The organism is Flavobacterium aureirubrum (assembly GCF_038739835.1).
In the GTDB taxonomy this organism is placed as follows: Bacteria; Bacteroidota; Bacteroidia; order Flavobacteriales; family Flavobacteriaceae; genus Flavobacterium; species Flavobacterium aureirubrum.
The window spans coordinates 57,672-101,285 of record NZ_JBCGDO010000012.1; the positions used below are offsets into that span (position 1 = coordinate 57,672).

At 35.1% G+C, this 43,614-nt stretch carries 36 protein-coding genes and 1 other RNA gene (1 of these 37 cut by a window edge); 23 read left to right on the forward strand and 14 right to left on the reverse strand.

Features of this window, described 5'->3' with window-relative positions:
* Positions 1–4,784, reverse strand: partial view of a gliding motility-associated C-terminal domain-containing protein gene (locus WFZ85_RS10005; protein WP_342696157.1) — the 5' portion only. The gene continues 2,749 nt to the left of window position 1, outside the view; the window shows 4,784 of its 7,533 coding nt (coding positions 1–4,784); its start codon is at positions 4,782–4,784; its stop codon lies off the left edge, out of view.
* Between the two features lie 23 nt (positions 4,785–4,807).
* Positions 4,808–5,350 (reverse strand): hypothetical protein, encoded by a 543-nt coding sequence (locus tag WFZ85_RS10010; RefSeq protein WP_342696158.1) that lies wholly within the window; start codon positions 5,348–5,350, stop codon positions 4,808–4,810.
* 553 nt (positions 5,351–5,903) lie between these two features.
* Between WFZ85_RS10010 and WFZ85_RS10015 the strand changes: the two genes are divergently transcribed.
* The 3 genes from WFZ85_RS10015 to WFZ85_RS10025 are packed head-to-tail and all read left to right on the forward strand — an operon-like array spanning position 5,904 to position 9,414.
* Positions 5,904–6,389 carry a SixA phosphatase family protein gene (locus tag WFZ85_RS10015; protein WP_342696159.1) on the forward strand — a complete coding sequence of 162 codons (486 nt, stop codon included), beginning with the start codon at positions 5,904–5,906 and terminating at the stop codon, positions 6,387–6,389.
* 2 nt (positions 6,390–6,391) lie between these two features.
* Positions 6,392–8,524: a polyphosphate kinase 1 gene (gene ppk1, locus WFZ85_RS10020; protein WP_342696160.1), complete on the forward strand. Its 2,133-nt coding sequence runs from the start codon at positions 6,392–6,394 to the stop codon at positions 8,522–8,524.
* The gene (locus WFZ85_RS10025) at positions 8,524–9,414 is read left to right on the forward strand and encodes a Ppx/GppA phosphatase family protein (RefSeq protein ID WP_342696161.1); all 891 of its coding nucleotides are present in this window, start codon (positions 8,524–8,526) and stop codon (positions 9,412–9,414) included. Before ppk1 ends, WFZ85_RS10025 begins: the two co-directional genes overlap by 1 nt.
* A 189-nt stretch (positions 9,415–9,603) precedes the next feature.
* Here WFZ85_RS10025 and WFZ85_RS10030 read toward each other — a convergent pair whose 3' ends face one another.
* Positions 9,604–11,352 (reverse strand): DNA polymerase III subunit gamma/tau, encoded by a 1,749-nt coding sequence (locus WFZ85_RS10030; RefSeq protein WP_342696162.1) that lies wholly within the window; start codon positions 11,350–11,352, stop codon positions 9,604–9,606.
* A 159-nt stretch (positions 11,353–11,511) separates the two neighbouring features.
* Here WFZ85_RS10030 and rnpB point away from each other — a divergent pair.
* Positions 11,512–11,874, forward strand: an RNA gene (gene rnpB, locus WFZ85_RS10035) — RNase P RNA component class A.
* A 41-nt stretch (positions 11,875–11,915) separates the two neighbouring features.
* On the opposite strand, the gene rsmD is transcribed toward rnpB, so the two are convergent.
* Together rsmD and WFZ85_RS10045 are read right to left on the reverse strand one after the other, a co-directional pair.
* Entirely contained in the window at positions 11,916–12,512 is a 597-nt protein-coding gene (gene rsmD, locus WFZ85_RS10040) for a 16S rRNA (guanine(966)-N(2))-methyltransferase RsmD (protein WP_342696163.1), read from the reverse strand.
* Entirely contained in the window at positions 12,509–13,321 is an 813-nt protein-coding gene (locus tag WFZ85_RS10045) for a DUF3822 family protein (RefSeq protein ID WP_342696164.1), read from the reverse strand. The genes rsmD and WFZ85_RS10045 overlap by 4 nt, the downstream gene beginning before the upstream one ends.
* A gap of 157 nt (positions 13,322–13,478) precedes the next feature.
* Here WFZ85_RS10045 and WFZ85_RS10050 point away from each other — a divergent pair, with 157 nt between their 5' ends.
* Positions 13,479–14,900, forward strand: coding sequence for an ATP-dependent DNA helicase (locus WFZ85_RS10050; protein ID WP_342696193.1), 1,422 nt, complete (start codon positions 13,479–13,481; stop codon positions 14,898–14,900).
* A 66-nt stretch (positions 14,901–14,966) separates the two neighbouring features.
* Here the strand turns inward: WFZ85_RS10050 and WFZ85_RS10055 are convergent, their stop codons facing one another.
* A complete protein-coding gene (locus tag WFZ85_RS10055) occupies positions 14,967–15,401 on the reverse strand; it encodes a hypothetical protein (RefSeq protein WP_342696165.1) in 435 nt (144 codons plus the stop codon).
* Positions 15,402–15,730: 329 nt separating this feature from the next.
* Between WFZ85_RS10055 and WFZ85_RS10060 the strand changes: the two genes are divergently transcribed.
* On the forward strand, positions 15,731–15,982 hold the full coding sequence (locus WFZ85_RS10060) for a hypothetical protein (RefSeq protein ID WP_342696166.1): 252 nt from the start codon (positions 15,731–15,733) through the stop codon (positions 15,980–15,982).
* A gap of 293 nt (positions 15,983–16,275) precedes the next feature.
* Here the strand turns inward: WFZ85_RS10060 and WFZ85_RS10065 are convergent, their stop codons facing one another.
* Together WFZ85_RS10065 and WFZ85_RS10070 are read right to left on the reverse strand one after the other, a co-directional pair.
* Positions 16,276–16,581 carry a type II toxin-antitoxin system RelE/ParE family toxin gene (locus WFZ85_RS10065; protein ID WP_342696167.1) on the reverse strand — a complete coding sequence of 102 codons (306 nt, stop codon included), beginning with the start codon at positions 16,579–16,581 and terminating at the stop codon, positions 16,276–16,278.
* On the reverse strand, positions 16,565–16,804 hold the full coding sequence (locus WFZ85_RS10070; protein ID WP_342696168.1) for a hypothetical protein: 240 nt from the start codon (positions 16,802–16,804) through the stop codon (positions 16,565–16,567). Before WFZ85_RS10070 ends, WFZ85_RS10065 begins: the two co-directional genes overlap by 17 nt.
* Before the next feature lie 120 nt (positions 16,805–16,924).
* On the opposite strand from WFZ85_RS10070, the gene kdsB reads away from it, so the two are divergent.
* On the forward strand, positions 16,925–17,650 hold the full coding sequence (gene kdsB, locus WFZ85_RS10075; RefSeq protein WP_342696169.1) for a 3-deoxy-manno-octulosonate cytidylyltransferase: 726 nt from the start codon (positions 16,925–16,927) through the stop codon (positions 17,648–17,650).
* Here kdsB and WFZ85_RS10080 read toward each other — a convergent pair.
* Positions 17,647–18,357 carry a potassium channel family protein gene (locus tag WFZ85_RS10080; RefSeq protein ID WP_342696170.1) on the reverse strand — a complete coding sequence of 237 codons (711 nt, stop codon included), beginning with the start codon at positions 18,355–18,357 and terminating at the stop codon, positions 17,647–17,649. The two genes, kdsB and WFZ85_RS10080, sit on opposite strands and share 4 nt — an antisense overlap.
* Entirely contained in the window at positions 18,357–19,019 is a 663-nt protein-coding gene (locus tag WFZ85_RS10085; RefSeq protein ID WP_342696171.1) for a spermidine synthase, read from the reverse strand. The genes WFZ85_RS10080 and WFZ85_RS10085 overlap by 1 nt, the downstream gene beginning before the upstream one ends.
* 60 nt (positions 19,020–19,079) lie before the next feature.
* Between WFZ85_RS10085 and WFZ85_RS10090 the strand changes: the two genes are divergently transcribed.
* The 6 genes from WFZ85_RS10090 (at position 19,080) to WFZ85_RS10115 (ending at position 25,873) form a co-directional block, all read left to right on the forward strand.
* Entirely contained in the window at positions 19,080–19,634 is a 555-nt protein-coding gene (locus tag WFZ85_RS10090; protein WP_342696172.1) for a 1-acyl-sn-glycerol-3-phosphate acyltransferase, read from the forward strand.
* A gap of 6 nt (positions 19,635–19,640) precedes the next feature.
* A complete protein-coding gene (locus WFZ85_RS10095) occupies positions 19,641–20,783 on the forward strand; it encodes a M14 family metallopeptidase (protein WP_342696173.1) in 1,143 nt (380 codons plus the stop codon).
* 73 nt (positions 20,784–20,856) lie between these two features.
* Complete coding sequence (locus WFZ85_RS10100) at positions 20,857–21,345, forward strand: Lrp/AsnC family transcriptional regulator (RefSeq protein WP_342696174.1); 489 nt, start codon at positions 20,857–20,859, stop codon at positions 21,343–21,345.
* Between the two features lie 75 nt (positions 21,346–21,420).
* Positions 21,421–24,006 (forward strand): phosphoenolpyruvate carboxylase, encoded by a 2,586-nt coding sequence (locus tag WFZ85_RS10105; protein ID WP_342696175.1) that lies wholly within the window; start codon positions 21,421–21,423, stop codon positions 24,004–24,006.
* A gap of 582 nt (positions 24,007–24,588) precedes the next feature.
* The gene (locus tag WFZ85_RS10110; protein ID WP_342696176.1) at positions 24,589–25,233 is read left to right on the forward strand and encodes a hypothetical protein; all 645 of its coding nucleotides are present in this window, start codon (positions 24,589–24,591) and stop codon (positions 25,231–25,233) included.
* 121 nt (positions 25,234–25,354) lie between these two features.
* Positions 25,355–25,873 (forward strand): DinB family protein, encoded by a 519-nt coding sequence (locus tag WFZ85_RS10115; RefSeq protein WP_342696177.1) that lies wholly within the window; start codon positions 25,355–25,357, stop codon positions 25,871–25,873.
* An 81-nt stretch (positions 25,874–25,954) separates the two neighbouring features.
* Here the strand turns inward: WFZ85_RS10115 and WFZ85_RS10120 are convergent, their stop codons facing one another.
* The 4 genes from WFZ85_RS10120 to aroB all read right to left on the reverse strand — a co-directional run bounded on the left by WFZ85_RS10120 (position 25,955) and on the right by aroB (position 30,236).
* Positions 25,955–26,374 carry a DNA primase gene (locus WFZ85_RS10120; RefSeq protein ID WP_342696178.1) on the reverse strand — a complete coding sequence of 140 codons (420 nt, stop codon included), beginning with the start codon at positions 26,372–26,374 and terminating at the stop codon, positions 25,955–25,957.
* 11 nt (positions 26,375–26,385) lie between these two features.
* The gene (locus WFZ85_RS10125; RefSeq protein WP_342696179.1) at positions 26,386–27,360 is read right to left on the reverse strand and encodes a deoxyhypusine synthase family protein; all 975 of its coding nucleotides are present in this window, start codon (positions 27,358–27,360) and stop codon (positions 26,386–26,388) included.
* 115 nt (positions 27,361–27,475) lie between these two features.
* Positions 27,476–28,879 (reverse strand): arginine decarboxylase, encoded by a 1,404-nt coding sequence (locus WFZ85_RS10130; protein WP_342696180.1) that lies wholly within the window; start codon positions 28,877–28,879, stop codon positions 27,476–27,478.
* Between the two features lie 289 nt (positions 28,880–29,168).
* Positions 29,169–30,236, reverse strand: a complete 1,068-nt coding sequence (gene aroB / locus WFZ85_RS10135; protein WP_342696181.1) for a 3-dehydroquinate synthase — start codon at positions 30,234–30,236, stop codon at positions 29,169–29,171.
* A gap of 113 nt (positions 30,237–30,349) precedes the next feature.
* Between aroB and WFZ85_RS10140 the strand changes: the two genes are divergently transcribed.
* The 10 genes from WFZ85_RS10140 to WFZ85_RS10185 all read left to right on the forward strand — a co-directional run.
* A complete protein-coding gene (locus WFZ85_RS10140; RefSeq protein ID WP_342696182.1) occupies positions 30,350–30,640 on the forward strand; it encodes a TIGR03643 family protein in 291 nt (96 codons plus the stop codon).
* A gap of 17 nt (positions 30,641–30,657) precedes the next feature.
* The gene (locus WFZ85_RS10145) at positions 30,658–31,077 is read left to right on the forward strand and encodes a DUF2452 domain-containing protein (RefSeq protein WP_342696183.1); all 420 of its coding nucleotides are present in this window, start codon (positions 30,658–30,660) and stop codon (positions 31,075–31,077) included.
* Positions 31,078–31,120: 43 nt separating this feature from the next.
* A complete protein-coding gene (locus tag WFZ85_RS10150) occupies positions 31,121–31,759 on the forward strand; it encodes a flavin reductase family protein (protein ID WP_342696184.1) in 639 nt (212 codons plus the stop codon).
* 2 nt (positions 31,760–31,761) lie between these two features.
* Positions 31,762–33,267 (forward strand): cryptochrome/deoxyribodipyrimidine photo-lyase family protein, encoded by a 1,506-nt coding sequence (locus tag WFZ85_RS10155; RefSeq protein ID WP_342696185.1) that lies wholly within the window; start codon positions 31,762–31,764, stop codon positions 33,265–33,267.
* Positions 33,264–33,977: a YqjF family protein gene (locus tag WFZ85_RS10160; RefSeq protein WP_342696186.1), complete on the forward strand. Its 714-nt coding sequence runs from the start codon at positions 33,264–33,266 to the stop codon at positions 33,975–33,977. The genes WFZ85_RS10155 and WFZ85_RS10160 overlap by 4 nt, the downstream gene beginning before the upstream one ends.
* 1 nt (position 33,978) lies before the next feature.
* On the forward strand, positions 33,979–34,116 hold the full coding sequence (locus WFZ85_RS10165) for a DUF2256 domain-containing protein (protein ID WP_342696187.1): 138 nt from the start codon (positions 33,979–33,981) through the stop codon (positions 34,114–34,116).
* Positions 34,117–34,207: 91 nt separating this feature from the next.
* Positions 34,208–35,743, forward strand: coding sequence for a cryptochrome/photolyase family protein (locus tag WFZ85_RS10170; protein ID WP_342696188.1), 1,536 nt, complete (start codon positions 34,208–34,210; stop codon positions 35,741–35,743).
* Positions 35,744–35,804: 61 nt separating this feature from the next.
* Positions 35,805–37,097, forward strand: a complete 1,293-nt coding sequence (locus tag WFZ85_RS10175) for a DASH family cryptochrome (protein WP_342696189.1) — start codon at positions 35,805–35,807, stop codon at positions 37,095–37,097.
* 45 nt (positions 37,098–37,142) lie between these two features.
* Positions 37,143–38,309: a proline dehydrogenase family protein gene (locus WFZ85_RS10180; protein WP_342696190.1), complete on the forward strand. Its 1,167-nt coding sequence runs from the start codon at positions 37,143–37,145 to the stop codon at positions 38,307–38,309.
* Positions 38,310–38,525: 216 nt separating this feature from the next.
* Positions 38,526–43,614 (forward strand): lamin tail domain-containing protein (locus tag WFZ85_RS10185; protein WP_342696191.1); only part of this gene is annotated, 5,089 nt, incomplete at its 3' end.

Below are 43,614 nucleotides of genomic sequence, written 5' to 3' on the forward strand. Positions count from 1 at the left end.
GTATTGAATTGGTAATCATCCCAACAATTTAAAACTGGTGGTTGTACCGGTTGTGTACCTTGGTTTACCCAGCTACATGAAGTAGTATTGAACTGGTAGTTATCCCAACAGTTTACAGCTGGCGGTTGTACAGGTTGTGTACCTTGATTTACCCAGCTACATGAAGTAGTATCGAATTGGAAGTTATCCCAACAGTTTACAGCTGGTGGTTGTACCGGTTGTGAACCTTGGTTTACCCATGAACAGCTCGTTGTGTTGAATTGGAAGTTATCCCAGCAATTTACAACTGGTGGTTGTACAGGTTGTGTACCTTGGTTTACCCATGAACAGCTCGTTGTGTTGAATTGGAAATTATCCCAGCAGTTTACAACTGGTGGTTGTACCGGTTGTGTACCTTGGTTTACCCAGCTACATGAAGTAGTATTGAACTGGTAGTTATCCCAACAGTTTACAGCTGGCGGTTGTACAGGTTGTGTACCTTGATTTACCCAGCTACATGAAGTAGTATCGAATTGGAAGTTATCCCAACAGTTTACAGCTGGTGGTTGTGGCGCTTGTGTACCTTGATTTACCCATGAACAGCTCGTTGTGTTGAATTGGAAGTTATCCCAACAGTTTACAGCTGGTGGTTGTACCGGTTGTGTACCTTGGTTTACCCATGAACAGCTCGTTGTGTTGAATTGGAAGTTATCCCAGCAGTTTACAACTGGTGGCTGTGGCGCTTGTGTTCCTTGATTTACCCATGAACAGCTCGTTGTGTTGAATTGGAAATTATCCCAGCAATTTACAACTGGTGGTTGTACCGGTTGTGTACCTTGGTTTACCCATGAACAGCTTGTTGTGTTGAATTGGAAATTATCCCAACAGTTTACAGCTGTTGGTTGTACAGGTTGTGTACCTTGGTTTACCCAACTACATGAAGTAGTATTGAATTGGAAGTTATCCCAGCAATTTACAACTGGTGGTTGTACAGGTTGTGTACCTTGGTTTACCCATGAACAGCTCGTTGTGTTGAATTGGAAATTATCCCAGCAGTTTACAACTGGTGGTTGTACCGGTTGTGTACCTTGGTTTACCCAGCTACATGAAGTAGTATTGAACTGGAAGTTATCCCAACAGTTTACAACTGGTGGTTGTGGCGCTTGTGAACCTTGGTTTACCCAACTACATGAAGTAGTATTGAATTGGAAGTTATCCCAGCAATTTACAACTGGTGGTTGTACCGGTTGTGAACCTTGATTTACCCATGAACAGCTTGTTGTATTGAATTGGAAGTTATCCCAACAGTTTACAACTGGTGGCTGTGGCGCTTGTGTTCCTTGATTTACCCAACTACATGAAGTAGTATTGAATTGGAAATTATCCCAACAATTTACAGTTGGTGGTTGTACAGGTTGTGTACCTTGGTTTACCCAACTACATGAAGTAGTATTGAATTGGAAGTTATCCCAACAGTTTACAGCTGGTGGTTGTACCGGTTGTGTACCTTGGTTTACCCAACTACATGAAGTAGTATTGAATTGGTAATCATCCCAACAATTTAAAACTGGTGGTTGTACCGGTTGTGTACCTTGATTTACCCATGAACAGCTCGTTGTGTTGAATTGGAAATTATCCCAACAGTTTACAACTGGTGGTTGTATAGGTTGTGTACCTTGATTTACCCATGAACAGCTCGTTGTGTTGAATTGGAAATTATCCCAGCAGTTTACAACTGGTGGTTGTACAGGTTGTGTACCTTGGTTTACCCAGCTACATGAAGTAGTATTGAACTGGTAGTTATCCCAACAGTTTACAGCTGGTGGTTGTACCGGTTGTGTACCTGTTACATCCCAAACACATGTTGTTGTATTGAAAGTAGCTGTTTCATAACATGCTAATTCTGTTGGTGCCGGCGGCATTGTTCCAGTTATATCGTATTTACAGGTTGTTGGATTGAAAGTTGCTATTTCGTAGCAAGCCATCTCTGTCGGTACTGTTGGCATTGTTCCAACTATATCGTACTGACAAGTTGTTGTATTGAAAGTTGCTGTTTCGTAACAAGCTATTGTTGGTGGAGGAGGTATTATTCCACATGTTACATTAATAGTTACAATTGCAGGATCACAATTGACATTATTATTTATGTCACATAAATTATAAATGATTGTATAGGTTCCAATAGGAGTTCCAATAGGAATACTAACTTCTCCATTTATTGTATTAATGAATGGAACAGGATTAGAAGCTAAACCAATAGGAGTTGCTGGAGTTGTGACTGTAATAGTAACTTGAGAAATAGTTGCTGGAATTCCATTTACTGTATCAGGGCCATTGCCATTATTACTTAAAACATTTCCAATATTAGAGTTTCCTGTAGTTCCATTTCCACCATTTAGGGTATCATTTTGTGCAATTATTGGGGGGCATTTAGAAATTGTGAAAGGATAATTACATTGTGCTAAATTGTTTGGTGGAACAGCATAGTATGTTACTATTGAACCAGCCACAAGAGGAATAGGGTTAGCATCTGTAAATTCAATTGAATTTACGGTAACTGGAAACTGATTGTAGAATCTTGATCCAGCTGGGAAGAATGATGCAATTTCAGATGTTCCAACACTAGTGTTTTCGCTACAATACGAAAAACTTCTAGTTGATGAAGTATTTTGACAATTTAGTTGTAGATAATTTGAAGCTTCTATTTTAACTGAAAACGGGTCAGTTAATGGATTATCATTGCATTGTCCGTTCGATTCATATCCGCTAATAAACTTTTTACCTGTAAATGCAAGTCCTGTTGTTGCTCCAATACCACTCATGCCACCTTCAACTAATATTGAATTGTTACAAGTTGTATTGTTTAATACGGTACAATCAGTAGTAGCCTTAAGTTTAAATCTTAGTTTTGCCAATATGGCATTTGGATTTGTTGGTAAAACTAAAGTTCCAAAATCCCAAACTAATGAACCAGTTGCTCCGAGATTAGGCAAGAATGCAATATTATTTGGAGTTGGGTTTGTTTGAGGGCTAAATATGTTTCCAACTGCACTACCAGCTACATATGTTGCGTTGAAAGGTATAGGAAAAGTAACTTTGAAGTTATTAATTGCTTCAAAGCCTAGATTTTTAATTTCAACACTAAACTCACCTTCTTGTCCAGGTTCAAGAGTGTAAGGAACAACAGGTGGATTGTTATTTAATGACACAAGAGATACTATTCCTTCGGATTCAGGTATGAAGGCATCAATTGACATAGCAATTGTAGAGATAGAAAAGGTGTCAGAAGTTGTACCATATCTGAAATTTGTAGAAGTTTGATTATTTCCTATTATAGTGTTTCCTGAATTAGGAATGTTAAACATAGCTACATCAATACCTGTGTTGTTTACTAAATTCGGATTTCTTGTACCACCAGTATTAATTGAGGAATTAAAGAAGTTCGAAGTTGAATTTCCAGAATGGCTTAAATTAGTATAATTATTAGTGTTAAGGTTTCTAATTCTGATATAGTCGCCAGAAAAACCGATGTCACCTTCACTTGCTATTAATCCTAACTTCATTCCCACGTTGCCAGTTTGAACAGCATTGAATCCTGAAACAGGTAAATCATAACCACTTGTATTTGTAGAAGCTACATAGGCATATCCGTCGAATATAGTTACATCTCTCCAATTCATTTTTGTGTTTTCATAAATAACTATCATTCCCCAACCACCTGAAAATCCGGTTCCACCTATGTTACCTTCAAGTAGCGCCATGTCAGCAACTGTATATTGTCCAAGACCACCAGTAACAGCAGATTTGACATAGTCGGTGATTTCAGCATAAGCGGAAAAAATATTATCATCAGTCCCAGAAGGATAATAAATGTCATTAGCAGCTGCAATAATTTGTGTGTACGATGAGGCGCCTGGTCCTTTTAATGAGACAATTCTTTTATTAAATGTTTTGGTAACATTAGTTGTAACTGATGCTAAACCTGAAACATTAACATTAGCATTTGAATTGTTTTGTGTATTTATGGCAGTTTCATTAGTACCTCCATTACGAATTAAATTATTTATGGTTATTGTTACTGTTCCATCGGTTATAGCATATGGTGTAGTAAGGTTCGCTTGAGTATTTCCAGCATCTACACTAACTGGAATATTAGTTTCAGTTCCCCCATTAATGGATAGAGTTACTCTATTTATTTCTGAACTGTTGTAAAATCTAAATGCATAGGTTTGTCCATTACCTGAAAAAGTATATATTGGATAAAAATTATTACTAGTACCACCAGTTGTTACAGATAAAGTATAATTTGTTGAATAAATAGGGCTTGTGCTTGCAATATTTTGATTGTGAACAATATTTAAATCATTATTTACGGGTTGAGGAGACGCAACTCCTTTGGTTACATCAAAAGTTGCATTAGGGGAAGATCTACCTGTCCAATACAAACCAGCATAAACAATATTAGAACATGCTGGAATAGCTCCATTTTCAGTAGAAAAAACTAAAGTTGAAGAAGAGGAGTTAAATGTATTTGAATCACCATCTGTATCAACATAAATCATAAACTGACCATTGTTGTTGGTCGTTGGACTATAGTTTTGAGGTGTCAAACAAGTATTTCCCAGCATGGTAAAGTCACCTTTGAGATTATAAATCTTTTTGTTAGGAGTATATTGTGAGGTTCTTTGAGTAAAAGCTTTTCTTATTTGTGCATCTACAGTATTGGAAATTCCTAATAGAATTAACAATAAAACAGCAATGCTTTTAAGCTTTTTTACGACTGAATTAAAGTATAGATTTTTCATATATTCTTTTTTTGTCTCAATTATTAATTAGTGTCTCCTTTTTCTACGTTAAAGAAAACACTATATTGATCATTACTTCCTACTATCATGTTTGCAATAGCTTGCGATGTAGTTTCAAAACTAGTCACGATGCAGATGTACTTTAAATTCTTAAAACTGGCAAAAGAGTCTAAATTTATAGGTGTATTTAATTGACCCGAATTGTCAACTTTGATAGTGATTATCTCAATATTGTTCTTTAATGATATTCCACTATCTAAATTATTGACAGACGTAAGGTCGGTAAAAAGATTTTTTGGCTTTTCTCCATACACCTTTTCAGTTCCAGAGTAGTAGTAAATGGATGGCTGGGTATTGAAAATTAAATTTCTAACGTTTTGAACATTTAGTGTGTACACGGCTGACTGACTAGAGGTTCGTAAGCTACCGTCTGAAGTTGAAAGGAAATCATCAATATCAATAACAGTCATCGATGGATTTTCTGCTGCTATTCTTGACGAAGTTTGAGCAGAAATGTGCAAACTGAAAAATGTAAACAGCAGCACGATTAGGATTTTTGTGTTCATACAGTTAGATTTAGTAGAATAATTTTTTTCGAAAATGGCTTTCTTAACTTGATTTATAAATTTGGGCATATTTGGGTTTTTTTTAATACGTAAAAATTTATGGTGTAAAATTATCATGTAAGTTATCAACAACCTCATTTTTTCTTTAAACAACACGAAAACTCGTTAAAACGCCAATTTTCTCCTAAAAATCATTTTTAATCGTCCAACTACATCACATTTTTCGCTTAAAATGTTGATAAATTTTCTCAAATTCATTCTTTTCACAATTCGAAAGTAATATCTATTTATTTATTTATTGACCAAAATAAAATACCGATAAAATGCACTTTTTTATAGATAAAATGCATTATTTAACAATTTTGTATTATAAATTCTTACAAATAATATCTTAATTGCAAATCGGTTTTAGATCTTATTTTTTAAAATAACGTTAAGTTTGGGATTAAAAAAATAGTTTTTACATTAAGATATCTATTTTTACAATTAAATGTTTTGATTAATTATTTCTAAAACATTGAAATTGATATGTAAACCTAATTTTAAGTTACAAATGAAACAGTTAATGCTGATAAGACATGCTAAATCTAGTTGGGATTTACAACTTGACGATCATCAAAGACCATTAGCACCGAGAGGAATTCAAGATGCACAATTAGTTTCTGTTGCGGTCGAAAAGTACTTGCCAGATAATTTCATGATATGGTGTAGTACGGCAAAACGTGCGAGAGAAACAGCTCTTATTTTTGCGAAAAATATTTTTTTGGATGCGGGAAATATTGTTTTTGAAGAAGAACTGTATACTTTTGATAATATCGAATTGGCTCGAATTATTAAATCATGCGATGATGATATCGATAATTTAATTGTTTTTGGACATAACGAGGCAATCACAAATTTTGTCAATAAATTTGGCAATACTTTTATCGATAACGTGCCTACTTGCGGTTTTGTATCTATTATATTTGACAGCAAAACTTGGAAAAATATCGGTCGAGGTGTAACTAAAAATGTAGTTTTCCCAAGAGATTTAAGATAATTATGAGTACAAATAATAATTTTCGTTACATAGATAGAGAAAAAAGTTGGCTAGCTTTCAATGCTCGTGTTTTACAAGAAGCTGCTGATGAGTCAGTTCCTTTGCTTGAGAGACTGCGTTTTATCGGAATTTTTTCTAATAATTTAGATGAATTTTTTAGAGTGCGATTTGCAGCCGTTCGCCGATTGAGTTTATCTGGAGTTACAGGAGAAAAAATATTGGGTGGAATTTCGTCACAACAATTGGTTAAAGACATCACCGAAATTACCATCAAACAGCAATCAGAAAGTTTAAAAGTCCTTAATGCAATTGAAAAAGAACTCGAAAAACAAAATATCATAATCATTAACGAAAATCAAATTTCGAGTGAACATGAGAATTTTATCAAAGATTTCTTTATCCAAAAAATAAGTCCTGAGTTAGTAACTATTATATTAAATGATCTCGCAGAGTTTCCTTTATTAAAGGATACTTCTGGATATTTGGCAATTAAGTTAGTGATGAAATCCAATGAAAAACCTAAAATATTAGGTTTCGTTAAACCCAAATCAGAAATCCGGTATGCCATTATTGAAATACCTAAAAACACCAACCGAATTATCGAACTTCCTCCGAAAGACGGAAAGCAATATTTGATGTTAATAGATGACATTATTCGTTACAACTTGAGTAGCATTTTTAACATTTTTGACTATGAAAGCATATCTGCTCATATGATCAAAATTACTCGAGATGCGCAATTAGATATTGATAGCGATATGAGTAAAAGTATGCTCGAAAAAATAGCTACATCAGTTAAAGATAGAAGAATTGGCGAACCCGTTCGTTTTGTTTACGATAAATCTATTGATAAAGACACACTAAAATTTTTCACTAACAAAATGGGAATCGAGGGTTCTGATGGTGTAATTCCTGGTGGAAGATACCATAATCGTCGTGATTATATGAATTTCCCAAATTTAGGTCGCTTCGATTTATTATATCCACCAAGAATACCACTTCCTGTGGAAGGTTTATCACTGGATGGTAGCATTTTAAATAAAATTGCTCAAAAAGATTACTTGATATATGCGCCTTATCAGTCGTTTTCTTACTTAATCAAATTTTTGCGCGAAGCAGCTTTAGATCCAAAAGTTACATCGATAAAAATTACCTTATACCGATTAGCAAAAAACTCTCAAATCATTAGTTCGCTCATTAATGCCGCTAAAAACGGAAAGAAAGTAGTAGTGCAAATTGAGCTACAAGCCCGTTTTGATGAAGCTAGTAATATTTCGTATGCCGAACAAATGCAGCAAGAAGGTATTGAGCTCATTTTTGGTATTAAAGGATTGAAAGTCCACAGTAAAATATGTGTAATCGATAGGATTGAACAAGGAAAGTTAAAACGTTATGGATTTATTTCCACAGGAAATTTTAATGAGTCTACTGCTAAAATTTATACTGATTTGACTTTGTTTACCTGTCATCAACAAATATTAAAAGACATCGATAAAGTATTCGATTTCTTTGATGTCAACTATAGAATTCACCGATACAAACACCTTATTGTTTCACCACATTACACTCGTTCTAAACTTTATAAGTTGATAGAAAGAGAGATTAACAATGCCACTGTGGGCAGACCAGCATATATTAGTTTAAAAATGAACAGTCTTTCTGATTATGGAATGATTGATAAATTATATGAAGCCAGTAATGCAGGCGTGAAAATAAAATTACAAGTTAGAGGTATTTGTTCTTTAATCCCAGGTGTGAAAGGCATGAGCGAAAATATTGAAGCCATTAGCATCGTTGACTATTATTTAGAACATTCTCGAACATTCATTTTCTGCAATAATGATGACCCAGAAGTATTTATTTCCTCGGCTGATTTTATGACAAGAAACATCGATGGCAGAGTAGAAGTGGCTTGCCCTATTTTTGATAGTGAAATAAAAAAACAAATTATTGATACATTTAATGTAGGCTGGAAAGGAAATGTAAAAGCACGATACCATTCAGACAAATTCGACAATAAATATAGACAACGAGCTGAAGGCGAACCTCTTTTCCGTGCGCAACATGAAACCTATAACTACTATTTCGATAGAGCAGAAATAGCAGATTTAAACCCTAAAACCGATACAATTTAATGATTACGATAAAAAAATATGCTGCCATCGATATCGGTTCCAATGCCATGCGATTGCTCATTACTAACATTGTGGAGCAGCATGATAAGGAAACTCAATTCAATAAAAGTGCACTCATTCGGGTACCAATTCGTTTAGGTCAAGATGCTTTTACGGTGGGAGAAATTTCGGAGGAAAACATCGACAGAATGATTGATGCTATGACTGCTTTTAAGCTATTAATGAAAGTATATAAAGTAGAAAAATACAAAGCATGCGCCACTTCAGCCATGCGAGAAGCCTATAATGGAAAGGAAGTAGCCAAGATAATTGAGGAAAAATGTGACGTAGCTATTGATATTATCGACGGAAAAATTGAAGCTACTATCATTGCCTCTTCTGATTTGCACAGTTTTTTGAAAACCGACCAAACTTATTTATATGTTGACGTTGGCGGCGGAAGCACCGAGTTTTCTCTTTTTAGTAATGGAAAAATGATAGCATCAAAATCATTCAAAATAGGAACGGTTCGTTTACTAAATAATATGGTTTGCGAAATTGTTTGGGAAGAAATAGAAAAATGGATTAAAGCCAATACAGCCGAATTTGACAACGTAATTCTAATAGGTTCGGGTGGAAATATCAATAAAATTTTCAAAATGTCGGGCAAAATGCAAGACAAACCTTTGTCCTATTTATATCTTAATTCGCAATACCAATATTTAAACTCGTTGACCTATGAACAGCGCATAGCCGAGCTAGGGTTGAACACTGACCGTGCCGATGTAATTATTCCTGCAACTCGCGTGTATTTGAATGCCATGAAATGGAGTGGTGCCCGTCAATTGTATGTGCCCAAAATTGGTCTAGCCGATGGTATCGTAAAAGCGATGTATCAAGGGACATTTTAAAAGTATATTCTATCAAGTATTTTCAAATAATTGTAGTGATTTTAGCAGCAGTAGTTTTTGTACGAACTATTACAATTCTAAATTTTTCCAATTTGAGTTTTGAAATTAACTATCATTAATACTGAAGAATAGTTTTGAGTATTGGTATATCTTTACTGTATTAGGGAAAATTATTTAATAAAAAGGGGTTTAAACATCCAAGTCAAACATTTTTTTCAACAACTCTAAATTAGGGTTGATTTCTACCAACCGATTGTATTTATCTTGATTAGTAAACGCTTTTCTTACAACGAGCGTTTCATTTACTTTTATTTCTATCGAAATATCGTGGTTGTGCAACTTGCCTCGTAAATAACCCAATAAATCGGGTTTTTCTTTTTCAAAATCTATTTTCGAACTTTCGTTGGGTAATTCATGAATAATGGTGGTTCCGTTAAGAATAGGATCATTAATAGTCAATAGCGATGCCACAATACGATAGCCTTTGTCTTCTAATCGTTGTGCATATTTCAGCCATTGCTCTAGCATTTCGGTTTCGGTAAAGGGTTCGCTAGGCAAATGAATGACTTCTTTCACCAAGAATTTCTGTGCTTCAACCATTTCTCTTTTTGCCCTGATACTTGCTAGCGATAAGGCGGAAACTTTAGGCTGTCCCTCCACTGCGTTTGGGATAACAGAAGTTGGAGGTTGGGAGTTGGGAGTTGTTAGTTGGGAGTTGGGAGTTGGGAGTTCCTCCACTTCGCTTGCTGCCTCTATCTTTGTATTTCGTACTTCAACTTCGCTTGCTGCCTCTAACTTTGTATTTCGTACTTCCTGAATAGAGTATCCATTATTGCGGAAATAGGTAGGCGGAATTATAAACTCAGCCTTTTTTTTTTCTCCATCAAAGCTGATAGAGGCAATTTGCATCAAGGTTAGTTCCACCAATAAACGTTGGTTTTGGGAAACTTTGTATTTCAAATCACAATCGTTCGCCAAGTCAATCCCTTTTAACAGAAAATCAAAAGTGGCTTTTTGGGCTTGTTCACCATAGAGTTTTTGTGCTGCTTCACCCATTTCTAATAAAGAAAGTGTCGCTGGATTTTTGGCAACCAATAAATCTCTAAAATGTGTGGCCAATCCAGCTATGAAATGATGACCGTCAAAACCTTTGGCTAAAATGTCGTTGTAGTTCAATAAAATAGCCGGAATATTATTTTCCAATATCAATTGGGTCATATTGATATACGTTTCATAATCCAACACGTTCAAGTTTTCAGTAACCGCTTGTCGCGTTAAGTTATTTCCACAAAAAGAAACCACTCTATCGAAAATAGACAACGCATCGCGCATCGCTCCATCGGCTTTTTGAGCAATGATGTGCAACGCATCTTCTTCAAACTGCACACCTTGACTAGTGGCTACTTCAGCCAAATGTTCTCTAGCATCTTTTACCGTGATGCGTTTGAAATCAAAAATTTGACAACGCGATAATATGGTAGGAATGATTTTGTGTTTTTCGGTCGTGGCCAAAATAAAAATAGCATGTTTTGGCGGTTCTTCCAAAGTTTTTAAAAACGCATTGAAAGCGGCAGACGACAACATGTGCACCTCGTCAATGATATATACTTTGTATTGTCCGGTTTGTGGCGGAATTCTAACTTGGTCAATCAGGTTACGAATATCGTCCACCGAATTATTAGAAGCAGCATCCAATTCAAAAACATTAAAAGCAAAATCTTCATTGGGGTCATCATAACCGGGTTGGTTAATTTTTCGCGCCAAAATTCGTGCACAAGTCGTTTTTCCAACACCTCTTGGACCGGTAAACAATAGCGCAGAAGCCAAGTGATTATTTTCTATGGCATTGAGTAGCGTACTGGTAATGGCTTGTTGTCCCACAACATCTTTAAACGTTTGCGGACGATACTTGCGGGCTGATACTACAAATTGTTCCATAGAATTTTAGTGGATTACAAATATAGAATTTTCAATAGCAATGACAATATCAATTGCAATAAACAATAATAAATTTATCAACTATTTAAACATTGCGGTTGATTTTTGAAATTGCCATTGACATTGACTACCTTTGTCCCGCAGACCGCCTTATCGCTCTATGCTGAACTCGTTTCAGCATCTTTTGATTTTTAGTTTTAAACTTTAAGAGATTCCGAATCAAGTTTGGAATAGAGAGGAAAGTCCGGACACCACAGAGTAGCATATTGGGTAACGCCCAACCGTTGAAAGGCGAGGACAAGTGCAACAGAAAGCAGGTACAGATAATGCTGTAGTGAAACCAGGTAAACTCTATGCGGTGAAATTCCAAGTATATCGACACCCGAGCAGTCGGGATAAGGATTACTCGTCCGTTGTCGAAGGGTAGGAAGCTTGAGCTAACGAGTAATTGTTAGTCTAGATAAATGATAAGGGTTCCGATGTATCGGAATACAGAATCCGGCTTATAGGTCTGCTTTTTTTTTGAGTTGCTGAGTGGCTAAGTTACTTAGTGACTGAGTTTTTTAACCCTCATCTTCCTCTTCCAAATTACCTGCTTCTTCGTCATTTCCTTCATCCCGAAGCTTCGGGACAAAGAACGTAAACACCGAACCACCATAGTTTTTTTGGAACGAAAAATTGGTCATGTGTTTTAGCTTGGTGTATTTTGAATGTTCCACCACTAGCATGCCTTCTTCGTCTAACAGTTCGTTGTCAAAAATCATTTCGATGATTTTCTCAAATTCCTTTTGGGCTAAATTATATGGCGGGTCAGCAAAGATAATATCGTAATTACCATGATGTTTTTCTAGAAATTTGAATACATCATTTTTAATGGCGGTAATATCAAAATCGAATTCGGCTGCAGTTTTTTTTATAAAATTAACACAGCCCATATCGCCATCTACACACAGTATGGGCGAGCAACCACGAGAAGCAAATTCGTAACTGATGCTTCCCGTGCCTGCAAAAAGTTCCAAAACTTTCAGTTCAGAAAAGTTGAAATGATTATTCAACACATTAAACAAGGCTTCTTTACTCATATCAGTGGTAGGACGAACCGGAAGATTTTTGGGTGGTGAAATTCTCCTGCCTTTGTATTTGCCCGAAATAATTCTCATGAGTTCAGGAGTATAAAATGTTCACTGTTTTCTTTTTCTGTAAATTGGTTATGCATGCCACTCACATCAAACAAGGAAACGTTGCGAACATATTTATAAATCATTGTGTAAAGCGCATCGCCTTCTGTAATTTTACCTAGTAACTCCAATTTGAAAATTTCTGGATTTAACTGCAATTGTTCCGCTGTAAAAAGGATGTAATACAAAAAATCTTCGGGCGTTTTATAATCAAACGAATTGTAAAGTTGTAGTTTTTGGTTTTGAAGAACAACCATTTCAAAATGGCTTTCGCTCACGTGCACAAACACTTTTCTTTCGTCATTGTTTTTTGAAGCTTCCAATAACTTTTGCACTAAAATGGTATTGGCGTGTTTGTAGTCAAAAGTACCAAACTGGTCTATGAAATAATTATTCATATTCACATAGGGAATGTAAACGTTGTTCATTTCATAAGTGGGCAATTCATCAAAGGCAAAAAAATCGGTTTCAAAAACCTTGGTATTGAATTGCAAATAGCTTCCTAAATAGTCTTCGTCAAACAAAGCGGTTGGCACAAAAGTGGATAAATTATTACTGTGAATAACCACAATCTCGTCATAAGTAGCTTTGAGTTCGGGGAATTTTTGAAAAGCGGTGGCAAACAAATCTTCGATACGCGATGTGATAGAAACAGTGCCTATTTCTATTTTTTGAAGCAACAACGGTTTGTTTAGCAAAGTATCAAAAACAGCAAAAGACAAACCATTCAATGAAACTTGAATAGCCAGTTTTTTGTATGTTTTATCAGTAATACTTGCGTTTTGAGCCATGGTTTTTCCTTTAAGAAGCGGAGCAGCAAACTTACAAATTTATACTGAACTTGTTTCAGCATTGATAACATTTTGCTACCAATAGCTGTTTTCTTTTCTCTATTTTCTATTTTCTAAATACCTATCTTTGAATTCCAATTTTTCAGAACAAACCCTAATGAATTCCAGCCAGTTTTATCGTGTTTTGCGCAACTATTTTCCGTTTCAACCTACAGTAAAACAGGACATTTTTTTACAACAAATTGCAGTTTTTTTGACTAATACGAATAACAACGAATTATTTGTTTTAAAAGGTTACGCCGGAACTGGAAAAACAACCGTCATTTCAACCATTGTCAACAATCTTGTTCCAATAAATAAAAAATATGTGTTGCTGGCACCAACAGGAAGAGCCGCCAAAGTGATTGCCAATTATTCGAACAAGTCAGCATTTACCATTCACAAGAAAATTTATTTCACCAAGAAAGGTAAAAGTGGTGGTGTTTCGTTCACTATGCAAACTAATAAGCACAAAAATACGATTTTTATTGTGGATGAAGCTTCAATGATTTCTGACGTCAATACCGAATCGAAGCTCTATGAAAACGGTTCGCTTCTAGACGATTTGATCTCCTATATATATAATGGAGAAAATTGCAAGTTGATTTTGATTGGTGACACGGCACAATTACCGCCAGTACAATTGGATGTAAGTCCGGCTTTAGATACTGATGCTTTATCCATGCATTATAACAAGGAAGTTTTTTCTATTGAATTGGATGAAGTAATGCGTCAGGAAGAGAAATCGGGGATTTTGTATAATGCTACCGAGTTGCGCGAAATTTTGAAAAGTGATTTTATCGACACATTTCAATTTAAAGTAAAAGGCTTTAGAGATATTGTTCGGTTGACGGATGGTTTTGATATTCAAGACGCGATACAAAGTGCCTATAGTAATTATAGTATAGAAGATACTTGTTTTATAGTTCGTTCCAATAAAAGAGCCAACCAATATAACCAACAAATCCGCACTAGGATTTTGGATAAAGAAAGCGAACTATCGGTAGGTGATTATTTGATGGTGGTTAAGAACAATTATTTTTGGCTCAAGGAAACCGATGAAGCCGGATTTATTGCCAATGGCGACATTGTTGAAGTGTTGGAAATTTTTGCTTTCAAAGAATTGTATGAATTTAAATTTGCCAAAGTCAAAATTAGGATGGTGGATTATCCAAACCAAAAACCTTTTGAAACCATTGTTTTATTGGACACCATTACCAGCGAATCGCCTTCCTTAACTTTTGAGGAAAGCAATCGTTTGTATCAAGAAGTGCTTAAAGATTATGAAGGCGAAGCGCAATACCGCAAATTTCAAAAAGTAAAGGAGAACGAATATTTTAATGCCTTGCAAGTAAAATTTTCCTATGCCATTACGTGTCACAAAAGTCAAGGCGGACAATGGAACACCGTTTTCATTGAACAACCTTATTTACCTGATGGCATTACGGTGGATTACATTCGCTGGTTATACACTGCTGTGACGCGTGCTAAGGATAAATTGTATTTAATTGGGTTTAAAGACGAGAGTTTTTTGCAGTGAGATTTACTGTGTTAAGAATAGTAAAATAAAACCAGACATTGCGTGAAACCGATGTTTACAGTGGTTCTATTTCTTCAATTCAATTTCCTTTAAAAAGTTTCTCCACTTTTCTTTTTCAATCAAATATGAGTATTGAAAGCTTCCCTCGTAAATCCTAACTTTGTTTTTAAATTCAATTGTATCTACATAAAAAATGTCAAGTTCTTTATTTTTATCATAAAATGAAATTGAATAAGTAGCTTCTGGACAACAACAATATCCTGTTTTTAGACAATTTTTTAATAGTGTATCGAAACTTGTAAATTGTGCATCACTTGTCACTTCATATACTTTCTCAGGGATAAATGAAGTGAGTTCGCGTGATCTTTCTTTTGTATCCTTAGAGTTATAAAGATTGATAACTATTTTATTTGTCTTAAATCTGGTTATAAAAAGATCATTAAATCTTACTTCACAACTAACTAAAATTGATAGTGTGAAAAGCAAAATTCTAGTTTTCATATGAAATACTTTTCGATTAAAATTTCTACGACGGCCGGATTTAAGACCTTAATGCAACAAGGTTACTAAATATTGTAATAATCAGATTTAGTTTTTATTTGAAATATATAAAATAATTTTCCTCATCAACCAAGTTATTAACCTCACCATATAAGTAAATACTTCTTTCACACCTGACAGGTTTTAAAAACCTGTCAGGTGTGGCAATCATAATATGCGCTGCAAATTTCTTTAACTCATAGCCTAGAGACTATATACCAAATAGTCAAACTTATTATTTTCTAATTTTATTAAAATATCGTTTTCTTATTTCAAATGGTGTGTACAATATGAATACATTGAACAATATAAGAAATGGAGACAACCATGAAAAGTTAGTAATAAAAGGTAGTACTAATAAAACATCTATAATAAAAAAAACAACAAAGACATTAGCACTTTTTGCTACTAACATTGTTACATTTTGTATCAACATAAAAATGAAAAAAAGAACAATTAGAAAAGGCAATATAGTACCAATTATTAATCCTGCATTTGGTGCCGTCCAAAAGAAATATGCAAATAATAATAGTAATGAATAAAAAATCATTTGTATAAAACTACATATAAAAGAAAGGAAAATTAAATATTTATAATTAATCATTTTTGAAATAGAGTAATATTAAAGATGATAACTAACTTGTATATAAGTCTTATAAACCATAGCCTTATTAATTATTTCAAATATATAAAATAATTTTCCTCCTTCACTAAGTTATCAACATCACCATTTAAGTAAATAACCTCTTGTATTACAACTGATAGGTTTTTAAAACCTGTTAGGTGCATGTTCTTAAAATGCTCTGCAAATGTAAACCGACTTTGCACAGTTGGGCTATTTCAACTTTCGTTTTTTAGGATTTTGTCTGTTTGAAAAAAATGAAATAATTTCAACTTGATTATTCTTAACCCTATAATACAAGGTGTTATAAGTTAGAATAACAACTCTACGAATATCTTTTTTAATATCTGAAACTTGAAATAAATCAGGGTTTTGAGAAATCAATAGTAATGTTTCTTCAATTTTTAGGGCTAAATTTTGCAGTTCTTTTGCTGTCCAATTTTCTTCTAAATAGGTAATTGTATTTTCTAATTCTTTTAGAGCATGATCTGTCCAAAGAATTTTATAGCCATTTTTCATAAAGCTTTCTGGCGTTTGGGTGAGGATTTAGTTTCCCAGAATCAGCATCATTTAAACCTTTTTCGATAGATTCTTTTTCACTTTCAGAAATTGAATCCCACCAATCTTTACTTTCCTTTTTTCTCAAATCCAATATTTTCTCAATAATTGTTGAGTCTTCAATAGTAGATAGCCATTGGATTAATTCCAATTTTTTGTTAAGTAAGTTTATTTCAATATCCATGACAAAAAGATTTAGCAATTCAAAAGTACAAATATATTTGTAATGTCTTTCACCATGCGCATTAAAAACAAACTTTGTATCTTAGCCACTCAGTAACTCAGCAACTCAGTCACTCAACAAATGAAAATCATCGCCGTTATTCCAGCTCGTTATGCTTCGACTCGTTTTCCTGCAAAATTGATGCAAGATTTAGGAGGAAAAACAGTTATTCTCCGCACGTATGAAGCGGCAGTAAATACTAGTTTGTTTGACGATGTGTTTGTGGTTACTGATTCTATTTTGATTTATGATGAAATTATTTCAAATGGTGGCAAATCCATCATGAGCATCAAGGAACATGAAAGTGGCAGCGACAGAATAGCCGAAGCGGTAGAAAATCTTGATGTTGATATTGTTGTCAATGTGCAAGGCGATGAACCGTTCATCAACAAAGAGCCATTGGCCAAATTGCTCGAAGTATTCAGAAATGATTTTGATAAAAAAGTAGATTTAGCATCATTAATGGCAGAAATGACCAACGAAGAAGACATCAATAATCCTAATAATGTGAAAGTAGTAACCGACCAAAATGGTTTTGCGTTATATTTTTCGCGTTCGGTTATTCCTTATCCACGAGAAGTAAATGTTGGTGTGCGGTATAGGAAACACATCGGAATTTATGCGTTTAGAAAAGAGGCTTTGTTGGCATTTTATAATTTACCCATGAAATCGTTGGAAGCCTCTGAAAAGTTGGAGCAACTTCGCTATCTAGAATTTGGCAAACGAATCAAAATGGTCGAAACTACTCATGTGGGCATTGGTATTGATACACCCGAAGATTTAGAAAAAGCTAGGAAGATGATTTAAGACTCATCAAGGTCATTTTCAAAATAGCCTTTGGATTTTACTTTGGTCGAAAAGAAATTCAAAAACAAAATCACAAAAGAGAGGAAAAACATGGCTTGCACAGAGGCTAAAAATTTTCCATAAGTGGTGATTGGATAATAATCGCCATAGCCAATCGTGTTTGTAGTCATTAAACTAAAATATAAGGCATCAGACCAATGGCCAAAAGGAATATTGGTATTGTTTCCTAAAGTATAAAAGACACCAAACGACATAATTACTTCTAAATAATTAAAAAACAACAACAACATCGAACGTTTATAAGAACGTGGACGTGCAAATAAATCGGAAGCAAAAATCAGTGTGGGAATGTATAAAATGGTTTCAAGAATTAGATAAACCAATAACCAAATCAGGATTTTATGCTCTTGCCAATGGTTCATTAGCAGCAACAAAGGAAAAAAAGTTTTAAGCAGGATATAGCAATCCATGGCTAAATCATTGTATGTAAAGTTGATTTTTGACGCCAAAGTTTTAACATAAATACCAGGAAAACACAATTGTGAAACAGAAAGAAACAAACGAAAAATCTTTTCAATGCCGTTATCATCCTGATGATCGTTGTTCCAAATAGAGCGAATATTCAAAATCCGTCGTTCAATTGGGTTGTACTTTGGTTTGTAGTTTTCGGAGACTTTACCAATCAATAATTTTTTTAAAAACCCCATTATCTTAGCTTTTTAATGGTAAACAATTCGTTGTGAACTTCCACTTTTGGATACATTCTAAGGGAATAATTTCCTCCAAATTTTGATTTGTATTCTAAGTTTCGCTCTTCATCTTTTTTAGAAATAACCATAGTATTAAAAAGAACAAATCCATCTACTTTTAAAAGTGTATTTACCCTTTGGATAAAAAAATCTTCAAACAAAAAATTAGGCATTGTCGTATCTTGAAAAATATCAATGATAATTAAATCGTATTGGTTATTGGTTTTCAATACAAATTCAAAAGCATCGTCAATAACAAGTTCCAAGTTAGGAACCGTTTGTAAATCAAAATAATTATTGGCAACCTCAACAATTGCGGCGTCAATTTCAACACCTGTAATTTTTCCTTCAAATTTTATTTCGTCTACCAAGGTTTTAATAACGCTTCCGGCGGCAACACCTAGTACCAGTACATTTTCAAAATTCCGAATACGTTCAAAACCTATATATTTTAGCCCTTTTCTTAAAATTCGTTGCAAACTCCCGAACGAGTAATTGGTGTTTTTACTATCCAAAACCAATTCGCCGTTATTCCAAGTAACTTCTAATGTTTTGCTCACGGCAGAATGCTGCTTATGAATAGTAATCGGAATAAAATAGCTCAACAGTTTTTGAAACATCAATAAATAATTTTAGTTAAAAGTAACAGATTAATATTAAATTTACGAAAAATAAAGAAAATGAGAAAACAACTTTACACATTTATTTTTTTTCGATTAATGCAATGGAAAGTAATCGGTACAGTAGATGCTAATGTAAAAAAATGTGTTCTAATGGTAATGCCACATACGTGCAATTTCGATTTTTTTATTGGATTGTTTACCAGAGGAATTGTAAATCTAGAAATGAATTTTGTTGGGAAAAAAGAATTGTTTCAGTTTCCGTTTGGATGGTATTTTAGAAGTATTGACGGTGCGGCTTTAGACAGAAGTGGAGGAAAAAATAATGTAGATGCAACTGTAGATGTTTTCAATTCAAGAGCTGTTTTTAGATTGGCTATTGCACCCGAAGGAACACGAAAAAAAGTAATCGAACTCCGAACAGGATTTTATTATATCGCACTCAAAGCAAATGTCCCGATCATTCCTGTAGCTTTTGATTATGAAAAAAAAGAAGTTAGGTTTGGAAACCCAATTACATTAACAGGAAATTATGAGGACGACATGAAACTTATTTTACCTCATTTTAAAGACGTTAAAGGAAAATATCCCGAAAGACAATTTCAAGTTCACTAAAATCGCATGAATTATTTACAACTACACGAACAAAACAAAGAGCAATCCCTTTTTGGAAGATATATTACGCTGCAACATATTGAGCCTTTATTGAAAAAATATAATCCAGAAATCGCAGGAAAATCGGTTTTAGGAAAACCTATTTACAAGTTGCAAATAGGAACTGGAGCAATAAAATTGTTCATGTGGTCTCAAATGCATGGCAACGAAAGTACAACCACAAAAGCGTTGTTTGACTTTATTTATTTTCTTCATTCTAAAACTACTGCAAGCGAATTTATCCTAAAAAAGTTTACGTTTTGCTTTATCCCAATGCTCAATCCTGATGGCGCAGAAGCCTACACGAGAGAAAACGCGAATGGATTTGATTTAAACAGAGACGCACAAAACTTGACGCAACCCGAAAGCATAATTCTTAGAAAAACATTTGAAGAATTCAAACCAAATTATTGTTACAATCTTCACGATCAACGCACTATTTTTGGTGTGGACGATACAGGAAAACCTGCAACGGTATCTTTTTTAGCACCAGCTTTTAATGAAAGTCGTGATATAAACACCACCAGAATTCAAGCAATAAATGTTATTGTGGCGATGAACAACGTGTTACAAAAATTCATTTCCAGTCAAATAGGTCGATTTGACGATAGCTTCAATAACAATTGTGTGGGAGATACATTTCAAAGTTTGGATGTACCAACTGTTCTTTTTGAAGCCGGACATTTTCCTAACGATTATCAGCGTGAGGAAACCCGAAAGTACATTTTTATAGCATTGTTGTCGGGAATTGAGTTTTTATGCGAAAACGATATAGTTATCAATAAAACGAATGATTATTTGAATATTCCTCAAAATAAAGTGATATTTTTCGATTTTATTTATAAAAACGTCAAAATAAATTATGATAATAAAGAAAAAATTATCAATTTTGCAGCACAATATAAAGAGGTTGTTGTAAACGGTAAAGTACATTTTGAGGCAAGAATTGCCCAAATTGAAAGTTTAGATAACTTTTTCGGTCATGTTGTTATCGATGCAAACAGTGAGCTATTTTTAAATGACGAAAGTAGTTTTCCACAAATTGACCAGAAAGCCGATTTTTATTTAGGAAAAAGCAATAGAATTGTTAATGGGTTATTAAATAATTAGAAAATTGTTTTTTTTGTTATTTAAAATGTATTTTTGCAATTCGATTTTATGAATATTTTGAATAGATAATGTTATGAGTAAGTTTAAGTTAGACGAAGTTGATTTACAAATTCTAGATATGTTAATTGATAATACTAGAATTCCTTTTACTGATATTGCCAAAAAACTTTTAATTTCTGCGGGAACGGTTCACGTTAGAGTTAAGAAAATGGAAGACCAAGGTATAATTATGGGTTCATCATTGTCATTGGACTATGAAAAACTAGGTTATTCTTTTATTGCCTATGTAGGTGTGTTTCTTAACAATACATCACAAACTACTTTTGTTTTAGAAAGAATAAATGAAATTCCTTATGTAACCGTGGCTCATGTAACCACAGGGAAATTCAATATTTTTTGTAAAATTAGAGCAAAAGATACAAAGCATGCTAAAGATGTTATTTTCATGGTTGATGATATCGAAGGTGTATATAGAACTGAAACGATGATTTCGCTCGAAGAAAGCATCAATGACAAAAAAAGGTTGATGCACACTATCTTTCAAGAGTTGGAAGACCTATAAGTATAAGATAAAATTTAAAACCTCAAGTGAAAGCTTGGGGTTTTTTTGTATATTTCAATTTCAAAAATTCTTTCTATGTACACATTGCCAAAAATTGAGCGCTTCAATCAAAATGTACTTTCAAAGTATCATATTTATAACAGTGTGTTTATCACTTTACCTTTTGATGCTATCGATAATACAGGTGTTTTATTGCCCTTGTTTTCCGAAGTGTGTGATAATGGTTTTAAAAATAATTGGTCACCAAAACAAATCGTAGATTTCTTTTCTTCAAAGTATTTAGACAACGCTTCAGAAGAACAAAAAATCGATTTAATGTTTCGTTTTATACAATATGTAGAGCGGCAAATTGTGCTTTTTGATGCTATTGAAGATGCTGCATTTCCGGTAGTGAATAATATGGAAGGAAGAGGTTCATTGCGTGATATTAAAGAAAAATCAGAAGCCAAAGACAAACGAGATGAATTGATTGATTTTTTGGAAAACTTCAATGTTAGAACAGTACTTACTGCACATCCAACGCAATTTTATCCCGGTTCAGTGTTAGGAATTATCACCGATTTAACAGATGCTATTCGCGAAAATAATTTAATAAAAATTAAAAAATTATTGGCACAATTGGGCAAAACACCTTTTATAAAAAAAGAAAAACCCAATCCGTTTGATGAAGCGGTTAGTTTGATATGGTATCTCGAAAATGTGTTTTATCAAACCATAGGAGAGATGATGCAATACTTACAGAAAAATATTTTTGAAGGCAACCTTATTGAAAATCCTATTATCAATTTAGGATTTTGGCCTGGTGGTGATAGAGACGGAAATCCTTTCGTAACTCCCGAAATTACTGAAAAAGTAGCTAGTAGATTACGCACGTCTGTGCTCAAATGTTATTATTTTGATATCAGAAGTCTAAAACGAAAATTGACTTTTAATGAAGTAGACACGATTATTGCTAACTTGGAATACAAGTTGTATCGCTCTGTTTTTTATTCGCAAGGCGAATTGTTTATCACCTTGGAGGAATTAAAAAATGAACTCCATAAAGTTAGAGAAATCATTATCAACGAGCATCAGTCTTTATATCTTGATGAGATTAATTTAGTACTTCAAAAAATATATCAATTTGGTTTTCACTTTGCGTCTTTAGATATTCGCCAAAATAGTAAAATACACAGTCAGGTTTTTGATGATATTATTGCCTTTCTGAAAAGAGAAAAATCGGTGTACTTTCCTGATGACTATGAAAGTTTACCCGAAACAGAAAAAATGGATGTTTTGGCACAACTTCATTTTGATTTGAAAACCCACTTCTTTGAAAATGAAATTACACGTTCTACACTGGAAACCATCAGTTTGATGAAAGCCATTCAAGAGAGTAATGGTGAAAAAGCCTGTAACCGCTATATCATCAGTAACAACGAAAGTGCTTTGGATGTTATGGAAACCTTTGCCATGTTCCGATTATTAGATTGGGAAAACCCAACGGTTGATATTGTTCCCTTGTTTGAATCGGTTGACGATTTACAAAATGCCTATGAAATCATGGAACAGTTGTATAAAAATCCAACGTATCGAAATCATTTAAGACAACGAAAAGACAAGCAAACCGTGATGCTCGGTTTTTCTGACGGAACAAAAGATGGCGGTTACTTGATGGCAAACTGGAGTATTTTTAAAGCCAAAGAAATGATTACCAAAATTTCAAGAGCATATGATATTAAAGTCATTTTCTTTGATGGTCGCGGCGGACCACCAGCTCGTGGTGGCGGAAAAACACACAAGTTTTATGCCTCGTTGGGTTCTACAATTGAAAACCAAGAAATACAAGTAACGGTGCAAGGACAAACTATTAGTTCCAATTTTGGCACACAAGATTCATGTCGTTATAATTTAGAAAATCTATTGAGCGCTGGCGTTGCCAATGAAATTTTTAATAAAGACGAGAATAATCTATCAGAAACTGAAAAAGAAATTATAGATACCTTGGCTACTTTAGGGTACGAAAAATATACCAATTTCAAAAACCATCCTAAATTTTTGCCCTATTTGGAGCAAATGAGTACACTGAAATATTACTCAAAAACCAATATTGGAAGCCGACCATCCAAACGAAACACCGACGGAAAATTAAATTTTTCCGATTTGCGGGCCATTCCATTTGTGAGTTCGTGGAGTCAACTGAAACAAAATGTTCCTGGTTTTTTTGGAGTAGGTACAGCATTGAAGTATTTTGAAGCGAACAACCGCTGGGAAGAAGTTCAAAACCTTTATGATAATTCTTTATTCTTCCGAACCTTGTTGGAAAACAGTATGATGTCATTAGCAAAATGCTTTTTCCCTTTGACTGCCTATATGAAAGACGATGCGGTTTTTGGCGATTTTTGGCAAATTATATACGATGAATTTTTAGAAACCAAACGGCTTCTGCTAAAAATAGCAGGACATTACGAACTCATGCAAAATTATCCCGACGGAAAAGCCTCTATCGCGATGCGAGAACAAATTGTGATGCCTTTATTGACCATTCAACAATATGCTTCCTCACAAATCAAAGCCTTGCAAGAAGGAAAAAAAGGAAACGAAAAATTAATTGCCGTATATGAAAAATTAGTAACGCGCTCGTTATTTGGAAATACGAATGCCAGTAGAAACTCGGCTTAAATTATAAAACCATTACAAGTACAACCTGATTGTCGTGACTTATTTATTTGTTTAAGTTCTAGTAATCGGGTTCTTTTTATTGAGTGTTGCTTTCTCTGTATCTAGTTAGGTGTTTTCTGTATCAAGTACTGAAATCTCGTTATTGAGTTCAGAGTTCTCTGCAATTAGTTCAGCGTTCTCTGTATTAAGTTCAAAGTTCTATGTATCGGGTTCAGAGTTCTCTGCATTGAGTTCAGAGTTCGCTGCAATGAGTTCAGCGTTCTCTGAATTGAGTTCAGTGTTCTCTGAATTGAGTTTCGAGTTCTAAGTATTGAGTTCAGAGTTTTATTTATAAAATGTGGAGTTCATAACATTGAGCGAGAACATTTTAGGGCATTTTTTTATCTTCGGAGCAGCTATAGTATTCTTTTTAGGCTTTTTTTGCTATTTTTGATGGAATAGTGCTATTTTTATATATTTGAAATAAGTAAAAAGTAGGACGATTTTTAGATTTATTTGTCCGTTTTTGGGTGTATAGTCGCTACTTTACGGCGACTATATACAAGTTATACGCAAATTTACTACAACAGAACTTTTAAAATTATGAAATGGATTTTTCTCTTATTTGTTCCTTTATTTGCTTTTTCACAAGACGATAGTTTTAATGGCATAAAAAAGCTCTCCAAAGAGAGATTAGAAATTGTTATAAATGATAGTATTCAAAAAATGCAATCACTTGATTTATATAATTTCCTTTTATTCATAGAGGAAGAAAAGTTAGCAAATGTAAATGATTACAATGCTCAGTTAATCGAAAAAATGGCAACTTCAAAATGGCCAATTGACTTACACTTCTTATCAAAAATCCTAATAGAGCAAAAAACTGATAAGTTTATAATTGAAAGCATTTTGGAAAAGAAAAGAAATGTGTGGGAATTAAATTCTAATTGGTCTTCAAAATTTTGGAAAATGATTAACGATTACAAACTAAATATTTTACCTAGTCCAATTTACACAAAGGAACAAATTGCAAAGACAATAGATGCATTTATAAAAGAAAATAAATTAGGAATAAATCCAATGCTTGAGCTAAATGGTGATCAACTTACAGAATATGAAGAAGGCAAATTAAATGAATTTCTATTTAAATACAATATTATTAGTATAGCATTTGTCTCAAAAGAGGATTGTCCAAAAATTTATGGTTACAGAGGTAGAGATGGAATGCTGATTGTAAGAACAAAATAAAACCCGATAGCCCAAATTTTCAATCCGTGCCAACAAACATAATTCAACGGCAAACTATATTATATTCGTAAAAAAAAGTGGCTACGTTTTGCCCAAAATATTAAAAAAGCAAACAAAAACAATGAAACCATCCCAATTACAACCTACAGAATTTGCTCCTTATCAACAATCTTATATCAATTTAGTCTCTGATGAATACACACTAGTGGAAGAATTAGAAATCTCGGTGCATCGATTAGTGAAATTCGTTAGGGAAATTCCCATGGATAAATTTGATTATCGGTATGCGGAAGGAAAATGGACAATCAAGGATATTATTTTGCACTTAATTGATGCCGAACGAATTTTTACCTATAGAGCTTTGCGATTCGCTCGAAACGATAAAACCGAATTGCCAGGTTTTCACGAAAATAATTATGTAGCCGAAGCCAATGCTAATAAAAGAAGCATTCAGGATTTATTGACGGAATTATTGGTAGTTAGACAATCCACGTTGTCGTTATTCAAATCTTTTTCAGAAGAACAATTACTGAGAATTGGAACTGCTTCAAATAACCCAATGTCAGTAAGAGCTTTGGGTTTTGTTATCATTGGACATCAAAATCATCATCAAAAGATTTTTCAAGAAAGATATTTGTAATATTAACCGCAAATTCGCAAATTTTAATTCATAGTTAAGAATAAAATTTGCGAATTTGCGGTAAAAAAGGGATATAACTAGTTATTCTTCGTCGTCGTCGTCTAAATTATTATCCGAAACATCATAGTCGTCATCATCCTCCTCGTCACCATCGTCATCAGAACCGCCATTATCTTTTAATAAATCAACTTCTTCGTCGTCTTCATCGGCTGTAATCGCGTCTTCATCATCGTCTAGTCCTTTTATTGGAACTATAGGTTCTAATACAGCATCTAGGTCTTCTTCTTCATCAAATTTTTCCATTCGGCTAGCCAATTTAGTGCTCACTTTTACCAAATAAATGGTATCTTCTGTTCGCACTTCAACTGCTTCAATCAATTCGTTTTGAGCATTTCTAAAACGAATGATGTCGCTGTCATCATAACCTTCAGGAAATTTGTCGACTAATAAATTAAGAATGTCTCCAGTAAGTTTGGCATAGTCTACGATAATTCTTCTCATAAAAAAAACTTTTATAAATCTAATAAGTAAGCAAATAGTAAGGGTGCAACAATAGTTGCGTCTGATTCAATGATAAATTTGGGCGTATGAATATCAAGTTTTCCCCATGTAATTTTTTCGTTAGGCACTGCTCCTGAATAGGAACCATAACTGGTGGTTGAGTCAGAAATTTGACAAAAGTAACTCCAAAACGGCACATCATGCATTTCCATATCTTGATATAACATAGGAACCACACAAATAGGGAAATCACCAGCAATTCCGCCACCTACTTGGAAGAAACCAAGTCCTTTTCCAGTGGAATTTTTTGGATACCAATCAGCTAACCACATCATGTATTCAATACCACTTTTCATCGTGTGTGGTTTGAAAGTGCCTTTGATGCAATAGGAAGCAAAGATATTTCCCATAGTACTGTCTTCCCAACCTGGAACTACAATAGGTAAATTTTTCTCTGCTGCGGCAACCATCCAAGAGTCTTTCGGGTCAATTTCATAGTATTGTTTCAACACACCCGAATTGATCATTTGATACATGAACTCATGTGGGAAATAACGCTCGCCTTTTGAGTCAGCATTATACCAAATATCGTATAAATGGGATTGTAATCGTCTAAAAGCTTCTTCTTCAGGAATACAAGTGTCCGTAACTCTGTTATAGTGGTTTTCCAATAAATCCCATTCTTCTTGTGGCGATAAATCTCTGTAGTTTGGCACTCTTTTATAGGAGTTGTGCGCTACCAGGTTCATAATATCTTCTTCAAGATTGGCGCCAGTACACGAGATGATATGCACTTTGTCTTGTCGTATCATTTCGGCTAATGATTTTCCGAGTTCGGCCGTACTCATCGCACCAGCCAAAGTGATCATCATTTTCCCGTTTTCTAACAAATGCTGCTCATATCCTTTTGCTGCATCAACAAGTGCTGCTGCATTAAAATGAAGGTAATTTTTTTCTATAAATTGACTTATCGGTCCTTTGCTCATGTTGTTTTATTATGTCTTTTCGACGGTTCAAAGAAAAACTTTTTTTCTAAACCATCAAACAGTTTTACTAATTTAAAAATATTATAAATACCAATTAAAACGTTGTTTAAAATAGCTAGTTATTTTTTGTATAACCTAGTATTTTCAATACATCATCAGAATTTTGCTGTTCAGAAAAAACTTCTGTTCCAATAATGCCATTTTCGTCTCTATCAATCAAGATATGTTTGGGTTGTGGAATTAAACAGTGGTGTAATCCACCAAAACCGCCAATGGTTTCTTGATAAGCGCCAGTATTGAAAAAACCAATGTATAAAGGTTTTTCTTTGTTGTATTTTGGCAAATAAACGGCATTCATGTTTTGTTCTGAGTTGTAGTAATCGTCACTATCACAGGTCATTCCGCCAAGTAATACGCGTTCGTATGTGTCATTCCAGCGGTTAATGGCCATCATTACAAAACGTTTGTTAATTGCCCAAGTATCTGGTAAAGTGGTAATAAACGAACTATCAATCATGTTCCATTTTTCTCTATCGTTCTGTTGTTTTTGATACAACACTTGATAAATAGCGCCACCGCTTTCGCCCACTGTAAATGAACCAAATTCGGTAAAAAGATGCGGCACATCTACTTCAGCTTCGTCACAAGCAATTTTCACTTGATTGACAATTTCATCAATCATATATTGATAATCATACTCAAATGCCAATGAATTTTTAATGGGAAAACCACCACCAATATTTAAGCTATCTAGTGTTGGACATTCTTTTTTCAATGCCACATATACTTTAATACATTTTACAAGTTCGTTCCAATAGTAAGCAGTATCCATTATACCTGTATTGATGAAAAAGTGAAGCATTTTTAGTTCCACTTGTTTGTTTTCAAGTATCTGCTTTCTGTAAAAAGGAACAATATTTTTATAACCAATACCCAGTCTGGAGGTATAAAATTCAAATTTTGGCTCTTCTTCCGCTGCAATTCGAATTCCAATTTTAAATTTCCCGTTGATTGATTCTTGCAATAAATCGAGTTCTTCAAAATTATCAATTATAGGAATGGTTTTGTTGTGACCATTGTTGATAAGGCGAGCAATGTTTTCAATGTATTGTTCTCTCTTAAAACCATTGCAAATCACATAAGTGTTTTTATTGATTTTTCCTTGCACCATCAAATTTTCCACAATATTGATATCGAATGCTGAAGACGTTTCGATGTGAATATTGTTTTTAAAAGCTTCATCCATAATGAAACTGAAGTGGGAACTTTTGGTACAGTAACAATAGTAATATTTTGCTTCGTACTTGTTTTTCTCCATTGCTTTTCTAAACCATCCTTTTGCTTTATTGATGTTGTTAGAAATTTGTGGTAAATAAGTAAATTTTAAAGGTGTGCCATATTGCTCCACCAATTTCATCAAATCGATATTGTGAAATTGAAGGTTATCTTTATTTAAAGTAAATTCTTCTTGTGGAAAATAAAACGTTTGGTTTATTAAGTCGAAATATCTTGTATTCATTGAGTTTGTGTAATTGAAGATTAATTAATAATGTGACTAAGAAATCTTGAATTCAAACCCTAATATTAGCGTAAATGATTGGAAGTTTTTCTTGAAACAAAAAAGTGAAGGGAACAAACAAGGTTAAGAAATCAAATTTTTGAGGCAAAAACAAGATTGTAAATAGGCGGTATTTTCCACCGCTTTCTTTCCTATAACAGTTGTTATTAATAGAGTTAACACTTTTTTTCATTAGGGCAAATGTAGAAAATAAAATTTGCGTAAAGCAACAATTCTAGTGAAAAAATTATTAAGAATTATAATCTAAAAAAGATTTCGTAATCAAATCATTATCAGCTTTTTGATTTATTTTAATAGCGCCAATTCCATCAAGTAGCGCAAACTGTATTTTTCCGTATTCATTTTTTTTGTCATGAATGAGTAAATCTATAATCGGTTGTAAATCATTTTCGTCAAAAAAGACTCTATCAAATATTGAAGTTATTACTTCTTTAATTTCGTTATAATCAGTTTCTGACAAGAGATTGGTTTGCCAGGAAATAAAACTTTCCATTATCATACCAATAGCAATGGCCTCGCCATGTAACAAGGTTTTTTTATCTTCATTTTCTAGACAATAACTTTCAATAGCGTGACCTAAAGTGTGTCCAAAGTTTAATGCTTTTCGAATGCCATTTTCAGTAGGATCTTGTAGCACAATATTGTTTTTTATTTCAATAGAGCGATGAACTAGTCCATCAAAATCGGCAAAATCGGTTTTACTCAAATCTTTAAACGCTGACCAATAAGCAGCATCAGCAATTAATCCATGTTTGAGCATTTCTGCTAAACCTGATCGCATTTCGTTTTGTGGCAACGTGTTGAGGTAATCCGTATCGACAAGTACTAATTTTGGCACGCTTATTACTCCAATTTGATTTTTTAAATTGCCCAAATCAACACCATTTTTTCCACCAATTGACGCATCAACCATCGCTAATAATGAGGTTGGAATATTAATAAAATCAACGCCGCGTTTAAAAGTAGAAGCTACAAATCCGCCGATATCCGTAATTACACCGCCACCAAGATTGATTAAAACACTTTTTCTATCAGCACCAAGGTCGGTTAGTATTGACCAAATTTCTACACATGTTGTAATATTCTTTTCGCTTTCACCTGCTTCAATTTCAATGATTTCGATATTTTTTTCTGTAGCAAGAAAAGATAAAAAACGCAACAAACACTTTTCATTGGTATTGCTATCAACCAAAATGAAAATCGACGAGTAGTTGTATTCGTTTAAATGCTTATTGAGTATTTCATAACCATTTTCGTTGAAATATATCTCGTAACCGTTGGCCTGAATGGTTTGCATTGTGCTTTATTTTTTTTGCAAAATAAGTCATTTTTTAGTTTTGATTAACAAATGGTTCGATTTATTTGACTACTTTTGTTTAATATTTGAATTTATAAGTTAAACAGAATTGCATGCAACCAGACAAAAGTAAAATACTAGACGAACAAGCTGTCGATAGAATTATTGAAATGGCTTGGGAAGACAGAACACCTTTTGATGCCATTGAGTTTCAATTTGGTTTGAAAGAAGCCGATGTGAAAGCTTTAATGAAAAAAGAATTAAAATTTAGTAGTTATAAGTTGTGGCGTGAACGTGTAGAAAATTGTAAAACCAAGCACCGCGCAAAAAGAGTAGAAGGCATTGACCGCTTTAAATGTAAATTGCAACGAAACATCTCCAATAATAAAATTTCTAAACGATAAAAATAGTTACTAGTATAATGGAAAATAAAAAACCCGATAATATTGTTTACTCCGAAGATAAAGGGTACAATGCCAGCTTTTTGCCTTATGCAACAAGTGTTGGTGCACCAATAATTAAAGTTGATGATATTGTTTCGTGGAAAAGTCGAGGAATAACTAATGTTAACAAAGAATTTGAAAACAAGTTCAACGAGCTCAAAAATCAATACCAAAAATTGATGGAAGAATACGAGTGGAATGAACTAGTATATAGTGCCAAATTTGCATTCGAACCGGTAATTGGAGAGATTTATCATTTGTATGCTGGTGAAGACGGCGTCAACTTTCTCTCGTTAATTGGTCCAAATGAATGGAACAAAGAATATCTGGGAACATTTAAATTAAACAGCGATAAAAAATGGATTGCGCTCCATCAAAAAGAAACCAGTTTTTTTTAAAAATTCAATCTTCCTTTTTTGCCCCTTATTTTTACCATTATTTATGACAAAATTTATTACTTCTGACGATATTTTAGCAATGGACAAGCAAACACGCGTCCATTTTATTAATAGCTTAAGCGGATTTAAAAGCGTTGCTCTCGTGGGAACCAAAGCTAAAAATGGCAATACAAACCTAGCCATATTTAGTTCTCTGGTTCACATTGGCGCAAATCCACCGTTAGTAGGTTTGATTTTTCGTCCAAGTCCTCCAGAACGTGATACTATGCGAAATATGATTGAGACGGGATTTTATACCGTTAATCACATCAATGAAAATATTTATAAAGCGGCACATCAAACTTCGGCTAAATACGACAAAAACGTTTCTGAATTTGAAATAACTGGTTTGACAGCCGAATATAAAAATAATTTTTTTGCTCCTTTTGTGGCTGAAAGCACCATTCAAATAGGTATTGAGTTCAAAGAAAAGATTGACATTCAAATTAATAATACTACCTTAATTATCGGAGAAATTACTCAAATTTATGTTCCAGACGATTGCGTGAAATTGGATGGTTTTATTGATTTAGAAAAAGCAAATACAATCACTTGTTCTGGTTTAGATAGCTATCATAAAACAGTTCAATTGGACCGATTGAGTTATGCAAAACCCGATAAACTGCTAACTTCACTCTTGTAGTTTTGGAAAAAAAAGCCATCAACATTGTTTGGTTCAAACGTGATTTGCGCTTTACAGATCATGAACCACTTTTTTTGGCACAGCAAGATAAATTACCCACACTTTTAGTTTATTTTTTTGAACCATCAGTGATGAATTATGACGACTCGGATGTGCGTCATTGGCGTTTTGTTTATGAGTCGTTACAAGCCATGCAAACTAAGCTGCATGATGTTTCAGCGACCGTTTATTTTTTTCACAACGAAGTTCGCCCTGTTTTTGAGGAAATACTAACTATTTATGATGTAAAAACTATCTTTTCGCATCAAGAAATTGGTAACAAAGTGACTTATGATAGAGACATAGCGATGCAATCCTTTTTTGATGAGCATAACATAGTGTGGAAACAATCCCAAATGCATGGTGTAATACGTAAATTAAAATCAAGGAAAGATTGGGACAAACGTTGGGAACAAGTGATGCGTGCTGAGCCAAAAATGATTGATTTGAACATATTACAATTTGAAAAATTAGAGGATGATTTTTACAGGAAACTGAAAGGCACTGAACTTCCAGAAACAATTACCATACGAAACGAAAACTTCCAACAAGGCGGCGAATATTGGGCTTGGCGTTACCTTGACAGTTTTGCCAAAGAACGTCATGTGAATTATAGTAAACACATTTCTAAACCAGAGTTAAGTAGAAAAGGCTGTAGTCGTTTATCTCCTTATTTGACTTATGGAAATATCAGTATGCGGATGATTTATCAATATACTAATCAGTTTTATGAATCGTCACCCAATAAAAGAGCGATGCTCAATTTCGTTTCCCGCTTGCATTGGCATTGTCATTTTATTCAAAAATTTGAAGATGAATGCCGCATGGAATTTGAAAATGTTAACCGCGCTTATGATGGTTTAGTAAAACCAAAAAATGAAGCTTACATCAAAGCGTGGCAAGAAGGAAAAACAGGTGTGCCTATTGTCGATGCCTGTATGCGATGTTTGGTGCAAACAGGTTACATCAACTTCAGAATGCGAGCGATGGTTGTATCATTTTTCACGTTCAATTTGTGGCAAGATTGGCGCGAATTACATTTTTTGGCGCGTCAATTTCTCGATTACGAACCCGGAATACATTATCCTCAAATTCAAATGCAATCGGGAACGACTGGAATTAATACCATCAGAATTTACAATCCGATAAAAAACTCCGAAGACCACGACAGCGACGGGATTTTTATCAAAAAATGGGTACCAGAATTGGCTAATATTCCCGTGCATTTAATTCACGAACCTTGGAAACTAGGATTGATTGATCAGCAGCTTTATGGTTGCGAAATAGGTAAAGATTATCCGCATCCGATTGTAGATATTGAAGAAACGCGAAAAAGAGCCAGTGATATTGTTTGGAGTTTTAGAAAAAAGGATGAGGTAAAAGACGAAGGAAAACGTATTTTAAAAAAGCATGTAACCAATCCAAACTCGGGATTGAGAAATAGAACCTCCAAAAAGAAAGCGAAATGAGTGTTTTTTTAAAAGCTAGTTGGGAAAATATTGTCATGGCAAACTATGAAATTGAGCCCGAAATTTTATCTAAATACCTGCCAAGTGGTGTCGAACTTGATTTATATAACGGTAAGGCTTTTGTTAGTTTGGTAGGATTTATGTTCAAAAACACTACCATTTTCAATATTCCGATATATAAATTTGGCACTTTCGAGGAAATCAATTTACGCTTTTACGTTTATAGAAAAGTGGGTAACGAAATCCGTCGCGGTTGTGTTTTTATCAACGAAACAGTTCCCTATAAAGTCGTGGCTTGGCTGGCAAATGCTTTATATAAAGAACATTACACCACGATTGCTACTAAACATTATTGGAACATAAAAGATACCAAAAAAGAGATTAAGTACGAATGGCTGGTCGATAAAAAATGGAATTCGATTGACTTAACAGCAAGAACGGAGGCAAAAACGATGGAAGATAACAGTTTTGAGCAATTTATTTTCGAACATTATTATGGTTACACCAAAGTAAATACTATTGTGACCGAAGAATATAAAATAGCGCATCCCAGTTGGAAAATTAACGAAATTTCTAGTGCCACGATAGACTGTGATTTTCAAAAAATGTATGGAAACGATTTTGCTGTTTTAGACAAAACGAAACCCACTAGCATATTTTTAGCTGAAGGTTCTGCGATTGCCATCAACTGGAAAAGAAATAAAATATAAGATGAAAGGCGTAAAAAAGCAAAATCTTCCCAGCAAGATGTGCGTCGTTTGTAACCGACCTTTTTCGTGGCGCAAAAAATGGGAGAAAGTATGGGATGATGTGAAATATTGCAGCGATAAGTGCAGGATGAATAAGTAGTTAGTGAAGAGTAATTAGTGAATAGTAAATAGTTGTTACTTTATAATTTAATGCATGGTCATACCTTCTTGGGTTTAAATAAAATATAAAAATGTCAAAAACACTCCGATTAATTCTTGGCGATCAATTAAATAGTAACCATTCTTGGTTTCAAACATTTGATGACTCTGTGACCTATGTTTTGATGGAAATCAGAACCGAAACGGATTATGCAAGCCATCATATTCAAAAAATAGTAGGTTTTTTTGCTGCCATGCAATCATTTGCCGCAGCGTTAAAATCAAATGGACATCAAGTGATTTACATACATCTTAATGATGAAAACAATAGGCAGTCGTTTGATAAAAACGTTGAAAATCTGATTGCAGTCCACAGTTTCACGCATTTTGAATACCAATCACCTGATGAATACAGAGTGGAGGAACATTTAAAAAATTTTTGCCAGCATATTGCCGTTAGTACTAAGGTAATTGATTCGGAGCATTTTTATACATCACGTGGCGAATTAGGTGCTTTTTTTGCGGGTAAAAAAACATTTTTACTGGAAAGTTTTTATCGCGCGTTACGAAAAAAACACCACGTTTTAATGGATGGCGATCAACCGCTAACAGGTCAATGGAATTATGACGGTGAAAATCGAAAAAAACTTCCCAAAGACCATAAGCCTATCGCACCTTTAGTTTTTAATAATGATGTCACAAATATTGTGAATGAAGTTAAAAAAACCAATGTGAAAACCATCGGAACTATTGAGGCGAAAAATTTTGTTTGGCCAATTACCAGAGAACAATCGTTGCAATTATTAGACTTTTTTGCTACAGAATGTTTGCATTTATTTGGAAGTTATCAAGATGCGATGACACCCAATGAATGGTCTTTATATCATGCACGAGTTTCCTTTTCAATGAATATAAAAATGATTTCTCCCAAAGAGGTTATTGAACGATGTATTGAAGAATGGAAAAACCGTCCCGCTGAAATTGAATTTAATCAACTCGAAGGTTTTGTACGACAAATAATCGGTTGGCGCGAATATATGCGTGGTATTTATTGGCTAAAAATGCCCGAATATGAAACACTTAATTTTTTCAATAATCAAGAAAAATTACCCGATTGGTTTTGGACGGGAAAAACAAAAATGAATTGTTTGCGAGATGCCATTACACAATCGCTAGATTATGCCTATGCCCATCATATTCAACGATTAATGATTACAGGAAATTTTGCGCTTTTGGCCGGAATTCATCCTGATGAGGTAGATGCTTGGTATTTAGGAATTTATATCGATGCTATTCAATGGGTTGAAATCACTAATACTCGTGGCATGAGCCAGTTTGCTGATGGTGGTATTGTTGGTACAAAACCCTATGTAAGTTCAGCATCATACATTGATAAAATGAGCCATTACTGCGGTTCTTGCTTTTACAAAAAGGCAGTAAAAGTAGGAGATAAAGCCTGTCCTTTCAATAGTTTGTATTGGAATTTTTACGATAGAAACGAAGATAAATTAGGAAAAAATCCACGCGTCGGAATGATGTATAACGTGTGGAGGAAAATGAATCCCGAGGATAAAGTAGCTACATTACAACAAGCGGATTATTATTTAAAAAATATAAATGAGTTATAAGTTCAAATTGTAAAGATTAGCAAGTTTACATGAGAAGAACTAAAAATGAATATATAAAATTATGAAGAATGCTATAGTTTGGTTTAAAACCGATTTACGATTACACGACAATGAAACACTGGTAAAAGCGATTGCTCAAAATGATCAAATCATTCCTGTCTACTGTTTTGACGACGCTCATTTTGAAGAAACCAGTTATGGCTTCAAAAAAACGGGCAATTTTAGAGCACAATTTATTTTGGAAGCGGTAGCTGATTTAGATAAAAATCTACGCGAATTAGGCTCGGGTTTGATAGTTTTAAAAGGCAAACCTGAAGTCGAAATTCCAAAATTAGTGAGTTTACATAAAGTAAATAAAGTATATGCAAAACGAGAAGTAGCCTACGAAGAAAAGCAAACGGACGCCCAATTGCAAGCCGAACTTTTTAAAGTAAAATGCGAATTTGAAACGTTTAGCACTAGCACATTATATCATGCACAAGACTTGCCTTTTTCTATAAAAGATATTCCCGACGTATTCAGTAATTTCAGAAAAAAAGTAGAAAAAGACTCTTCAATAAGAACTGTTTTTGATAGACCACAATCCATCAAATCCCCTGAAATACCAGCTGTAGTACTGCCAACATTGGAGGAACTTGGCTTGTCATTTTCAAAAATAGATAAAAGAGCAGCTATTACTTTTGTAGGTGGAGAAACCGTTGCAATGCAAAGAATGAATCATTATTTTGCAGAAACCAAGGCGATATCAAAATATAAAGAAACGCGCAACGGTTTGATAGGCGCTGACTATTCCTCAAAGTTTTCGGCGTGGTTGTCATTAGGTTGTTTGTCGCCCAAAGAAATTTATTTCGAACTAAAAAAATACGAACTACAATTTGGTGCCAATGAGTCGACGTATTGGTTGGTTTTTGAATTATTGTGGCGAGATTATTTTAGATTTATGATGAAAAAATATTCGAATAAGTTTTTTCAACAAAGTGGAATACAAGACAAAGGGATAACGGTAAACAAACATAATATTAAACAGTTGGAGCAGTGGATTAATGGCGAAACTGGCGTAGATTTTGTAGATGCTAATATGATAGAGTTAAAGCTAACTGGGTTCATGAGCAATAGAGGAAGACAGAATGTGGCCAGTTATTTGTGTAACGATTTGCGATTAGATTGGCGCTATGGTGCGGCTTATTTCGAGCAACAGTTAATTGATTATGACGTCTCTAGTAATTGGGGAAATTGGGCATATCTTGCTGGCGTAGGCAATGATCCTCGAGGCAATCGCTATTTTAATATAGACAAGCAAGCCAATGATTATGACCGGGATAAATCGTACCGAAAATTGTGGCTAGCCGAGTAGAATTTATAGTAAAAACTCCTTTATCTTTGTGTTTTTAGTATAGCAATGGAAAAATTTTTTAACGATACACAAGTGGCTTTTGCCCTGAAGAGCGACACCGAATTAGACAGAGCCTATTTTTTATTCAAAATGATAGCCAATGAACCGTTAGTCCGAATAGGAACGGCAGTCACTAACTTTGCACTCAAAGCACATTTGCCGGTTGAAGGATTAATTAGAGCATCGGTTTTTGACCATTTCTGTGGCGGTGTTAATGAAGATGATTGCTTGAAAGTGGTAGACAAAATGTTTACCAAAGGCGTTTCTTCGGTACTAGACTACTCTGTAGAAGGAAAAGAAGAGGAAGATCAGTTTGATGCGGCATTAGAAATGACACTAAAAACGGTTGAATTTGCAAGAGAAAGAAAAGCCATTCCATTTGCTGTATTTAAACCTACAGGCTTAGGTCGATTTTATTTATACGAAAAAATAGGAGAGAAGCAACCACTGACTATTGAAGAGCAACAAGAATGGAGTCGTGTTGTCAATAGATTTGAATTAATTTGTAAAACGGCCTACGAAAAAGATGTGGCATTATTGATTGATGGTGAAGAAAGCTGGATGCAAGACGCAGCGGACCAATTGGTTACAGACATGATGCGAAAATACAATAAAGAGAAAGCTATTGTGTTCAATACGTTACAATTATACCGTTGGGATAGATTGGATTACCTGAAAAAGTTACACGAGCAAGCAAAAGAAGAAGGGTTTTTTATTGGTATGAAACTCGTACGCGGGGCTTATATGGAAAAAGAAAATAAAAGAGCCGAGGAAAAGGGATATCCAACACCAATTTGCGAAAGCAAAGAAGCCACCGATGTAAATTTTGATCAAACAGTAGCCTACATGATGAAACATTTGGACAGAATGGCCATCTTTGCAGGCACACACAATGAAGAAAGCTCTTATAAATTAATAGAACTCATGCAAAAAAATAACATAGCTAAAAACGATAACCGAATTTGGTTCGGGCAATTATATGGCATGAGTGACAATATCAGTTTTAATTTGGCTGCACAGGGTTATAATGTGGCAAAATATTTACCATTCGGACCTGTTCGCGATGTGATGCCCTATTTAATTCGTCGTGCCGAAGAGAACACTTCAGTAGCGGGCCAAACCAGTAGGGAATTAAATCTCTTAAAAACGGAAAGAAAAAGAAGAAAAAACTAGTAGCTACAGAACCTCAATTTTTTGAGGTTTTTTTATTTCAACACAAGTATAATTTTTTTTTCGCTATCAAAAAAAGACAGCAGTAGCTTACTGATGTTTAATGTTTTATGTTTATATTGCTCCAATATTTCGACCTAATTTAATTGCAAAAAAGAATTTATAATGAATTGTAAATCAATACTTAAAAATATTTTCATAGTATCATTTTTGTTTAATATGATACAGATACAATCACAGAATTTACTCGTTAATGGTAATTTTGAGACAGGGACTGTTTTTGGTTTCTTTTCAAATGGAGCAGGTTATGTAAGGATTTTTCCACCGTTTACGGGAACTACTGCGCCAGGAAATTGGGCTTTTACAAATAATCCGCAATTGATGAATACCGCGAGTTTTGTGGCTAGCGGCGATCACACCACGGGAAGTGGATTAATGCTTGTCTTTGATGGAAATACAACAGGAGGACAACAAAATTTTTGGGAAGCAGGAAATGGTGGTGGTGGAGTTTGCGGATTAACGGTTGGCGCAACCTATACTTTTAGTTATTGGATAAGGTCTGTTTTTGGACCCGTATCTGGTGCGCCAACTCGAGCAGACATTAGAGCGGATATTTTAAATGCATCTGCGGTAACTTTAATTTCTGGGGCAACATTGGCGCCGCTTACGGCCAGTGGTTGGCAAAGAGTTGCTTATACTTTCATACCAAATAGTGCTTGTGTAAATATTAAGTTATATAATAATAATACAGGTTTTGATGGCAACGATTTCGCAATCGATGACATGTCTGTTACAGCTGCGCCACTACCATTGGCGATATCAGTCGCGTCTACAAATATAACTTGTCCTAATGCTAACAATGGTTCTATCGTGGTTAGTGGTGTTAATGGTGTTGTGCCCTATACAAATTATACCATATCAGGTGCCGCATCGCAATCGAATACTACAGGAATTTTTACAGGATTGGCTCCAGGGACTTACTCAGTTTCAGTAACAGATAGTAACACGCCACCCGCAGTAGTAAGTCAATCTAATATTGTTATTACCCAACCTGCAAACTTGACAGTTAGTGCAATACCATCAACAATTTGTTCAGGAGCATCAACAACTTTATCAGTTAGTGGAAGCGCAAATCCCTACAGTTGGACTGCATCACCAGCCGACCCTTCAATAACAAATCCTATAAGTCCGTCGCTAACGGTAAACCCAACGCAAACAACCACGTATACAGCATCTTCAACTTCTGGAAGTCCTGCACAATTGATTACTAATGGAAATTTTTCTGCTGGCAATACGGGTTTCAACTCTGATTATCAGTTTTTAACGGTTACCATTCCCGCTGGAGCACAACGAACTTATGGTATTGTGACCAATTCAAACGCATGGTTTCCGGGCTTTGCTTCATGTACGGCAAATGGCGGAACTGGAAATATGATGGTGGTTGATGGATCTAATTTAAACGCGGGTAATGATAGAGTGTGGTTTCAAACCATCCCCGTTGTTCCCGGTCAAAATTATACCTTCAGTTATTGGATACAAACAGTCGCTACGCCCAATCCAGCCAACATTGATGTGGTAATTAACGGCACTTCTATCGGAACCGCTTTGGCTCCAGCCACTTCTTGTAATTGGGTGCAAAGAAGTTACGTATGGAATTCTGGTGCGAGTAGTACCGCACAAATAGTGATGTTTAATAGAACAACTTCTTCCGCCGGTAATGATTTTGCATTAGATGATATTTCGTTTACAACCACGGCAGTTTGTAACTTGTCCAATTCGGTTACAATCACCGTTAATCCTTCTTTAGCACCTACCATTTCCTGTGGTACCGCTACAGCAAATGCGGTTACATTTAATTGGAATGCAGTTACGGGAGCTACAAACTATGCCATTTTATATTCTATCAATAATGGTCCTAATGTCAATGCAGGAACAGTAACAGGGACTTCTTTTACGGTAAACGCATTAAGTCCAGGTGACTCAGTTAGGATAGATGTAATTCCCGGTGGAACTGGCGTCGGGGCTTGTTTTACCGCTGCTTCTCAAACGTGTGTTACTACTGTAACAGTTTGTCCAGTTCCAGTAGTAGCCGTTACGCAACAACCCACGTGTGCGGTACCAACAGGAACTATTGTGTTTACAAGTCCTATTAATTCAGGTCCGTTACCAACGCCAGGAGAATTATTTATATCAGAGGTGACAGATGAAAGCACTGGGTCATTATCCTATGTGGAAATCTTTAACGGAACTGGCGCACCCGTAAACTTGAGTAATTATAAATTAAAAGTATACAATAACGGCAACACATTTATTTCACCAAATTGTGACATAACGCTCTCAGGAACATTAAATAATAATGATGTGTATGTAGTTGCCTTAGGCGATGTAGTGAATCAAGGTGGCGTTATTCCTGATTTAGTGGTGGCCAATTGTGGTGGTTTTAACACCGATGATAACGTTCGTCTCGCTACCAGTGCCGATGTGATTTTTGATTTATGGGGAAGAACCGATGGGGTTGACTTTACGCCATCAAACCAAGCAGGTTATACGTATAGAAGATTACAAACGGCTCCAAAACCAAGTTTAATTTGGAATCCAGCAGATTGGACAGCCATCGATCCTCAGGATTACACTAATATGGGTACTTATACTTATGCAACAACAAACTATCAGTACAGTATCAACGGAACGAACTATCAAGTAAACCCAGTGTTTACAGGATTAGCGCCAGGCACTTATAATGTTACGGTGCGTGATTTGGTTTCGGGTTGTATTTCAACGCCAATTCCCTTAGTCGTTAATCCTATTCCAGCCATTGCAGCGCCAACAGTAAACCCAATTTCCTATTGTTTAAATGCGGCTGCCGTGCCATTAACAGCAACGCCAATAGCGGGTGGAACCTTAAATTGGTATGGAACCAATGCTACAGGAGGAACAGCAACGGCAACAGCGCCAACGCCATCTACTACAACATTGGGCACAACCACGTTCTACGTGAGCCAAACAGTAGGAGGTTGCGAAAGTCCTAGAGCACCAATTGTAGTAACTATTTCAAACCAAGCACCAAGTCAGCCACCACAACTCTTCTGTGATGTAGCCAATTCAACGCCTAACAGTGTTGCGTTTGATTTTAACAACATTGGCCAAACTAATTTTACATACAGTTACTCCATAGATGGTGGACCAGTGGTTTCTGGGATTCATGTTTCGCCATCCAATTTCACAGTGCCCAATGTACTACCAGGTCAAACAGTAACTTTTACACTCACCTGGAATGGAGTTTGTGCGCCTACATTAACAGCTTCTACTTTAGTGCCTACCTTTACGCAATTGGGTCCTTTTTGTCAGGGCCAAGAGGTTCCTGTATTGCCAACCACATCGCTCAACGGCAGAACTGGAACATGGTCTCCTGCAGTAATCAATCCAAATACAACGACTACTTATATTTTTACGCCTAATGCTGGCCAGTGTGCCTCTCGCGCATCGATGACCATTGTGATAAATCCGAACACCACGCCAACCTTTAATCCTGTGGCTCCAATTTGTAGCGGACAACCTTTGACTGCATTGCCAACTAATTCATTAAATGGAATATCGGGAACTTGGTCGCCGGCTTTGAATAATACCGCGACAACTACTTATACTTTTACACCAAGTACAGGGAATTGTGGCACAACAACAACCTTAACAATAACAGTTAACCCAAATGTTGCGCCTACCTTTAATCCAGTAGCTCCAATTTGTGCTGGACAAACCTTGACTGCATTGCCAACTACTTCGTTAAACGGAATAACAGGAACATGGTCGCCAGCTTTAAATAATACGGCCACCACTACTTATACTTTTACACCAACAGCGGGACAATGTGCTACGACAGCTACCTTAACTATTACGGTTAATCCAAACGTTACGCCAACATTCAATGCAGTGGCGCCAATATGTTCGGGACAAACCTTAAGTCCTTTGCCCATCACTTCGTTAAATGGGATAACAGGAACGTGGTCGCCAGCATTAAATAATACGGCAACAACCACCTATACTTTTACACCATCATCGGGACAATGCAGTCCTACGGCAACGTTAACGATTACAGTGAATCCAAATGTTACCCCAACATTTAATGCGGTAGCGCCAATTTGCGCGGGACAAACATTGACCGCATTGCCAACAACTTCTTTAAACGGAATAGCAGGAACATGGTCACCAGCCCTAAATAATACGACAACCACTACTTATATCTTCACGCCCAATACAGGCCAATGTGGTTTGACTACTACGTTACAAATTGTTGTAAATCCAAATATCATTCCAACTTTTACCCCTGTTGCGCCTACTTGTGCGGGTTCAGTTATTGCACCATTACCAACCACTGCATTAAATGGAATTACCGGAACATGGTCACCAGCAATCAATAATACGGCTACGACCACCTATACTTTTACACCAACTGCGGGACAATGTGCCACGACAGCTACTTTGGGGATTACCATTTTGCAGCAAGTTACACCAACATTTAGCCCTATTCTTCCGATATGTACGGGAGGAACTTTAAATCCATTACCAACTACTTCTTTAAACGGAATTACGGGAACATGGTCACCGGCTTTAAGTACTACAGCTACCACAACTTATACATTTACGCCCAATAGTAACCAATGTGCAAATACAACTACGCTTCAAATTGTAGTGGTTCCACAAATTAATCCTGCGATTGCTATTGTGGAGTCTTGTAATGCCAATTCAGTGACGGTAACTAATCCTGTGGGTCCCAATTTTGAATATTCATTAGATGGTGCACCTTATCAAACTACTCCTGTTTTTGTTAACCTCTCTGCGGGTAATCATTTTATAACAGTGCGTCAAACAATAGCGAATTGTATTTCCAATCCTATAAATTTTGTAATTAATCCAGTAGTTAATGATGTAGTTGTCAACCCAAACCCGCAACCACTTCGTGAATGCGATGCCAACAATGATGAATTTGCAGACTTTGATTTAACGCAGGCTATCAATGGGATTACTGGGGGAACGCCTTATACGGTGACATTCCACGAAACGCTGACAGACGCTACTATTGACGGAACATTTATTCCAAATCCTACCAGTTATTTAAATATAAATAATGTAACACAAATAATTTATGTGAGAGTGGAGTCCAGTGTAACAAGTTGTTTTGAAGTAGTCCAACTCCAACTAATCGTTGACCCGACACCCGAAGCCACGACCCCATCGCCTTATGCTTTGTGTGATTACACCGGTATTGCGGGCTTTGAGACCTTTGATTTAACCACTACCATCCCAGAAATAC

What these genes read in the sequence shown, in the direction of transcription:
- WFZ85_RS10060 (WP_342696166.1), top strand. Translation starts at nt 15,731, where the DNA reads ATGAATACATTGAACAATATAAGAAATGGAGACAACCATGAAAAGTTA.
- WFZ85_RS10030 (WP_342696162.1), bottom strand. Translation starts at nt 11,352, where the DNA reads ATGGAACAATTTGTAGTATCAGCCCGCAAGTATCGTCCGCAAACGTTT.
- WFZ85_RS10085 (WP_342696171.1), bottom strand. Translation starts at nt 19,019, where the DNA reads ATGTTTCAAAAACTGTTGAGCTATTTTATTCCGATTACTATTCATAAG.
- WFZ85_RS10070 (WP_342696168.1), bottom strand. Translation starts at nt 16,804, where the DNA reads ATGGATATTGAAATAAACTTACTTAACAAAAAATTGGAATTAATCCAA.
- rsmD (WP_342696163.1), bottom strand. Translation starts at nt 12,512, where the DNA reads ATGAGAATTATTTCGGGCAAATACAAAGGCAGGAGAATTTCACCACCC.
- WFZ85_RS10145 (WP_342696183.1), top strand. Translation starts at nt 30,658, where the DNA reads ATGGAAAATAAAAAACCCGATAATATTGTTTACTCCGAAGATAAAGGG.
- WFZ85_RS10025 (WP_342696161.1), top strand. Translation starts at nt 8,524, where the DNA reads ATGATTACGATAAAAAAATATGCTGCCATCGATATCGGTTCCAATGCC.
- WFZ85_RS10175 (WP_342696189.1), top strand. Translation starts at nt 35,805, where the DNA reads ATGAAGAATGCTATAGTTTGGTTTAAAACCGATTTACGATTACACGAC.
- WFZ85_RS10120 (WP_342696178.1), bottom strand. Translation starts at nt 26,374, where the DNA reads ATGAGAAGAATTATCGTAGACTATGCCAAACTTACTGGAGACATTCTT.
- WFZ85_RS10110 (WP_342696176.1), top strand. Translation starts at nt 24,589, where the DNA reads ATGAAATGGATTTTTCTCTTATTTGTTCCTTTATTTGCTTTTTCACAA.
- WFZ85_RS10045 (WP_342696164.1), bottom strand. Translation starts at nt 13,321, where the DNA reads ATGGCTCAAAACGCAAGTATTACTGATAAAACATACAAAAAACTGGCT.
- WFZ85_RS10150 (WP_342696184.1), top strand. Translation starts at nt 31,121, where the DNA reads ATGACAAAATTTATTACTTCTGACGATATTTTAGCAATGGACAAGCAA.
- WFZ85_RS10180 (WP_342696190.1), top strand. Translation starts at nt 37,143, where the DNA reads ATGGAAAAATTTTTTAACGATACACAAGTGGCTTTTGCCCTGAAGAGC.
- WFZ85_RS10050 (WP_342696193.1), top strand. Translation starts at nt 13,479, where the DNA reads ATGAATTCCAGCCAGTTTTATCGTGTTTTGCGCAACTATTTTCCGTTT.
- WFZ85_RS10125 (WP_342696179.1), bottom strand. Translation starts at nt 27,360, where the DNA reads ATGAGCAAAGGACCGATAAGTCAATTTATAGAAAAAAATTACCTTCAT.
- WFZ85_RS10015 (WP_342696159.1), top strand. Translation starts at nt 5,904, where the DNA reads ATGAAACAGTTAATGCTGATAAGACATGCTAAATCTAGTTGGGATTTA.
- WFZ85_RS10130 (WP_342696180.1), bottom strand. Translation starts at nt 28,879, where the DNA reads ATGAATACAAGATATTTCGACTTAATAAACCAAACGTTTTATTTTCCA.
- WFZ85_RS10140 (WP_342696182.1), top strand. Translation starts at nt 30,350, where the DNA reads ATGCAACCAGACAAAAGTAAAATACTAGACGAACAAGCTGTCGATAGA.
- WFZ85_RS10065 (WP_342696167.1), bottom strand. Translation starts at nt 16,581, where the DNA reads ATGAAAAATGGCTATAAAATTCTTTGGACAGATCATGCTCTAAAAGAA.
- WFZ85_RS10115 (WP_342696177.1), top strand. Translation starts at nt 25,355, where the DNA reads ATGAAACCATCCCAATTACAACCTACAGAATTTGCTCCTTATCAACAA.
- WFZ85_RS10105 (WP_342696175.1), top strand. Translation starts at nt 21,421, where the DNA reads ATGTACACATTGCCAAAAATTGAGCGCTTCAATCAAAATGTACTTTCA.
- WFZ85_RS10170 (WP_342696188.1), top strand. Translation starts at nt 34,208, where the DNA reads ATGTCAAAAACACTCCGATTAATTCTTGGCGATCAATTAAATAGTAAC.
- WFZ85_RS10165 (WP_342696187.1), top strand. Translation starts at nt 33,979, where the DNA reads ATGAAAGGCGTAAAAAAGCAAAATCTTCCCAGCAAGATGTGCGTCGTT.
- aroB (WP_342696181.1), bottom strand. Translation starts at nt 30,236, where the DNA reads ATGCAAACCATTCAGGCCAACGGTTACGAGATATATTTCAACGAAAAT.
- kdsB (WP_342696169.1), top strand. Translation starts at nt 16,925, where the DNA reads ATGAAAATCATCGCCGTTATTCCAGCTCGTTATGCTTCGACTCGTTTT.
- ppk1 (WP_342696160.1), top strand. Translation starts at nt 6,392, where the DNA reads ATGAGTACAAATAATAATTTTCGTTACATAGATAGAGAAAAAAGTTGG.
- WFZ85_RS10160 (WP_342696186.1), top strand. Translation starts at nt 33,264, where the DNA reads ATGAGTGTTTTTTTAAAAGCTAGTTGGGAAAATATTGTCATGGCAAAC.
- WFZ85_RS10100 (WP_342696174.1), top strand. Translation starts at nt 20,857, where the DNA reads ATGAGTAAGTTTAAGTTAGACGAAGTTGATTTACAAATTCTAGATATG.
- WFZ85_RS10055 (WP_342696165.1), bottom strand. Translation starts at nt 15,401, where the DNA reads ATGAAAACTAGAATTTTGCTTTTCACACTATCAATTTTAGTTAGTTGT.
- WFZ85_RS10095 (WP_342696173.1), top strand. Translation starts at nt 19,641, where the DNA reads ATGAATTATTTACAACTACACGAACAAAACAAAGAGCAATCCCTTTTT.
- WFZ85_RS10090 (WP_342696172.1), top strand. Translation starts at nt 19,080, where the DNA reads ATGAGAAAACAACTTTACACATTTATTTTTTTTCGATTAATGCAATGG.
- WFZ85_RS10080 (WP_342696170.1), bottom strand. Translation starts at nt 18,357, where the DNA reads ATGGGGTTTTTAAAAAAATTATTGATTGGTAAAGTCTCCGAAAACTAC.
- WFZ85_RS10010 (WP_342696158.1), bottom strand. Translation starts at nt 5,350, where the DNA reads ATGAACACAAAAATCCTAATCGTGCTGCTGTTTACATTTTTCAGTTTG.